Below are 57671 nucleotides of genomic sequence, written 5' to 3'. Positions count from 1 at the left end.
CTGGGGCTGCCGTGCCGCGCAGCACCGGACCGTCCGGCGCGGTGTCGAGCTCCGCGACCGCGGCCAGCACGGCGTCCAGGAGGTGGGTGGCGGAGTCCGGCGCGTACAGGTCGGTGGCGTATTCCAGGTCCACGACGAGGCGGTCCGGGTGGGCGTGGGCCTGGAGGTTGAGGTCGAACCGGGGGCTGCCGGTCGGCAGCAGCTCCAGGCGGGCGCTCAGGTTCCCGGCGGCGAACGCGTAGATGTCCATGTTCTGCAGGGCCAGGAACGCGTCGAACAGCGGATTGCGGGTGCCCGGCCGCCCGCCCCGGGCGGCGGCCAGGTCATCGAACGCGAAGTGCTGGCGGTCCAGGGCCCGGCGGTGCTCGGCGTCGAGGCCGGCCACCAGGTCGGCCAGCCGCATGCCGGGGGTGGTGCGCACCGGTATGGGCACGGTGGTGACGAACATCCCGACCGTGTCGGCCAGATCGGGGTGCGACCGCCCGTGCATCGGCACGCCGATCACCAGGCCGGTCAGGCCGCCGGTCCGGAGCAGAGTGGTCGCGTACGCGGCGAGCAGCACCACGAACGGGGTGGTGCGGTGCGACCGGGCGACCCGGGTCAGCAGGGACGTGGCCACCGGGTCGCGGCGCACGCGCGCACCGGTGTCCCCGGGGCGCGGCGGGCGCGGAAGGTCGGTGACGAAGGTGCCCGCTCCCGGCATGCCGTCCAGCCGGCCGAGCCAGTGGTCGTGGTCGCGGCCGGCCCGTTCGGCGCACCACGCGGCCGCGTCCGGCCAGCGCACCGCGGGCCGGGCGACGGCGCCTCCCTCGTGCAGCTCCAGCAGTTGCTGTACGAGTACGCGCACCGAGACGCCGTCGGCGATCAGGTGGTGCAGGTCGAGATAGAGGCGGGGACCGGCGAGCCGGGCGCGGATCAGCGGCGGCACCGCGGGGTCGAACGGCCTGATGAATCCGGCGAGTTCCGTGGCCGGATCGCCGGGCGGTACGGTCTCGCACTCCAGCTCCGCCTCGTCCAGCACCTGCTGGCGCAGCCCGGTGGCATCGACGAAGAGCCGGGTGCGCAGGGCGTCGTGCCGGCGGACCAGGGTCCGCAGCGCGGCGCGCAGCCGCTCGGGGTCCACCGGGCCGTCGAAGTCGATCCGGACCGGGATGTTGTAGGCGAGCGAGGCGGGTCGGGCCTGCCACAGGGCGTAGAGGCCGCGCTGGCCGGGGTGGGGCACCCCGGTCGGGCCGGTGCCGGCCGGGATCGGCCCGACCCCCGCCGGGGCGTCGGCCAGCCGCCGGGCCATCCCGCGCAGTGTGCTTGCCGCGTAGGCGTCGGCGAACCGGAGGCTGCGCCCCATCCGCCGGTCGATCAGGTCGAGCAGCCGGGCCAGCTTCAGCGAGTCGCCGCCGGCGTCGAAGAAGTCGCTGTCCGGGTCGAGGTCCTCCGTGCGGCAGCCGAGCGCGGCGGCCCACAGCCGGGGCAGGGTCGGCTCGCCCTCGTCGGGCGTCTCCCCGGCCACGTCGGCGGGCACCGGCAGCCGGGCGTTGTCCACCTTGCCGGACGGTCCGAGCGGCAGTTCGTCCAGGACGATCAGGTGCGCCGGCCGCAGATACCCGGGGAGCAGCCGGGCGAGCGCCGACCGCAGGGGGCCCGCGCCGGTTCCGTCGGTGACCGCGTACGCGGTCAGCCGGGCCTCCCCCGCCGCGTCCCGGCGGGCGATCGTGTGCGCCCGCCGCACCTGCGGCAGTGTGCGCAGGGCCGCGGTGACCTCGGCGGGTTCCACGAGGTTTCCCGCGATCTTGACCTGCTGGTCGGCCCGGCCGTGGAAGTGCAGCACGCCCGCCGCGTCCCGGGTGACCCGGTCACCGGTGCGGTACCGGCCGTCGCGGAAACGGGTCGCGGTCAGTTCCGGGTCGTTCAGATACCCCCGCGCGACGCCGTCCCCGCCGACCCACAGCTCCCCCTCGACGCCGTCCGGGACGGGATCGCCCCGGTCGTCGCAGACGAACAGGGCGGTGCCCTCGATCGCGGAGCCGATCGGGATCGGCTCGGGCACCGGCCGGGTGACCCGGTGCACGGTCGTGAACGTGGTGTTCTCGGTCGGCCCGTACCCGTTGTAGAGGTCGAGCCCGGGGCAGTGTCCGAGCACCCGGGAGGCGTGCCGGGGCGAGACCACGTCGCCGCCGGTGATCAGCGTCCGGAGGCCGGCGAACATGGCCGGGTCGTGATCCGTCATGCGGTGGAACAGCGGCGCGGTCAACCAGGCGAACGTGATCCGCTCGCGCCGCAGGAACGCGCCGTACAGCGCCGGACGGGCCATGGTCTCCGTGGTGGCGATGTGCAGGGCCGCGCCGTTGAGCAGGGCGCCCCAGATCTCCAGGGTGGCCGCGTCGAACTCCGGGGCGGCGCCGTGCGCGATCCGGTCCTGCGCGCGGAAGCCGGCGTAGCGCGCGCCGCAGACCAGCCGGATCACTCCGGCCTGGCCGACCACCACGCCCTTGGGCTCGCCGGTGCTGCCGGAGGTGAACATGACGTACGCCGGCACGTTCTCGTCCGGCGCGGCCGGGGCGGCACCGCCGTCCTCCGCGTCGCGCACCTGTGCCGCCGTGACGAGCCGCGCCGGTGCCGGGACGGCCGACGCGTCCGGTGCGGTCCCGTCGCCCGTACCCACCACGAGGCGCAGCCCCGCCTTCGCCACGATCCGTCCCAGCCGGGCCGCCGGGTAGGCCGGGTTGAGCGGCACGTACCCGGCGCCGGCCAGCACCGTGCCGACCACCGCCGTGACGTACCCGGCCGACCGCTCGCCCGCGATGCCGACGAGCTCGCCCCCGAGCACTCCTGTGCGGGCCAGCCCGCTCGCGAACGCCTCGGCGTCCGCGAGCAGTTCGGCATAGGTGCGCACCTCCCCGTCCTCGGCCAGAGCGATGCGGTCCGGGTGCCGGGCGGCCTGCGTCCGGAACCGCTCGGCGATCGTCACCACCCGGTGTCGCCCTCGTCGGCGGAGAGCCGCTCGGCCAGGTCGTCGATGCCCGCCTCCCGGGCCCGGCGCCACACCTCGGCGGTGAAGCCGGCCAGGGTCGGGTGCTCGAACACGGCCCGTACCGGCACCGTCAGGTCCAGCAGGTCGGAGAGGGTCAGGGTGATGTCCATGGCCAGCAACGAGTGTCCGCCGAGCTGGAAGAAGTCGTCGTCGGGACGTATCTCCTCCAGGTCCAGCAGCTGCTCCCACATCCGGGCGACGGCCGGCAGCACCGCCGTGTCCGGCGCGGCGTCGTCGTCGGCGCGCTCGGCCCCGGCGTCCCCGGAGTCCCCGGCCGACCAGGGCAGGCCGAACTCGGCGACCCGGCACTGCGGGTGCTGCGCCGCCTCGGTCAGCACCTGGAGCCAGCCCGCGGCGATCGCCTCGACGGTGGCGGCGTCGAAGACGTCGGTCCGGTAGCCGAAGGAGGCCCGCAGCTCGCTCCCGGCGTGCTCGACCGCCAGGTCCAGATCGAACTTGGCCGTCGAGTACTCGGTCGGCACCGCCGAGACCTCCAGCCCCGGCAGGGTGAGATCGGCGTCCTCCTCGTCGTCCACCCCGAACAGCACCTGGAACAGCGGGTGGTGGCGGGCGTCGCGCCGCGGGCCGATCTCCTGGACCACCCGTTCGAAGGGCACGTCCTGGTGCTCGTACGCGCCCAGGGCGGTCTCCCGCACCCGGTCGAGGACCTCGGCGAAGGCCGGGTCCCCGGCGAGGTCGATGCGCAGCCCCACGGTGTTGACGAAGAAGCCGAGCAGCGGCTCCAGCTCCAGCCGGGTGCGACCGGCGGTGGGCGTGCCGATCACCAGATCGTCCTGCCCGGTGCGGCGGGCGAGCAGCACGCCGAACGAGGCCAGCAGGGTCATGAACAGCGTCACGCCGTGCGCCCGGCTGAGGCCGAGCAGTTCGCGGTGGACGTCCGGGGGGACGGTGACGGTGACGCTCGCCCCGTCCACGCCTCCCGCGCCGGCGGTCCGCGGACGGTCCAGCGGCAGGGCCAGCACCTCGGGCGCGCCGGTCAGCCGGTCCTTCCAGTAGGCGAGCTGTCGCCGGCCGTCCGGCCCGGCGAGCCAGTCGCGCTGCCACACCGCGAAGTCGGCGTACTGGATCCGCTGCTCCGGCAGGGCCGGCGCCCGGTCCTGGACGGCGGCCGCGTAGAACTCGCCGAGCTCCTTGTGCAGCACCGACGACGACCAGCCGTCGGTGACGATGTGGTGCTGGGTCAGCAGGAACACGTGCTCCTGCTCGCCGAGGGTGATCAGCATGGTCCGGATCAGCGGCCCGCGGGCGAGGTCGAACGGCTCCCGCTCGTCGGCCCGGATCAGCATGCCGAGCGCCTCGGCTCGCTGGGCCGGGGGCAGTTGGGAGAGGTCGCGGCGGCCCAGCGGCACCTGGAGGTCCTTCACGACCGTCTGGTGCAGCCGGCGGTCGGACCAGGAGAAGACGGTACGCAGGATCTCGTGCCGGGCGACGAGGGAGCGCACCGCCTCTTCGAGCGCGTCCGCCCGCAGTGGCCCGTTCAGCCGCAGCACCACGGGCACGTGGTAGCTGACGTCGCCGCCGTTGAGCCGGTCGAGGAACCAGAGCTGTTCCTGGGCCGGCGACGCGGGGAGCGCCGCCCCGTCGCGCGGCACGGTGGCGATGGCCTGTTCCTGCCCCTGGTCCGCGCGGGTGGTCAGCTCCGTGGTCAGCGACGCGACCGTCGGGTACTGGTAGATGGTCCGCAGCGGCACCTCCCAGTGCAGCGAGCGCCGGATGCGCGAGGCGACCTGGGTGAGCATGAGCGAACTGCCGCCGAGGGCGAAGAAGTTGTCGTTGCGGCCGACGCGGTCGACCCGCAGCACCTCCGCCCAGATCTCCGAGAGCCGGCGCTCGACCGGCGTCCGGGGCGGCAGGTAGTCGCCGGTGCCGTCGTCGGCGGTGGCCGGCTCGGGCAGCGCCCGCCGGTTGATCTTCCCGTTCGCGTTGAGCGGGAGCTCGTCCAGCACCATGATCACCGACGGGATCATGTAGGCGGGCAGCCACTCGGTCAGGTAGGTCACCAGGTCGACCGCGGCCTCGCCGTCCAGCAGTGTCGCGTAGCCGACGAGCCGTGCGTCGCCGCCGGCCGCGGTCGGGCGTACCACCACCACGGCGTTGTCGACCGCCGGGTGCCCGCGCAGCGCCGACTCGATCTCGCCGAGCTCGATCCGGAAGCCGTTGACCTTCACCTGGTTGTCGATCCGGCCGAGGATCTCCAGCACCCCGTCCGGGCGGAACTTCGCCAGGTCGCCCGAGCGGTACATCCGGGCCCCGGGCACGCCCGAGAACGGGTCGGGCACATACCGGCTCGCGGTCAGCCGGGTGTCCCGGTGGTAGCCGCGGCCCACGCCCACCCCGCCCACGTACAGTTCGCCCGGCACCCCGACCGGCTGCGGCTGCTGCCGCTCGTTGAGCACGTGGAGCTGGGTGTTGGCCGTGGGCCGGCCGATCGGCACGATGCCGTCCTCGCTCGTCGGGCCCTCGTGCCGGGCGAGCGTGGCGTTGTCGATGGCGGTCTCGCTGAGCCCGTACGCGGCCACGATCTGGGTGTCGTCCCGGCAGAGGTCGCGGATCCGCAGGTAGTCCCGGGAGTACCAGATGTCGCTGCCGGCCACCAGCAGGTCGAGGAAGTCCAGCCGCAGGCCTGCGTCCTGGAGGTGGTCCGCCAGCGCCGCGAGGATGGGGGTGATGAACTCGGCGCTGTTCACCTCCTCCCGCACCATCAGGGCGTGGAGATCGGGCGGGGACATCACCGTCTCGTGCGGGACGACGACCAGCTTCGCCCCGCTGAACAGGGCCCGGGTCGCGTCCGCGACGAAGATGTCGAAGGCGAAGCTGGTCATCTGCAGGTGCGAGCGCATCGGCGTGTCCCGCAGATACGTGTGCTCCCAGAAGCGGAAGTAGTTCGCGTAGTTGCGATGCGTGACCATCGCGCACTTCGGTGTGCCGGTGGAGCCGGACGTGTAGAACATGCACGACAGCTGGTCCGGGTCGATGGTGACCTCGGGCGCGGTCGCCGGCATCGCCTCCAGTGCCGCCCGTTCCTCGTCGAGCAGCAGCACGGCGCCCGCCGGCACGGGGACCTCGCGGACCGTGGCGGCGGTGCTCACCACGACCGGCACGGCCGCGTGGCCGAGCATGTACTCCAGCCGGTCGCTCGGATAGTCCGGGTCGAGCGGTACGTAGACGCCACCGGACTTCAGTACGCCGAGGAAGGCGACGACGACGTCCACGCCGCGCTCCATGCACACGCCGACCGGGGTCTCCGCGTCCACGCCCCGGCTGCGCAGCAGGTGCGCCAGCTGGTTGGCCCGGCGCTCCAGCTCGGCGTAGTCGATCCGGTCGGAGCCCTTGACCACGGCGGGTGCGTCCGGTGTACGGGCCGCCTGCGCGTCGAACAGCTCCGGCATGGTCAGCGGGTCGCCGATGTCCAGCGCGGTGTCGTTCCAGACCGTGAGCTGCTGCTCGCGCTCCGCCGGGGTCAGCATCGGCTGCGCGGCGAGCGGGGTGTCCGGGGCGTCGAGCAGTGCGCCGAGCAGCTGCACCCAGTGGCCTGCGGCGCGCTGTGCCGTCCGCGCGGTGAACAGGTCCCCGGCGTACTCGATCTCGCCGCGGAAGACGTCGCCCTGCTGGATCAGGTCCAGGCTGAGGTCGAACTTGGCCGAGACCTGGGTGTCGGTGAGGGTGTCCACGGTGATGCCCGGCAGCCTCAGCTCGCCGGTCAGCTCGGCGGTCTGGAGCCCGAAGCTGGCCTGCACCAGCGGTGAGTAGCTCGGGTCGCGGTCGGCCTGCACCGCCTGCACGACCTCGTCGAACTGCACGTCCATGTGCTCGAAGGCGCCGTAGACCGCCTCGGCGGCCGCGGTGACCAGGTCGTCGAAGCCGAGGTCGGGTGCGACGTCGACCCGGATCACCAGGGTGTTGACGAAGCATCCGATCAGATCGTCCAGATCGGGGTCGGGGCGGCGGACCACCGGGATGCCGACGGCGAGGTCCCGCTCGCCGGTGTAGCGGGCGAGCAGCGCGAAGAACGCGGAGAGCAGCACCACGAACGGGGTCGCGCCCCGGTCCCGGCCGAACTCCTCGACCCGGCGGGCCAGTTCCGCGTCCATCTCGAACTCGGCGACCGATCCGCGGTAGCTCTGCACCGCTGGGCGGGGGTGGTCCGTGGGCAGTTGCAGCGTCGGCGGGAGCGGGGCCAGCCGGTCCTGCCAGTAGCGCAGCTGCTCGTCGAACTCCTGCGACCGGGCGCGTTCGGCGAAGTCGGCGTACTGCACCGGAAGTTCGGGCAGCACGGGCGCCCGGCCCGCGAGGTGTGCCGGGTACAGCTCGCTCAGTTCGGAGAGCAGCACGGCGGCGGAGGAGCCGTCGAAGACGATGTGGTGGAACGTCAGCGCCAGCACATGGTCCTCGGGGCCGCAGCGCACCACGGCCGCCCGCAGCGGGGCCTGGCGGGCCAGGTCGAACGGCGCGTGGGTCTCCTCGTCGAGCACCTCGCGCAGTCGCCGGTCCCGGTCGGGGTCGGCGGCTGTGTCGTGGACCGGCAGCGGCACGTGGGCGCCCTCGGCGACCACCTGCACCGGCACGCCGGCACGGTCCAGGAACCGGGTGCGCAGGATGTCGTGCCGGGCGACGACGTCGCGCAGGCACCGTTGCAGCACACCGATGTCCAGCGGGCCGCGCAGCCGCAGCAGCAGGGGGATGTTGTAGAGCGAGCTGTCCGGGTGCAGGCGGTGCATCAGCCACAGGTGCTGCTGCGCCGCCGAGAGCGGCCGGTCCTGCCCGGACGGCGCGGCGGCCGGTCCGGCGGTGTCCGGCCGCTGCCGCCGCTTGCGCGGAACAATGCTCATCGGGGGTCCTCCACGGTGTGCATCGGCGCGACGGCCGCGTCCAGTTCGGCGCGCAGTGCGCCGGCGTAGGTGTCGAGCAGGTCCGCGCCGACCGGTTCGGGGTCGTACTGGACGGTCACCCGCAGGCGTCCGTCGGCGATCTCCGCGTGGGTGGCGATCGCGAAGCCCACGTCGGTGACGCGGTCGCGTTCCCGGATCACCTGGGCACCGTCCGGTTTGCCGGCCGGCTCGAACTGGACGAAGTTGAAGAACGTGTCGAACAGCGGGGTGCCGGTGCCGCACTGCTGGATGTCCACCAGCGGAAGGGCGTGGTGGCCGATCAGGGCCTGCTCGGCCCGCCACAGGTCGGCCGGCCCGTCGGCGGCCGTCGCCGGGACCGGCACGGTGTTCAGGAACAGGCCCAGCGTCCGGTCGCCGCCCTCCTCCCCGACACGCCCGTTCATCACCAGTCCGGTGACCACGTCGTCGCGTCCGGCCGCGGCGGCCAGTGCCCGTACGTGCGCGGTGAACAGCAGTGACTTCACCGGCACCCGGGCCGCCTCGGCGGCCCGGCCGAACACCTCGGCGGGCACCTCGTCGTACTCGATGACGTGCGCCCGGCTCATCCGCGGGCGGACGCTGCCGGCCAGGAGCAGCGGCCGGACCCCGGCCAGGGACTCGCGCCAGTACCGGCGGGTGTCCTCGTCGGTCTGCGCGGCGAGCTCCGCCTCGACATAGCGGCGGTAGGGCAGCGTCGGCGCCGGTTCCGCCTGCCGGCCGAGCCGGCAGCGGTCGTACTCGGCGAGCAGCTCCTCGGTCATCAGCTGGAGGCTCAACCCGTCGAGTACACCGTGGAAGTGGGTCTGCACCAGTTCGAAGGTGTCCGGGCCGGTCCGCAGCGCGGTCAGCCGCAGCATCGGTGCCCGCCAGTCGAAGTGCGCGGCCTGTTCCTCCGCGACGAGCCCGGCGACCCGCTCCTCGCGCCCGGACTCGGTGAGCCCGGTCAGGTCCTCCGCGCGGCAGGGGATCTCGACGCGTTCGTGCACCAGTTGCAGCGGCGTCCGGTATCCGGCGAGGTCGAAGGAGGTACGCAGCGCCTCGTGGCGGGCGGCCAGCCGGTCGGCGGCGGTCCGCAGTGCGTCCGGGTCCCATTCGCCGCGCACCGTGACCACGGTGACGACGTGGTAGCTGTCGCTGTCCGGCGAGGTCTCGGCGTGGTACACCATGGCGAGCTGCAGCGCGGTCATGGGGTACGCGTCCACGACGTCGCCGGCCAGTTGCCCGCGGTCCGCCGGGTCGATCAGGTCGAAGGCGTTCCGTTCGGGAGCGGCCGGCTCCCCGCCGGTGTCCTCGTGGCCGGTGATCTCGGCGGCCAGGGCCCGGATCGTCACGGCGCGGAAGACCGTGCGCAGCGGGAACCGCAGCCCGGCACGCCCGGCCACCGCCCGCATCCGGATGGCCCGGATCGAGTCCCCGCCCAGCGCGAAGAAGTCGTCGTCCACGCCGATCCCGGTACGGCCCAGCACCTCTTCCCAGACCGCGACGAGCGCGCGTTCGTCGTCGGTGGCGGGCCCGGTGACGACCCGGTCCTGCCGCCCGGGGGCGGGCAGCGCGGCGCGGTCGACCTTGCCGTTGGCGGTCAGCGGCAGTTCGTCCAGGTAGACCACGTCGGCCGGGACGAACGGCTCCGGCAGCCGCTGCGCGACCCACTGCCGCAGCAGTGCCGCGTCGGGTACGGCCAGGGGCGGCTCGGTGATCGGCCGGGGGTCGTCGCGGTACTCCGGGCGGACCGCGTAGACGGCGTGCCGGTCGGTGCCGACGAGCAGTTCGTCCTGTTCGGTCACCACGTCGAAGCCGCGGGCGCGCAGATACTCCGCGATCTGCGCGGTCCGGCCGTCCGGGGCGCCGCCGGTGTCGTCGTGCACCTCCAGCGCGATCTGCTGGACGAGTGCGAGGTGTGCGTCGTCGATGCCGTGCAGGACGTCGAGCTCGGCCCGCTGCACGTCGATCTTGAGCAGGTCGACACGGGTCACGTCGGTCTCGGCGAGCACGTCCGAGAGACGGCGCAGGGTGACCTGCTCGGTGTTCGGGGTGAACCGTTCGGCCAGTACCTCCGAGACCTCGCCGAACAGGGCCTCGTCGCGCCGGTTGGTGAGGAAGCGCTTGACCACCGACAGCTCCGCGGCCGGGTCGGCGTACGCGGCCAGTCCGGACATCATCGAGTAGCCGGGGTACACGGTGAACGACGCGGTGCCGGCCCGGTCGGACAGGCCGATGGGGAACAGTTCGATGCGGCTCCGGCGGCCCTGCGCGTTCTTCCTGAGCAGCTCGTAGGGCTCGGGCAGCGGTTCGAACGCCAGGATCCGCGCGCCGGGGCAGGTCGCGTCGACGAAGCGGGCGAACATGCCGATGTTCGCGCCCACGTCCAGCACCACGGCGTTCTCGCGCAGTGTGATGCCGCCCTGCAGGTAGGTGCGCTGGACGAAGATCTCGTCGAAGAGGTAGCGGGTCTCGTGCGGGTTCACCCCGACGAGGTCGTCCAGCAGTCCGGAGGTCGCCTCCGGCCGCGGCACCACGTAGGCGGTGAGCCGGTCCGGGGCCGTGGAGGCTCCCGGTGCCGGCCGCCGGTCGACGACCGCGCGGGCGAGGGCCGGATGCGCCTGGAGGGCGGCGGCCACCTCGCCCGGTTCCAGACGGTGCCCATTGATCTTGATCTGGTCGTCCAGCCTGCCCAGGTACGCGATCCGGCCGTCTTCGAGGAACCGGACCCGGTCCCCGGTGCGGTACGCGCGGACCTGGTCGATCTCGGTGAAGCGGGCGGCGTCGGCCTCGTCGTCGCCCCAGTAGCCGCGGGCCACCTGGGGTCCGGCGACCACGAGTTCGCCGGCGCAGCCGGGCGGCACCGGCAGGCCCTTCGGGTCCACCACGTGGACCCGGAGTCCGGGCAGCGGCCGGCCGATGGACGGGGTGTCCGCCGCGTCGACGCGGGCCCAGGTGGCGTCCACCGTGCACTCCGTCGGGCCGTACAGGTTCACCGCACGCACCCCGTCGAGGCCGGCGAGCTCCTGCCACAGCGTCTCGTCGACCGCTTCCCCGCCGACCAGGAGCAGCTCCGGCAGGCGCTGGCCGGGCTCCCGGCCGTCGAGGATCAGACGCAGGTGCGACGGGGTGCAGTCGAGCACCCCGGCCCGGTGCCCGGCGAGCCAGTCCAGCAGGGCCGGGACGTCCCGGCGGGTCTCCTCGCCCACCAGGCACAGGGTGCGCCCGGCCGCGAGCTGCAGCAGCTGCTTGACCGAGGCGTCGAAGCCGAGCGACGCGTTGACCGCGACCCGCAGCCCGTCCGGAGCGTCGGCGTAGACGGTCTCCTGGAGGGCCCCGTACAGGCCGACCGCGTTGCGGTGCTCCACCACCACCGGCCGGGCGGCACCCGTCGAGCCGGAGGTGAAGATGATGTACGCCGGGTCCTGCGGCCCGGGCCGGACGCGTTCGCCGCCGGTCGCCGGGGCGGTGCCGTCGAGCGCCAGTGTGGGCAGCTGCGCGGCGAGGGCGCGCAGCGCCGCCCCGCCGGGCGTGCCCAGCACGAGTGCGGCGTCCACCGCCCGCGCCTGGGCGGCGAGCCACGCGGTGGGGTGGACCGGGTCGAGCGGGACGTAGACCGCACCGGCGCGCAGCACGCCGACGAAGGCCGCGATCACCGACGCGGACCGTTCGCCGAGCACGACCACCCGGTCTCCGGGGCGGACGTCGCGCTCGCGGAGCCGGCCGGCTATCGCGTCCGCGGCGCGGTCGAGTTCGGCGAAGGTGAGTGTGCCGTCGGGGGCGATCACCGCGGGGTCCGTCCCCGTCGCCGCGCCGAAGGCGTCGTCGAGCAGGTCCACCAGGGTCTGCCCGGCGTACGGGCCGGCCACGCCCGCCCAGCGGGCCAGTGCCCGGGTCTCGGTGGGCCCGGCGCCGCCGCCGGCCAGCTCTGCCACCACGGATTCGAGCAGCATCCGCCCGGCCGCCGCAGCGGTGCCGGACCCGGCGGTGTGGAGCGTCAGCCGCAGCCGGTCGTCCGCCACGACGCACTCCAGGTGCGGGCCGGTGGCGGGCGGCGCGGAGCGCACCGACACGTCCTCGGCGCCCAGCGCGGTGAGCGCTTCGGCGCCCGGCTGCGGATGCATGGCGAATCCGGCGGCCGCGGTCCGGTCCAGCGGAGCGACCCGGAGGCTGCGGCCGCGGGCCTCGGTGAGCAGCGGGGCGAGGGCGGTGTCGTCGGCGTCCCGGGGCAGGTCGATCACGACGAAGCAGCCGAGCGGCCCGATCACCCCGGTGGTTCCGTCGGGGTGGCGGCCCGAGTCGTACCAGGCGATCGCGAGCGGCTCGGTGCCCGGGTCGAGGTAGCGGCCGAGCGCCCGCAGCCAGGCCCCGAGCACCCGCGGCTCCGGGTCGGCGTCCGGCAGCGGGCACTCGATCGTCAGGTCCGCGGGCGTGTCGTCCCGGTGCGGCAGCGTCACCGAGGTGACGGCGCCGGGCGCCGGGGGCACGTCGCCGGAGGCCTCGTCGGCCTGCCACTCGGCGACGTCCAGGAACTGGATGCGGTCGGGGTCCTCGGCCGGCGGCGTGCCGAGGTAGTGCGCCGCGAACTCGTCGAGGAACAGGGTCAGGCTCTCCCGGTCGGCGACCAGCACCGAGGCGTCGACGGTCAGCCGGTCCGCCGCGAGGGTCACGGTCACCGGCGCCGCGTCGGCGGCCCCTTCGGCGTCGCGGACCGGCAGCACGGTGTCCTCGTCGACGACCTGGATCGGCATGCCGGTGCCGGTCAGGTCACCGATGCGCAGCCGCAGCGTCTCGTGCCGGGCGACCAGTGCGGACAGTGCGCGCCCGGCCCTGTCCCGGTCTAGGGGCGTCGCGGTCCGCAGCTCTGCGGTGACGCGGCCGTCCCGGTCGTGGGCCCAGTGCCAGCGCTGCTGGGTCGAGAGTCGGTAGCTTTCGGTTACGGACACGGCAGCGCTCGATTCACATGGAGATCCGACATGGCAACAAGGGTCCGGCGCTCGCCGGTGAACGGCTCTCGGCCGTGCGTGGCCAGGAAGTTGTCCACCATCAGGACGTCACCGCGCTGCCACGGGAAGGAGACCGCCGTCTCCTGGTACAGGTTCCGGATCAGCTCGACGACGCCCGGCTCGATCGGTGAGCCGTCGCCGTAGTAGGCGTTGCGGGGCAGCCCCTCCAGGCCGAATTCGCCGATGAGCGTCTCCGCCACCTCCGAGGGCATGTTGGAGACGTGGAACAGATGGGTGTGGTTGAACCACACCTGCTCGCCGGTGCGCGGGTGCGTGGCCATCGCCTGACGCACGGCGCGGGTCCGCAGCCCGTTGCCGCCGGTCCAGTGGAATTCGGTGTTCGACGCTCGGCAGTAGGCCTCGACCTCGGCCCGGTCCGAGGTCTGGAACACCTCCTGCCAGGGCAGGTCGAGGTCCTCGCCGTAGTTGCGCACGTACATCACGCCGTGCCGCAGGAACCGCTCGCGGATCTCCGCCGGCAGCCGCGGGGTGAACCGGCGCTCGCCGGCCAGCGGGGTGGCGCCGCCGGTCTCCGCGGGGAGGTCGCAGTAGAAGTACAGCCGGCTGGGCCAGTTGTGCGCGTAACTCATCTCGTGGTGCAGCGGAATGACCTGGTCGGAGGCGAACTCCGTGGACGTGAAGACCTTGTCGGCGACTTCGTCGCGCGGTGCCGCCCGCTCCAGGTACCCGAGCAGGTCGGGGCTGACCCCGCGGGCGGCGGCCCCGAACGATTCCGGGTCGGGCACCGAGAAGCCCCGGAACAGGATGGCGCAGTACCGGTCGAGGTCGGCGAGGATCTCCTCGCGGTGGGCCGCCACGTACGGTGCCAGCGGAGCGCCGTCGTCGCTCCGCAGCACCAGGCAGAAGTCGTCGTCGACGAACGAGCGGCGGATCGGGTCGGCGCCGGTGCGCGGACGCCGCCGTACGGGACCGGGGGTCATCGGGCGGCTCCGGTCTCCGCGGCCGAGGACCATCGGTCCGCCATCGCGGTCAGGATGCGGCGCGGGCCCTCGAAGGGCTCCCGCGCGTGTGCGGCGAGCATGTTCTCGACGAGCAGGACGTCGCCCTGCTGCCAGTCGAATCCCACGGTCTCGGCCCGGTAGGCCTCCCGGATCGCGGCGACGGTCCGTGCCGGGATCGCGCTGCCGTCCCCGAAGTAGGTGTGGTACGGCAGGTTCTCCTCGCCCACCGCGGCGAGCAGCCCGTCGCCCACCTCGTCGGCGAGCGCGGCGTTGTTGAAGAACAGCGCGTGGTTGAACCAGGTCTCCTCCCCGGTACCCGGGTGCCGTCGGATCGCCGGCCGGACCTGCCAGGTCCGCAACTGCTCGTCGCTCACCCACTCGCAGGAGATGTCGTGCTGCGCGCAGTACGTCTCCACCTCGGCACGGCTGCCGGTCTGGAACGCCTCCTGCCAGCTCAGGCTGATGCCGGGCAGGTAGTTGCGGACGTAGCGCACACCGAGCTCCCGGAAGCGGGCGACCGTCGGTGCGTCGAGCCGGGCCAGCACCCGTCTGCTGTCGGCGAGCGGGGTGCGGCCGCCGGTGGTGGCCGGCCGCTGGCAGCAGAAGACGATCCGCACGGGCCAGTCCAGCGTGTACGACTGCTCGTTGTGCAGGGCGATGTGCTGGTCGGCGGGGTGGTCGGTGGAGGTGTAGACCCCCTGGGTGATCTCGTGCCGGGGCGAGGAGCGCTCGCCGTAGTCCAGTACGTCGCGGGAGAGCGCCGCCATGACACTGCGGAAGGCTTCCGGTGAGTCGATGCCGAAGCCCCGGAAGAGCACGGCACCGCTGTCGTGGGCGAGCCGGGTGACGGTCTCCGTGTTGCCCGGGAGCCAGGACACGAGGTCGGCCGCGCCGGTGCCGAGCACCAGGGCCGGCAGGCTGCCTCCCTGCCATCGGGGGGTCACCGTGACGGGGTTCGTACGGGCACTGCGGCGGGATGGCGCGGTCATTTCACTCCACAGCAGAAGGGAAGGTTGGAGGACTACCGGTCGAGGTGGGCGGGAGCGGGGTGCCCCAGCAGGTCTGCGGTCAGCTCACGGGTACGCGGATCGGCGAGCAGGCCCGCCCGGACGCAGTCGACGACGTGCACGTCGAGGGAGCCGGCCCTGATCCAGTCGTCGCCGACCGGATGGTCCGCCGACCGGATGTGCGTGACGGAGCCCGCACGGGGTGACGCGGACCCGGCGCGGAACGAGGCCACGAGGAAGGCGATCCAGTCGAGGTAGAAGCCGGACACCCGCGTCGCGGCCGCCACCGCCTCGTCCTCGTCGAATCCGTCCCCCTGGAAGACCTCGGCCCCCAGCCGGACCACCTGCTCGGCCAGCAGCGTCATGGCCCGCTCCGGGCGCTCGCGCAGCTCCGTGTCCGCCAGCGCCGCGGTCAGTTCGCCGCCTAGCTGCTCGGCGCTCCCGCCGGTGAGCTGCCGTACGACGACCCCCACCGTCTCGCGGATCTCCGCCCCGGCGCCCGGCTCCCCGTCGAAGAACACCACCGGTACCGGCCCGTCGGCGCCGCCCAGCCGCTCCGCCAGGTCACGTGCCAGCGGGGCCGCCATGCAGTAGGCGAGGACCGCGCGGACCGACGTGCCGGAGCAGCGCTCCGCCAGGTGCGCCACGTACCGCGACGGTTCCACCGACCGGCTGAACGGCTCGCTGATCGCGTAGAGCACGTCCCAGCCCCGGTCCTCCAGCCGCAGGTCGGACAGGCGGGCCTCGGCACGCCGGCCCGGGAAGTCCAGCACCACCAGGGTGTCAGCCATGATCGATCGCCTCCTGGAGCAGACGGGCCAGGGTCGGTGCCAGCTCCGGTCCGCGCATGACGCCGTAGTGGTCGCCCTGCAACGCGATGGTGCGCACCGGCCGGGAGGTCACGCCGCCCCAGCCGTGGTCGGCCCGGTCCCGGGGCTCGTCCCCGGCCTGGATCAGACAGACCCGGCCCGGGTACCCGCCGGGGACGGTGAATTGGCGGATGGCGTGCAGATTGGTCTCGAACCGGTCGAGGAGCCGCTCCACCAGGCCGCCGTCGCCGGGGGATTCCAGCAGCCCGTGTTCCCGGGCGCGCCGCCAGAGCTGTTCCCGGGTGGTGACGGACGGGCCGAGGTCGGTGCCGACGGCCGCTCCCCAGTCCTCGGCGAACCAGGAGACCAGGTCGGCCTCCGTGGCCGGTCCGTCCTCCGGCTCGGGCACATGACTGTCGATCATCAGCACCGGGAGCGCCTTGCCGGTGCGCAGTTCGAGGCGCCGGGCCATCTCGAACGCCACCACCCCGCCCATCGACCAGCCGCCGAAGGCCAGCGGAGGCTGCGCGGCCGACTCGACGGCCGTCAGATACGCCTCCGCCATCTCCTCGACCGTGCTCAGGCCCACTGCCTCCAGCGCGTAGACGGGCCGTCCCAGTGATCTGGCCAGACCGGCGTAGCAGCCCACTCCGCCGCCGACCGGGTGGACCAGGAAGAAGGCCGGTCCGCTTCCCTCGGCCATCGGCAGCAGGTCGGCCGTGGCCGGGGCGGTCAGCTCACGGTCGATCGCCCGGCCGAGCCGGTAGAGGGTGCGGGCCTCGAAGAGCGCCGCGGTGGGCAGGTCCACGCCGTACTGGAGTCGGACCCGGTTGAGCAGCCGGATGCCGAGGAACGAGTGCCCGCCCAGGTGGAAGAAGTCGTCGTTGCGGTGCACCCGCGGGACGTCCAGGAGCTGTTGCCACAGTTCGGCGAGGTACTGCTCGGTGGGGGTGGCCGGGTCCTCGGCGGCGGGCACCGTGTCATCGGCCGCGACCGCCGCCGCGACCGCCGCCGCTCCGGCCGCAGCGGTCACCGGGTGGCCGCTCAGCGCCCGGTCCGGGTCGGCGAGCACGGCGCCCAGCATGCCGAGGAACTCATCGGCGAGCCGGCGTACCGTCCCGTCGTCGAACAGCTCGGTGGCGTACTCGACGCTGAGGACCATGCCCTCCGTGTCCTGCCACGTGGTGACGAGCCAGTCGAACTTGGCGCTGTCGGTCCGCTCGTCGACCTCGCTCACCCGGAGCTCCGGCGGTGTGTCGCGCTCGGTGATGTCGCCCTGGTGGACATAGAGCATCTGGAACAGCGGTGACCAGCTGGGCGACCGGGGCGGATTGACGGTCTCCACCACCCGGTCGAAGGGCAGTTCGAGGTGGTCGAAGAGGTCCAGCACATGGTCCCGGGTCCGGCCCAGGTGGGCGCGGAACGAGGGGTCTTCCGAGAGGTCGGCGCGGGTGGCGACGGTGTTGACGAAACAGCCGATGACCTCGCGCAGTTCGGGCCGGACCCGGCCGGACAAAGGGGAGCCGATCACCACGTCGTCCTGCCGGGAGACCCGGGACACGAACGCCTGCAGCGCCGCCAGCACGACCATGTAGAAGCTGGCGCCCTCCGCCTCCGCCATCGCCTCGACACCGCGCCGGACCGGCTCGGGCATCCTGAGCCGCAACTCGCGGCCGGCGTTGCTGGGATGGGCCGGGCGGGGCCGGTCGGCGGGCAGCGTGGTCAGCACCGGACAGCCGCTGAGCGTGTCGGCCCACCACCGGGCCTGCTTGTCGAGCACACCTCCGGCCAGCCGCTGCTGCTGCCAGATCGCGTAGTCCGCGTACTGCACGGCGGGTTCGTCGAGGCGCTCCCCCCGGTACGCCCGCCACAGTTCACGCCAGAAGACCGGTGCCGATCCCCCGTCGTAGACCGCGTGGTGGAAGCACAGGTAGAAGAGGTGGTCGTCGGGCGCCCGCCGCTCGATGCGGGCGCGCACCAGCGGACCGGTGCCCAGGTCGAACGGTGTCTCGGCCCGTCCGTCCCACGTCTCGTCGAACAGATCGATCTCGTCGATGGGCCGGACGCGCTGCCGGACGCCGCTCTCGTCCTCGCCCTCGGTGAGGACGGAACGCAGAATCCGGTGCCGTTCCACCAGTTCGGCCAACGCCCTTTTCATGGCGGGCACATCGAACTCTCCGCGGATCCGGACGGTCGACCCGATGTTGTACGTGCCGGGCCGCCCGGTCCGCTCCAGGAACCACATCGCGCGCTGCTGCTCGGAGACGGTGGCCTCGACGACCGACTCGTGGTGCGCGATCCCGGCCTTCCGGCCTCCCGGCACGCGCGCCGCCCGGGCGCTCATCGCGCCGTCCGCCCGCGAAGGCCCAGCGGGCGCATGTCCGTCCACACCTCTTCGATGTGGGCGAGACATTCCTCTTCGGAACGGGCCGGTCCTTCTGCGCGCCAGCCGTCCGGGGCCGGGGTGCCGGCCGGCCAGATCGAATACTGTTCCGCGTCGTTGACGACCACCCGATAAAGGACAGCACGCGAATCGCCCGGCACACGAATCCCTTCCACGCAAATCAATAAAAATATGCTGGAGACACATCGGAGCACTTCATTTTCAGGGCCGGATCAAAAAGGCGTCCGCCGCGCGGCCGCCACCTTTCGCCTCCGCAGCGAATTGCGGAACCGGAACCCTTCGGCGCACGCGAGCGACCCGCGAACGGGTCCTGGGCAGCCTTGAGTCAAGAAATATGAGCACCCGTCACCGGGCTGATCGTCCATCTCCCCCATTGCCGATATCGAGCAGAGTCCGGGCGATCAGAACATCGCTTCACGGCATCTGACATCTAATTGACGACAACACGAACCTAAGGCGCCGACTCCGACTCCGTCAAGGCACTCATGAAGCTTTCGGCGCGGCGCCGGTTGTCAACCCGAAGCGGAATCCGGGTTTCTGTGGAGCCGTCAGAAATATCCACTACCGAGCGGATGCGTCCGGACACCGTTCGTGATCTTGGTCGGCCCGCCCGTCGGACCCGCGCCCGCACACCGCGGGTGCGGCGTCTCGCGCCGACGGGCCGCAGACAGGAGACTGGCCCTGTCTTCGAACCGCCGTCTGCCGTGCGCGGCAGTCGCGACCGTCGTATCCCAAGGAGGACACCTATGCGGGACAGCCATCGGGCCGAGGCCGAAGGGCTGTTGGTACGCGCCGTCGAGGAGGAGCTGCGGCGCTCCGGCGGCCGGGCCGACGCCGGTACGCTGACGGCACGCGGGCGGGCGGCGCTGGATTCACTGGCGGACGCCGCGGCCGAGGAGTACGCCGCGTACGTCCAGGCGCTGGACGCGGCCGGGGCCGGGGCGCAGCCACTGGCCCAGCGCTTCAACCGGGGATCGCTGGGAACTCCGCTGCTGGTCACCGGAGTTGCGGCGGTAGCCGCCTTCGGCGCGGACATCGCGTTCGGCACGGCGGCCGGGCCGGCCCTCGGCGCGGGCGCCGTCGTCGCGGTCGCGGGGGCCACCGCCACCGTCGCCAAGGTCACCGCCTCGCACTGGCCGGCCGCCCACCGGCGGGCCGGAGCGCTCGGACAGCCGGGCGGAGCCGAGCAGTTGCGGCTGCAGTGGCTGGCAGCTCTGGAGGTACGGGGCATCCGCCCCTTCATCGACCAGCAGCGCATGCTCACCGCCTCGTCCCGCACCCCGGCGAAGAAGGTCCCCGCGCAGTCGCGGACGGCTCCGTCGCCGCGCCGCACGGACCGCAGCGCGGCGGCCCGCACCCGCGCGCTCCTGGAGCAGTCGTTCGGCCATCTGCCCGTCGGCGACGGGCCGTTCGCGGGGCGGCGTACCGAACTGGCGCAGATCGCGCAGTGGGTGCGGGAGGGCCGCGCGTCGACCGAGACCAGACCCACCGTCGTCGTCCTGCACGGCACGCCCGGCTCCGGACGCACCACGCTCGCGGTGCGGGCCGCGCACAGTCTGAAGGACCTGTTCCGCGGCGCCTGCGTGGTCGATCTGCGCGGCGATGTGACCGGTGAGGCGCCGCTGCCGACCCGCGACGCGCTGCTGCACCTGCTGAACCGGCTGGGCGCGCCCCGTGAGCAGTTGCTGTTCCGGGACGGGGCGGCGTCGCCCGGCGGGGCGGACCCGTCGGCGCGGGGCAGGGCGTCTGCCGAGCAGCAGGTGCGGCGGCTGAGCGAGCTGTACCACCAGCACCTGACCGGCACCCCCGTGGCGGTCGTCCTCGACGACGCCGGTGACGCGGCGCAGGTGCGCACCCTGATCCCGGAGCGCTCCGACAGCCTCGTCCTGGTCACCGCCCGGGAACCGCTCCGGCTGCCGGACGACGTCCCCGCCCGGGTCCATCAGCTGCCGGTCGGCGCGCTCGACGCGGCCGGCGCGGAGGAGCTGCTGCGCGAGGCGGCCGGGGCCCCGGAGGAGGGGCCGTACGACTCCCGGGCGACGGACACCGTGGCGGAGCTGTGCGGCGGGCTGCCGCTCGCGCTGCGCGTCGCGGGCTCCTCGCTCGGTACCCGCACCCGCGACGACCTCGCGGCCTCTCTGGCCGGGTACGGTCCGGTCGAGCCGGTGGAGCGGGCGCTGTGGCTGCGCTACGCCGACCAGACCGAGCAGGGCCGGCGGCTGCTGCGCCGGCTCGCGCTGGCCGGGCGGGCGAGCCTGGGCGCCGCCGCGGCGGCGGCACTGCTGTCCGCGGACGAGCAGGAGGCCGAGCGGCTGCTGAGGACGCTGGCCGGGGCCGGGCTGCTGACCCATGTCCGGGGTTCGCGCTACCGGCTGCACGACCTCGTCCGGGGCTTCGCGCTGGCCCGGCTGCGGGACGAGGAGCCGGCGGCGGACCGCACGGCGGCGCAGGAGCGGCTGATCCGCAACTACGCGGACCTGGCCGGTGCGGTGATCCGCATGGTGGACGGCAAGATGTCCACCCGGGCCGGGCAGTTCGGCTCGCACGGCTTCGGTTCGCTGGACTCGGCGCTGCGCTGGCTGGACGACGAGTCGAGCTTCATCACCTCCGCGCTGCGGCACGCCGAGGGCGTCGACCAGGGCGCCGTGCTGGACCTGCTGGGCGCGCTGTGCGACTACTGCCTGCTGCGCGGCGACCTCTACCGGCTGGGCGAGATCAGCGAGTTGACGCAGGCCGTGGACAAGGGGCTGCTGGAGCGGTCCGTGCAGTGGCGCACCGGCATCGCGGCCCGCCAGCTCGGCGAGCTGGACAAGGCCCGCACCACCCTGTCGTCGGTGGTCGGCCTCTACCGCGAGGCGCAGAACGCGGCGGGTACGGCGCTGGCGCTCTGTTCGCTCGGCATCACGCTGCACCACCAGGGCAATCTGACCGAGGCGTCGGCGCGGCTGCGCGAGGCGATCGAGCTCCAGTCCTCCGAGGAGCAGGCGGAGGACCGGGCCTGGTCGATGCACGCCCTGGCGGCCGTGGAGCGCGACCGGGCCCGGCTCGACCAGGCGCTGACCCTGCTGGACGCCGCGCTGGTCCTGCACCGGGAGGGCGAGTCGCTGCACGGCGAGGCGTGGACCCGCTTCCAGCTCGGCCAGACCCTGCTGCGGATGGGCGATGTGGAGCGGGCCGAGGAGGCGCTGTCCAGGGCCCTGGAGCTGTACGGCAGCACCCGCGACGAGCGCGGTGAGGCCTGGGCACTGACCCAGCTGGCCCGGGCCCGGCTGCTGGACGGCGATCCGGCCCCGGCGGTGGAGCGGCTGAATCAGGCGCTGGAGCGGCACCGGGACAACGAGGACGCGCGCGGCGAGGCGTGGACGCTGTTCTACCTGGGCCAGGCCCTGGAGGAGAGCGGCGACACGGACCGGGCGGTCCGGCAGCTGGAGCGGGCCCGCACGATGTTCTCCCGGATGCGGGACGTGTACGGGCTGGCCTGCGCCCGCCACCACTCGGGCCGGGTCACCCGTGACCAGCGGGCGGCCCAGACCGGGAACCTGCGCAACTCCGGCTTCGCCCGCCAGCTGCTGATGGACGCGCGCGCCGACTTCCGGCGCATCGGGGTCGCCCACGGCGAGGCGTGGACGTGCCTGGAGCTGGCGCTGATCGACGCGGGGAACAACCGGTCCCCGCAGGCGCTGGAGCTGTGCGGCGAGGCGGTGGAGCTGTTCGACTCGTACGGCGACGCGCGGGGCGCGGACTGGGCCCGCTTCCTGCGCTGCACGCTGCTGCCCTACGCGTCACCCGGCGGCAGCGAGGTGGGCACGGCGGTGGCCCAGGAGGAGCTGGCCGAGCTACTGCGGGCCGGGCACCCGGCGCGCGACGGCAAGCTGGAGGACTGCGCGTCGGCGTTCGCCGTGGTGCTGAACCGCGGCGTGGACCTGGAGGACGGCTGGCAGGCATGGCGCCTGGGCATGACGCCGACACGCCATGCCCGGGAGGTCATGGGCGTGCCGGTGCCGGCCGCGTACGGCCCGGCCGGCGACTGAGACGTCCCGGGTCCGGGTACGTCCGTGGCTCCGGCCGGTCACCCGACCGGCCGGACCGGTGCCGGGGCGGCTCCGGAACTCCGGGGCCGCCCGCGCTCACCGTCGTCCGCTTCGGGGCTACTTCCGCTTCGCGGAACCGGCCGCCACGGGCTCTTCGGCCACCGCGTCCGGATCCGGGGCCTCCTCGAAGTCGACCTTGCCCATGTGCCGGTTCATGGACTTCATCAGCAGCCACACGCCCACGGCGAGCGCCGCGAAGACGATGAAGCCGAGAACGCCGGGGGTCACCTTGTTCTTGTCGAGCTCTTCGGCAAGCGGAACGAGGTCGGTCAGTGCCTGGGTCGCGTACATATCAGGCATTGTCGCGGATGCCCGCGAAGAGGTCGCTCTCGGGGAGGGAGGTATCGACGAGAGACTTCGCCAGCTCGTACTCCTCGGTCGGCCAGACCTCCTTCTGGATGTCCATCGGGACGCGGAACCAGCCGCCCTCCGGATCGATCTGGGTGGCGTGCGCGATCAGCGCCCGGTCCCGGATCTCGAAGAAGTCCGCACACGGAACGTGCGTGGTCAGCGTGCGCTCGTCGCGCTCGAACTCCTTCCAGCGCTGCAGCCACTCGCCGTACGGCGACTCCAGGCCGCGGGCCAGCAGCGCCTCGTGCAGCGCCACCGTGCGCGGCCGGTTGAAGCCCTGGTTGTAGTAGAGCTTCTGCGGCTGCCAGGCCGGGCCGAACTCCGACTCGGGGAACTTCTCGGTGTCCGCCGCGCCGTCGAAGGCGATCATCGTGATCTTGTGGGTCATGATGTGGTCGGGGTGCGGGTACCCGCCGTTCTCGTCGTACGTCGTGATGGCCTGGGGCCGGAACGCACGGATGCTGCGGACGAGCCGGCCCGCGGCCTTCTCCTCGTCCTCCAGCGCGAAGCAGCCCTCGGGCAGCGGCGGCAGCGGGTCGCCCTCGGGCAGGCCGGAGTCGACGAAGCCGAGCCACTCCTGCTCGACGCCCAGGATCTCCCGGGCCTCGTCCATCTCCTTCTTGCGCACCTCGTGGATGTTCTCCTCGATGTACGCGTCGCCCTGGAGCTTGGGGTTGAGGATGGAGCCGCGCTCGCCTCCCGTGCAGGTCACCACCAGCACGTCCACCCCCTCGGACACATACTTGGCCATGGTGGCCGCGCCCTTGCTCGACTCGTCGTCGGGGTGGGCGTGAACGGCCATCAGGCGCAGCTGCTCGGTCAAGACTCGATCCTCAGTGATTCGGCATGTGGGCAGGCTTCTATAGTGACCGAACCGGGGGGCGGAAAATTCCTCGATCCCCGGTACGGAAGGAATGATCATGACGGCGGTACCCGAGACGCTTCCGGAGAACCGCTACGGCCGCTCCGCGGACCAGCGTGCGGACCGCAAGCTCAAGATCGTCGGTTCGGCGCTGGGCGTCGTACTGCTCGGCGTGGTCGGCTGGATCGGCTACGACTATGTCACCGGCCAGGGCATCAGCGCCGAGGTGATCAAGCGCCGGGTCGTCTCGGACCAGCGGGTCGACATCCACCTGGAAGTGCGCAAGGACAAGGACGCCAAGGGCTACTGCACCCTGCGCGCGCAGCACGAGGACGGCAGCGACGTGGCCCGCAAGGACTTCCGCTTCGACGAGCGCACCGACCGGATCGACCGTGTCCTGTCGCTGCGTACGACGGCCAGGGCCACCAGCGTCGAGCTGCTGGGCTGCACCACCGACGGCGGGTCGTCGCGCTGACCGGCGCACCCCGTCCCTGAACCACCACGCCGGGCCTGACCTGCGCACACGCGGTCCCGACGTTTTACCTTCTCCCCCTTTTCCTGCGGAATTGTTAGGCTCGTGGTTTCGCCCACCCGTGGAAGCACATGCTTACGGGTAGGGCGATGCTTTGTATTCCCAGTACCGACGAGGAGCACCCTGTGACCCAGACCAGCGAAAACGTCACCTGGCTCACGCAGGAGGCGTACAACCAGCTCAAGGCCGAGCTGGAGTACCTGTCTGGTCCCGCGCGCACGGAAATCGCCGTAAAGATCGCGGCGGCCCGTGAGGAGGGCGACCTGCGCGAGAACGGCGGGTACCACGCCGCCAAGGAGGAGCAGGGCAAGATGGAGCTCCGGGTGCGCCAGCTGACCCAGCTCCTGGAGCACGCGAAGGTCGGCGAGGCGCCTGCCGACGACGGCGTGGTCGAGCCCGGCATGGTCGTGACGATCGCCTTCGACGGCGACCCGGACGACACGATGACCTTCCTGCTCGCCTCCCGCGAGTACGCGAGCTCGGACATCGAGACGTACTCCCCGCAGTCGCCGCTCGGCACCGGCGTGAACGGCAAGCGGATGGGCGACGACGCCGAGTACGAGCTGCCGAACGGCAAGACGGCCACCGTGAGGATCCTCGCGGCGAAGCCGTACACCGGCTGATCCCGCACACCGACGCCAGGAGCCCCCGGCCCGACGGCCGGGGGCTCCTGGCGTGTGCGGCCGCGCTCAGGCCGCCGCCTGCCGGTACTTGCGCACCGCCAGGGTGCGGAAGACCACCAGGATCAGCAGCGACCAGAGCAGCGACGCCCAGACCGGGTGCACCATCGGCCAGGCACCGGACGGCGACACGCCCGGGTTGCCGAAGAGCACCCGGCACGCCTGGACGGTGGCGCTGAACGGGTTCCATTCGGCGATCGGCTGGAGCCAGCCCGCCATGTTCTCGGTGGGCACGAAGGCGTTCGAGATGAACGTGACCGGGAAGAGCCAGATCAGCCCGCCGGAGGTGGCCGCCTCGGGGGTGCGGACCGAGAGGCCGATCAGCGCCCCGATCCAGGAGAAGGCGTACCCCAGCAGGAGCAGCAGCGCGAAGCCGCCGAGCACCTTGCCGATGTTCTCGTGGGTGCGCCAGCCGACCAGCAGCGCGACGGCGGCGAGGACCAGCAGGGTCAGCGTCGTCTGGACCAGGTCGGCGAGCGTACGGCCGGTGAGGACCGCGCCGCGCGCCATGGGCAGCGAGCGGAACCGGTCGATGAGGCCCTTGTGCATGTCGTCGGCGATGCCCGCGCCGGCACCGGCGGTGGCGAAGGTGACGGTCTGCGCGAAGATGCCCGCCATGAGGAAGTTCCGGTAGTCGGCGGGGCTGGTGGACCCGCCGATCATCATCGAGCCGCCGAAGACGTAGCTGAACAGCACCACGAACATGATCGGCTGGATGAGCCCGAAGATGATCATCTCGGGGATCCGGGCCATCCGGATGAGGTTGCGGCGGGCGATGACGAGGGAGTCGCGCACCGACTGCCCGATCCCGCCTCCCGCCCTGGGTGCGGCCGGTGTCGGGGGCGTACCGGTGAGGACGCTCACTTGACCGCCTCCTTCTCCGCCGGGTCGCCGTCGGCCGGGGCGGGCCCGGACGCGCCGTCGCCGCTGCCGTCGCCGCTGCCGCTGCCGTTGCCGTTCTGCGGGCCGGCCGTGTGGCCGGTCAGCGAGAGGAAGACGTCGTCGAGGGTGGGGCGGCGCAGTCCGATGTCGTCGATCTCCACGCCGCGGGCGTCGAGGTCGCGGATGACCTCGGCCAGCAGCTTGGCCCCGCCGAGCACCGGGACGGTCAGCTTGCGCGTGTGCTCGGCGACGGCGACCTCGCCCTTGCCGAGGTGGGCGAGGACGGCGCGGGCCGGTTCGATCTGGTCGCGCTGGTGGACCACCACCTCGACGCGTTCGCCGCCGGTGCGGGCCTTGAGCTCGTCGGAGGTGCCGCGGGCGATGACCAGGCCGTGGTCGATCACGCAGATCTCGTGGGCCAGGTGGTCGGCCTCCTCCAGGTACTGCGTGGTGAGCAGCAGCGTCGTGCCGCCCGCGACGAGCTCCTCGATGACCTCCCAGAGCTGCTGCCGGTTGCGCGGGTCGAGGCCGGTGGTCGGCTCGTCCATGAACATGACCGGCGGGGAGACGACGAGCGCCGCGGCCAGGTCGAGGCGGCGGCGCATGCCTCCGGAGTACGTCTTGGCCGTGCGGTCGGCGGCTTCGGCGAGGTTGAACCGCTCCAGCAGCTCCCCCGCCCTGGCCTTCGCGTCCCGGGAGCTCATCTGGTAGAGCTGGCCGACCATCCGGAGGTTCTCACGGCCGGTCAGGTACTCGTCGACCGCGGCGAACTGGCCGGAGAGGCCGATCGACCTGCGTACCTCGTTGGGCTTCTTCAGCACGTCGATGCCCGCGACGACGGCCCGTCCGCTGTCGGGCCTGAGCAGGGTGGTCAGGACGCGCACGGCGGTCGTCTTGCCTGCGCCGTTCGGGCCGAGAAGTCCGAGGACGGTGCCCTCCGGCACGTCGAGATCGACACCGCCCAGTGCTCGTACATCGCCGAAGGTCTTCACCAGACCTTCGGCATGGATGGCGCCTGGCATACGGATTCCCCCAGTGCGTTCGGGTGACTTCCTCAACAGATCCTAGGTTTGACGGTCTTTCCGCGCCTGGTGAACGTCTGCGGCGGACATGCCCGCGGCAACCCGGCGAGGCGAGCAAAGTAACGCGATACATCGCGACAGGCAAGGGGTCGGGGCGACGCCGGTACGGCTCAGCCCATCACGAGATAACCGGCGTCCCGCAGCGCCGCCGAGACCTCCGCGCAGTGCTCCGGCCCCTTCGTCTCCAGCTGGAGCTCCACCTCGACCTCGGTGAGCCCGAGCCGGGGATCGGTCCGCACATGACCGATGTCCAGCACATTGGCGTCCACCACCGAGAGCACGCCGAGCAGCGTGGCCAGCGCGCCGGGGCGGTCGGTCAGCCGCAGCCGCAGGCTCAGATAGCGGCCGGCCGCCACCATGCCGTGGGTCAGGACGCGCTGCATCAGCAGCGGGTCCACGTTGCCGCCGGACAGGAGCGCGACCACCGGCCCGTGGAACGACTCCGGATCGCTCAGCAGCGCCGCGACCGGGCTCGCGCCGGCCGGCTCCACCACCAGCTTCGCCCGCTCCAGGCAGAGCAGCAGCGCGCTGGACAGCTCGTCCTCGGAGACCGTACGGACCTCGTCGACCAGTTCCCTGACCAGCTCGAACGGCACATCGCCGGGGCGCCCCACCTTGATGCCGTCCGCCATCGTGACGGGCGATTCGATCGACACCGGGTGGCCCGCGGCCAGCGAGGGCGGATAGCAGGCCGCGCCCGCCGCCTGCACCCCGACGATCCGCACATCGGGCCGGACCGCCTTGACCGCCACCGCGATGCCCGCCGCGAGACCGCCGCCGCCGATGCCCACGACGATGGTCCGCACCTCGGGGCACTGTTCGAGGATCTCCAGCCCGACCGTGCCCTGCCCGGCGATGATGTCCGGGTGGTCGAAGGGGTGGATGAAGACCGCGCCGGTCTCCCGGGCGTACTCCTGCGCGGCGGCCAGCGTCTCGTCCACGACATGCCCGTGCAGCCGGACCTCGGCCCCGTACTGACGGGTCGCGGCCACCTTCGGCAGCGGCGCCCCGACCGGCATGAAGACCGTCGACCGTACGCCGAGCAGCGCAGACGCGAGTGCGACACCCTGCGCATGGTTTCCGGCGCTCGCGGCGACGACCCCGGCCGCCCGCTCCACCGGCGACAGGCCCGCGATACGTACGTACGCGCCACGCAGTTTGAACGAGCCGGTCCGCTGGAGGTTCTCGCACTTGAGGTGGACCGGCGCACCCACCAGGTCGCTCAGGTGGCGGCTGCCTTCCATGGCGGTCGTCCTGGCCACGCCGGAGAGCATCTTCTGCGCTCCGCGGACGTCGTCGAGGATCAGCGGGGGAAAGTGGCCGGTCGTGCGGAAGTTCATACGGTAAGTCTTGCAGCTCGGCAGGGCACCGGCCGCCGCGTCCCGTCCCCTCCTGGGCCGTTGTCCACGGGTTTGCGCAGCGCTGGTACACGTTGCCCCGTGGCCGCGTACTCTGTCCCCCACCCATCCGACACCGCACGAAGAGAGCCCCCGGCCATGCCCCCTCAGGACATGACGACAGCTGCGTCTCCTTCCGGGGGCGCCGCCCCCGAACCCCCGGGTTCCGACGGCGTCCTCGACGCTCTGCAGCACCAGGTCGCGGTATTCGCCCGCCGTGCCGAGCAGACCCGCCTCGGCGGCGTCGGCCAGGTGCGCAATTCCATGGACCGGGCCGCCTATCTGCTGCTCAACCGGCTGGACCGGGAAGGGCCGATGGGCGTCAAGGCACTCGCCGCGGGCATGGGGATCGACTCCTCGACCGTGACCCGGCAGGTGGCACCGCTGGTCGACACCGGGCTGGTCAAGCGCACCTCGCACCCCGAGGACGGCCGGGCCGTGGTGCTCCAGCTGTCGCCGCGCGGCCAGGCCCGGCTGGACGAGGTCCGCAGCTCCCGCCGCGAGCTGATGACGCAGGTGACGGACGGCTGGACGGCCGAGGAGCGCGACACCTTCTGCGCGCTGCTCACCCGGTTCAACACCTCGCTGGCCGCCCGCCAGACCTCGCACCAGGCGCCTCCGGCCGGCTAGCCGCTGCGGCCCGGTCCCGGGCCGACCTGTTGCACGCCTCTTGACCAGGAGCCCCGCGAGCGGCTCGGATGTGGACTGTGCGAGAGCGCCAGTCGGGCCGGGAGCGGCGCCGTGCCCAGGAGTTCGAGACCTTCGTCGCGGGCGCGGCCGGCCGTCTGCTGCACACCGCCACACTGCTCACCGCCGAGCCCACACGGCCGCCGGGAGCGAACCCGCGGGCCCAGCGGATACTGGGCGCCGCGCTGGCGACCACGTACGCGCAGTGGGAACGGCTGCGCGGCGAGGATCCGTACGACCGCACCCGGCGCGAGCTCGCCGTCCGGTTCGCCCACGAGGTCTGGCGCCATCAGCGGCCGCGCGGCGGTCTGCTGGCCCGGCTGACACCGCAGGAACGCCTCGTCCTCGTACTGCGGCTGTACGAGGGGGTCGGGGAGGAGCAGACGGCGGCGCTGCTCGGCCTCACGGTGGAGCGGGTGCGGGCGGTCTGCAACCGCTCGGTGGCCACGATGCGCGGCACCCGCCGGCCCACGGCGCGGCGGGGCGTGCCGGGTCTTCCGGGGGTCGCGCGGTGAGCGGCGCCGGGGACCGGGAGGACGAGGTCCGGCGCATGATGGACGGTCCGCATCCGCAGGTGCCCGCCGATCTGGCGCAGCGGGCCGCCGAGCGCGGCGGCAGGCTGCTGCGCCGGCGGCTGTTCGTCCGCCGGCTGATGCTGCTGCTGGCGTGCGCCGCGGTGGTGGCGTTCACGGCCTGGGCGATGGCGGCACACCCCTGGCAGATACCTCCGGCGCAGACCACGCCGTTGGAGGGCTGGTGAGCGGCGGCGGGGGCCGAACTATCCTGGAACGTACGGAATTGCGTGCCGGTCCCAGGAGGCTGCCATGACCAGGAAGATCGCCGACTGCCGCAAGCATCCGAGTGTGTCGCACTGCTCGCTCACCATCTCGGGCGAGGAGGAGGAAGTGGTACGGGCCGCGGCGGAACACGCGGTCTCCGTCCACGAACACGCCGACGGTCCCGAACTGCGCGAACAGATCCGGACGATGCTGGAGGACGAGCGGGCCGGCGCCTGACAGGGCCCCGGACGGCCGGGCGGACCCGAGGACTCGGGCCCCGCCCGGCGTTCTTCGCTCTCCGGACTAGCCGAGCGCCTGCGTGAGGTCGGCCAGCAGGTCGTCGGCGTTCTCGATGCCGACGGAGACGCGGACCAGGTCGGCCGGCACCTCCAGCGGGGAGCCCGCCGCCGAGGCGTGCGTCATCCGGCCCGGGTGCTCCACCAGCGACTCGACGCCGCCCAGCGACTCACCGAGGGTGAACAGCTTCGCCCGGTTGCAGACCTGGACCGCGGCCTCCTCGCCGCCCTCGACGCGGAAGGACACCATGCCGCCGAACGCCTTCATCTGCTTGGCGGCGATCTCGTGGCCGGGGTGCTCGGGCAGCCCCGGGTAGAGGACCTGGGTCACCTTGGGGTGCCGGGTCAGCAGATCGGCGACCTTGGTGGCGTTCTCGCTGTGCCGGTCCATGCGGACCGCCAGGGTCTTGATTCCGCGCAGCACCAGCCAGGCGTCGAACGGTCCGGCTACCGCACCCATCGCGTTCTGGTGGTACGCCAACTCCTCGGCCAGTTCCGGGTCGTTGACGATCAGCGCGCCACCGACGACGTCCGAGTGGCCGCCCATGTACTTGGTGGTGGAGTGCACCACCACATCGGCGCCCAGGGCCAGGGGCTGCTGGAGGTAGGGGCTGGCGAAGGTGTTGTCGACGACCAGGCGGGCACCCGCGGCGCGGGCCACCCCGGCGATCGCGGCGATGTCGGTGATGCCGAGCAGCGGGTTGGACGGGGTCTCCACCCAGACCGCCTTCGTGCGCGGGGTGATCGCCGCCCGTACCGCCGCCACGTCCGAGGTGTCGGCGACGGAGAACTCGACGCCCCACCGCGAGACGACCTTCGCGAACAGCCGGAAGGTGCCGCCGTAGGCGTCGTTCGGGATGACCACGTGGTCGCCGGGGGTCAGCAGCGTACGGAGCAGGCAGTCCTCGGCGGCGAGGCCGGAGGCGAAGGCCAGTCCGCGCCGGCCGCCCTCCAGGGCCGCGAGGTTCTCCTCCAGGGCGGTACGGGTCGGGTTGGCGCTGCGGCTGTACTCGTAGCCGCCGCGCAGTCCGCCCACCCCGTCCTGCTTGTACGTGGACACCTGGTAGATGGGCGGGACGACGGCGCCGGTGAGGGGGTCGGCGGTGTTTCCCGCGTGGACCGCGAGGGTTTCGAAGCTGTGCTGGTCGCTCATGGGGCCAGAGCGTAGTTCGTCGCGAGGGCGCCCACCGGACTACCGGGCCGTCCGGTGACAATGGGAGGTATGGAGATTCTCTGGTTCCTGATCGCCCTGTGCATGCTCGCGGCCGTCGTCGGCCCCTTCGTGCTGCGCCGCCGGGGCGGAATCCGGCAGGTCGCGCCGGGTTCCCCGGACGCCGCGGACCCGGACGCCTACGGCTTCGTGCGCCAGGAGGAGCTGGACATCCGGCTGCCGGGCCCGGACCAGGACCTCCTGGACGTGCTCGATGTGGTGCAGCGTTCCCAGGACTGGCGGGCGGCCTCGCAGCTGCTGGCCGGTACGCCCAAGGAGGGCGAGGTGCGGTGGCAGCGGGTGCAGGCGTTCGCCGGGGCCGCCTCGCTGGAGCTGGCGCAGCAGCCCGGGGTCGGTGGTGCGTGGCTGCGCAGGTGGCGGGCCGAGGCGCCGAAGGACGCGGGCGGCGCGGCGGTGCACGCCGAGTTCCTGGTGCAGCAGGCGTGGCGTTCGTCGACCGCGGGGACGGACGACTTCCGGATCATCCTGGAGGAGGCCCGTACGGTCTGCGGCGAGGCGGCGCTGCTGGCGCCGGGCGACCCCGTTCCGTACCTCACCGAACTGGCCGTCTCCCGCGGACTCGGGTACTCCCACGAGGAGTTCGACCTGCTCTGGGCGAAGGTGATGGACCGCGCCCCGGCCCACATGGGCGCGCACATCGCGGCCCTGCACTTCTGGTGCGAGAAGTGGCACGGTTCGCGCGAGGAGGCCGACCGCTTCGCCACCGCGGCCGCCGCCCGCGCCCCGCAGGGCTCGCTGCTGGCCGCGCTGCCGCTGTTCGCGGTGTACGAGCACCTGCCCGAGGTCAATCTCGTCCAGGGCTTCTACCGGAGCGCGGTGGTGACCAAGGCGGTCGAGGGCGCCCTGTTCGCGGTGCACGCGGCCCGTCCGGACGACCCGATGCTCGCGCACGTCCGCCATCTCCTGGTCCTCTTCCTGGTCCGGATGGAGCGCTGGTCGGAGGCGATGGCCCAGTTCGTCCACATCGACGGCCACGTGGGCGCCCTGCCGTGGACGCAGGACCCCGACCCGGCCGCCGAGTACACGGTCTACCGGGCGCTGGCGGTGGCCGGCTACGAGGCGAACGGCGGCAGCCCGGCGACGCTGCCGCAGTAGGGCCGCCCCTTCGGGAACGGGCGGAATCCATGACGCCCCCGCCGCGTTGTAAGCACTGCACACCCACCCCAGGAGGAGCCCCCGCATGTTCCTGCAACGCCGCACCCCGCAGCTCCCCACCCCGGAGGAGGCCCTGAAGGGCCGCCCCACTCCCGAATTCACCGTCCCGTCCACCCACACGGTCCTCGGCAACCCCCTGCTGGGCCCGTACCCGGAGGGCCTGGAGGTCGCGGACTTCGCGCTGGGCTGTTTCTGGGGCGCCGAGCGCAAGTTCTGGCAGACGGACGGCGTCTGGACGACCCTGGCCGGCTACCAGGGCGGCTACACCGAGAACCCCGCGTACGAAGAGGTCTGCTCGGGCCTGACCGGCCACACGGAGGCGGTCCGCGTCGTCTTCGACCCGAGGACCGTCTCGTACGACGAGCTGCTGAAGCTCTTCTGGGAGTCCCACGACCCGACCCAGGGCTTCCGCCAGGGCAACGACGTGGGCACCCAGTACCGCTCGGCGATCTACACCCACTCCCCCGCCCAGGAGGCGGCCGTGGCAGCCTCCCGCGACGCCTACCAGAAGGTCCTCACCGCCGCCGGCCACTCCACGATCACCACGGAGATCCTCCCGGCGCGGGGCCGCACGTTCTGGCCCGCGGAGGCGTACCACCAGCAGTACCTCGACAAGAACCCGGCGGGCTACTGCGGCATCGGCGGCACGGGCGTCTCGTGCCCGATCGGGGTGGCTCCGGCCGAGGGCTGACCTGCCCGCCTGCTCGTGGCCGCGGTCGGACATCGGCTGCGGCCCGCCTTCCGGCAGGAGTCCGACACCGGCATCGGCCTCCGTGACCGGGCACGGGCCGGCGGTACTTGCCGGTCCGCGCGGCTTTCCGCTGTTCTGCTCCGGTCGGGCCCCGGCGGGGCGGGGCGGTCCGCTCGACCACGGTGTGGTGGCGGTGTTCCGGCTCCGCCCGGAGTGCCGGAGCGGGGTTGCCGGTGGGGTCTACTCTCGCAGGAGTCGACGTTACTCAGCTTCGGGAGGGTGACCCATGGCCGTGCACGTGACCGTGTGGGACGACCGCGATCAGGTCGCAGGGGGCCGGGCCCCGGCGGCTTCGGCGGCCCCGGTGACCCCAATGGCCCCGGCGGACGCTGCCGCCCCCGCCCTCTTCGTCCACAACATCTTCGCCTGGGGCAGCGACTCCGATTACGGGTTCGCCGCGCAGCGGCCCCTGGCGGACGGCAGACGGCTTCTCCTGATGGACCGCCGGGGTTACGGCGACAGCCCGGACACCGCGCGCAGCGACTTCGACGTCGACGCCGAGGACATCGTGGAGATTCTCGGCGACGGGGTCTCCACCGTGAGGCCCGGCGGCGCCCACCTCGTGGGGCACGGGAACGGCGCCGTCGCCGCGCTCATCGCCGCCGCGCGCCGACCCGACCTCGTCCGCTCCCTCGCCCTCATCCAGCCCTCCGCCTTCACCGCCGCCGCGCACCATCCAGTCGTCGCCGGCCTCCTCGACCGGGTGCGCGACGGCGCCCCGGGCATCCCGGACGACGTCACGCCGGAGCAGTATCTGCGGGCGTCCACCGAGGGGTTGGGGATGGCCGTGCCCGAGCCCACGTCGCGCCGGCTCCGTGCCGTCGCCACCTCCATGAGGGAGCGGCCCGTCTGGGAGGCGGAAATCCCGCTGGAGGCGATCCGGGGCGCCGCCCTGCCGACTCTGGTGATCTGTGGAACCTGGGAGCACGCGCCGGCCGCGTACCGCGAGCACGTGGGGCTCCCGCTCATGGCCGTGGCCGAGTCCCTCACGGACTCCCTCGGGGGCCGCCTCCTGCGGGTGCCGGGGTACTACCCGCACACCCAGGAACCCGCCGTCGTCAACGCCGCCCTGCGGGAGTTCTGGGGCTGACCGGTACCGCTTCGGCTGCCGGCACCGCACTCCATCGGCCCCGCCCGGCACCCGCCCGGTGACGTTTCCGGTCGGGCCGACCACCGACCGCCCTACGAGAAGGAGCTCCCATCGATGGCGAGCGAAGACCGCGGCACTGCCGTCCCCCATGCCGGGCGCCCCTGGTTCATGGCCAACGAACTTCTCGCGTTCGTCGTCGAGTTGGCGGCGCTGGCCGCGCTGGCCCGGTGGGGTTTCGCCACCGGTGACGGGGTGGCCGGTCGGCTGCTCCTGGGGGTCGGGACTCCCGTTGCCGCCGCCGTGGTCTGGGGGATGTTCGCCGCGCCCCGGGCCCGCTTCCGGCCCCCGCTCGTGGGGGTCCTGCTGGTCAAGGCGGTGGTGCTCGGGGGTGGTGTGTACGCGGTGCATGCCGTGGGGGACTCGGTGGCGGCGGTGTGCTTCGGGGTGGTGGTGGTCGTGAACACGGGGCTTGCGGAGACCTTCCGGCGTCGCCTGACGGTGGCGGCCGGCTGATGTGACCGTGTCGCTCGCGGAGTTCGCCGGGGCGTCCGGGCCCGTCCCGCAGGACCCGGATCACCACGGCGTTCCAGGTGGTGGAGAGCAGGCCGAAGGTGTGGCGGGCGCGGCAGCCGACTGGTGGCCACGCCGCCCGCGTCGGCCGCCTTGCCGGGGGCGAAGGCGGCGCCCGTCTCCTGGAGGACGAGCAAGTCCGGAGCTCTCCCTGGTCCTGACGCGCGACCGCGTGCGGCCGGCAGACAGGTGGGAGCGATGGGCGTACGACACCCTCTGCTCTCAGCTGTCGGCCAGGAAAGTGAATCCTGCCCAGCGAACATCCGGAGGAGATATCACGCGGAGCCGCTTCCGGCTCTTGGCTCCCGGCTCCAGGCCGGTGGCCGGTGGCCCTACGAAGAGACTGTCGAGTTCATGCGGGTCTACGCGGATACCGCCCCGAAGAGACTCCGGTCTGCACCGGCTGCTCACCGTCACAGCAGCACACATGGCCCTAATCGCGCGGCTCCCGGTCGGACCGGCTTGCCTGTCGGCCGCTCCGCGAGGGTGACGAGGGGGTCGGATGCGCGTGGAAGTCAAGTGAGCCACGCCTGCGATTCCTCGTAAGTGTGGCTCTCTTTGGGCCATATGCCGCACCGCCACCGCCGCACCGCCCCCGCGGAGCGAGGGGGTGCCGCAAGACGAAACGGCAATTTTCAGACCATTGCATCAGTCAGCTCGGGTATCCGCCCGTTTGCCTGGACTCGTTCCTGTCGACCACTCAGATGCACATCCGCGTTGGAAGGTTGGAAGGAACGAGGCAAACATGGCTCACTGGCAGAAGATTCCTGGAGGGCTCACGGCGATCTCGGCCGGGTCCAGGACCAATGTGTGGGGCGTCAACGCCAACGCCAACATCTACCGGTTCACCGGAGACGACGCCAACCCCTGGGTCCAGATCCCCGGCGGCCTCACCGACATCGGCGCGGCAGCCGACGGCACCGTATGGGGCGTCAACTCCGCAGGAAGCATCTACCGCTACACCGGCGACCAGGGCGACACCAACCACTGGAAGAAGATCCCCGGCGGCCTCACCCGCATCTCGGCCGGCTCCAGAACCAACGTGTGGGGCGTCAACGCCAACGCCAACATCTACCGGTTCACCGGAGACGACGCCAACCCCTGGGTCCAGATCCCCGGTGCCCTGACCGACATCGGCGCGGCAGCCGACGGCACCGTATGGGGCGTCAACTCCGCAGGAAGCATCTACCGCTACACCGGCGACCAGGCAGGCTGAGCCACCCCGCCATCGGCGCTCGCAGGCTCCCCGTCCCTGGCGGACGGGGAGCCGTTTGCTTCCCCGCCCCTTCTGGCCGCGAGAAGAACCACATCGTCCAGGGCCACGTCGTGGTCCCGCCGCACCCTCCGCTCGTGGCGTCGTGAGGCGGGTGACGGAGAACACCCGGATAGGGGAAGATACTCACCAGGGGTACGGAACTGGCAGGCCACCCTCGGTGAGGAGCGATCGCATGGCACGGGTCCGGGTGTACGAGCTCGCCAAGGAGTTCGGGATCGAGAACAAGGTCGTCATGGCCGAGCTCCAGCAGTTGGGGGTGCCCGTCCGCTCCGCTTCCTCGACGATCGAGGCCCAGCACGTGCGCAGGCTGATCGACGCCCTCTCCGCCCCCGGACAGGCAAGAGGTTCCGCCCGGATGGGACCACGATCGCCTCAGCCTGCTTCCCCCGGGCCTGTGGCCCGCCCGGCGCGGAGGGCCGACACCCCTTCCGCGGAGATTCCCAGAGGTTCGAAGACGCGCGTCTACGAGCTGGCCAAGGAGTTCGAAATGGAGAACAAGGTCGTCCTGGCCAAGCTCCAGGAGATGGGCGCTTTTGTCCGCTCCGCCTCTTCGACCCTTGAACCCTCCGTCGAGTCCAGGCTTCGGGATGTCCTCGCCCAGCCCGTCTCTCCCCACCGGGTGACCGGCCCCGACGTATCGCCCGGCCCACGCGGTGCGTCGACTTCCCTCAACGCCCCCACAGGACCTTCCACGACGCTGCGGCCCCGGAGCGGCGCGCCGGTCCCCAAACCGTCAGACGTTTTCGCGACGAGGGCAGGCGCGCGCGCCACGAGCCCACGAGAAATGCGGCACCAGGAGAGTGCGCGCACCCGCCCCGAAAGCACGGAGAGCTACCCCCCGAGCTGGGTCACGGAGTCACAGATCAAACCGCTGCGGCGTTTCGATCCGACGTCCATCGGCCCGTACGAAGTGCTGGGACGGCTCGGTCGCGGCGGAATGGGCCAGGTCTACCTCGGCCGGTCCCGTGCCGGGCGGCTCGCCGCGATCAAGGTGATCAAGGAAGAATTCGCCGGCGACCGGGAGTTCCGCAAGCGCTTCGTACGCGAGGTCTCCGCGGCGAAGAGCGTGAGCGGGGTCTACACCGCGGCCGTCATCGCCGATGACGCGGAAGCGGAGATGCCATGGCTGGCAACCGCCTACGTCTCGGCGCCGTCACTCGACCATCTCGTCACCACGTGCGGGCCGCTGCCCGTGAAGGCGGCGAGGTGGCTGGCAGCCGGGGTCATCGAGGCGCTTGAGTCCATCCACGACGCCGGGATCATCCATCGCGATCTGAAGCCCTCGAACATTCTCGTGGCCCTGGACGGTCCGAGAGTCATCGACTTCGGTCTCGCGCAGGCAGCGGCGTCGAGCCGGATGACCGCCTCGCACGCCACTCTCGGGACCCCTGCCTACATGTCTCCGGAGCAGGTACAGGACAGCCGCCGGGTCACCACGGCCAGCGACGTGTACTCGCTCGGGTCGATCCTCGTCTACGCCACCACCGGTCACACCCCGTACCCCGGTGAGAGCCCGTGGATGATCTTTCGGCAGCTGCTGGACGCGGCTCCAGACCTCTCGGGGCTGCCCGATGAAATCGAGGGCGTCGTGAGGTCGTGCATGCGACCGGACCCCGCGCGGCGTCCTTCGCTCGGTGCACTCCTCGCCGAACTGACCCAGCACCTCCGGCCGGAACGCCTGGACACCTACAGCACTTCGACGCTGCTGCCCGAGACGGCCTATCGCTTTCTCAAGTTCTACGACGCCAGGCAGTACGAGGGAAGTTTCCTGCGCTGAACAACGCGGCCTCTGAACGACGCGGCCGGGAACCGGAGACGCCGCGGCGGCCCGGCCGCCCCCTCATCCCGAGAGGACGGCCGGCCGCAGTCGCACCGGGTGCCGGATCAGATCAGGCCCTGGGCCAGCATCGCGTCCGCGACCAGTTCGAAGCCGGCGATGTTGGCGCCGACCACGTAGTTGCCGGGGCTGCCGTAGCGCTCGGCGGTGGTGTAGCAGGAGTCGTGGATGTGGCGCATGATCTCCGCGAGGCGCTCCTCGGTGTGGGAGAAGGTCCAGGAGTCGCGCGAGGCGTTCTGCTGCATCTCCAGGGCGCTGGTGGCCACGCCGCCCGCGTTGGCCGCCTTGCCGGGGGCGAAGGCGACGCCCGCCTCCTGGAGGACGCGTACGGCCTCCGGCGTGGTGGGCATGTTGGCGCCCTCGGCGACCGCCTTCACGCCGTTGCGCACCAGGGCCAGCGCGTCGGCCTCGTGGAGCTCGTTCTGGGTGGCGCAGGGCAGGGCCACGTCGCAGGGGACGTTCCAGACGCCGGTGCCGGGGACGTACTTGACGTGCTCGCCGCGGCGTTCCGCGTACTCGGAGACGCGGCCGCGGCCGGCCTCCTTGATCTCCTTGAGGAGGGCGAGGTCGATGCCCTTCTCGTCCACGATGTAGCCGTCGGAGTCGGAGCAGGTCAGCACGGTCGCGCCGAGCTGCTGGGCCTTCTCGATCGCGTAGATCGCGACATTGCCGGAGCCGGAGACGACGATGCGCTGGCCGTCGAGGGACTCGCCCCGGCTGCGCAGCATCTCGGCGGTGAACATGACACAGCCGTAGCCGGTCGCCTCGGTCCGTGCCTGGGCGCCGCCCCAGCCGAGGCCCTTTCCGGTGAGGACGCCGGACTCGTAGCGGTTGGTGATCCGCTTGTACTGGCCGAACAGGTAGCCGATCTCCCGGCCGCCGACGCCGATGTCACCGGCGGGGACGTCGGTGTACTCACCGAGGTGGCGGTGGAGCTCGGTCATGAACGACTGGCAGAACCGCATGATCTCGGCGTCCGAGCGGCCCTTGGGGTCGAAGTCCGCGCCGCCCTTGCCGCCACCGATGGGCATGCCGGTGAGCGCGTTCTTGAAGATCTGCTCGAAACCGAGGAACTTCACGATGCCGAGGTTGACCGAGGGGTGGAAGCGCAGCCCGCCCTTGTACGGGCCAAGCGAGCTGGAGAACTCGACCCGGAAACCGCGGTTGACGTGGATGTCGCCGGAGTCGTCCGACCACGGCACCCGGAAGATGAGCTGGCGCTCCGGCTCGCAGACGCGCTCGATGATCCTGGCGTCCACGAACTCCGGTCGCTTCGCGAGGACCGGGCCGAGGGTCTCCAGGACCTCCCGTACCGCCTGGTGGAATTCCTTCTCGCCCTGGTTGCGCCGGAGGATCTCGGCGTACAGCGGCTCGATGACGCGGCTCTCGGTGGCGTGCGGGGTTACGGAATCAGGGGTGGCCTGCATCAGGTCAAGACCTTCCGTCGGTGGGCATGCGCGCGAAGACGCCCCCCGTCCCGGGGGGCGCCGGCGGTCCCCCTCCCCATTGAGGGCGTCGCCCAGACATCGCACGCTCTGCGGCTCACGGAAGCGACGTACAGAACCGTTGTGGCCCACCCATTGTCCCAGTAGCTCCGGAGATCCTTTCAAGGGGACCGGCGCAAGAGATCCGGCCGCTACGCGCGCGCCTCGCGGCGCAGCATCCACAGCCCCGTCCCGGACGCGAGGACGACCAGCCCCGAGACCACGCTCAGCACGATGTGCAGGGCGTTGTTCTCCATCAGGTTGAGCGAGACGTTCGCGGCGACCGCGGCGCAGAGCACGAACCAGAGCAGTGCCTTCATGGGGTTCCTCCGTGTGGGTGGCCGGTGATGCCCTCCGGCCGGGTGATGTCTCCATTCTGTCGTCGGGCGGCGGTCGCCACGATGGGCCGGTCCCCCGGTTCCGTGGTGTAGCCAGCTGTACCGCCGGCCCGTGCGCCGGGCTCCCGGCCCGGTCCGGACGGCCCCACTAGGGTTCGCCGGGTGGGGATCACCGAGAGCACCGCACCGCGCGAGAAGGAACGCGACCGGGAGGACGGGCCGGAGAGCAGGCGCGAGGACGGGCCGGAGGACGGCCGCGCGTTCGCCGGTGCGGCCGGGGCCCCGGGGCGGTGGCGGGTGCCGGGGATCGCGGTGCTCGTCGTGGTGCCGCTGTACGTGCTGTGGGCGCTGGTGCTGGCGACCGGCGGCGGTGATCTGGCGGCGCAGCTCGCCTGGGCCGGATTCGCCTCACGGCATCCGGCGTCCGCGTACAACCTCTCCTGGTACGGAGGGACGCACACCGCCAACTACAGCCTGCTGACCCCGCCGCTCATGGCGGTGTTCGGGGTGCGGGCGGTGACCGTGGCCGCCGGGCTCGGCGGGTCGTGGGCGCTGGGACGGCTCTGTGTACGGAGCGGGGTTCGGTGGCCGGTCGCGGTCGCGGTGCTCGGTTCGCTGACGCTCTGGTGCAATATCGCGTCCGGGCGCACCACGTTCGCGCTGGGCGTCGCGATCGGGCTGGTCGCGCTGCTGTACGTACGGCACCGGGCGGGCTGCGCGGCGGGCTGCGCGGCGCTGGCCACGGCGGCGAGCCCGGTGGCCGGGCTGTTCCTGGTGGTGGCGGGCGCGGCGTACGGGCTGGACCGGCGGTGGCGGCGGGCGGCCGGGCTCGTCGTACCGCCGGTCGTGGTGGTGGCCGCGACGACGCTCGTGTTCCCGTTCACGGGCGAACAGCCCATGGTGGCGGGCAGGTTGTGGATGCCGCTGGCGGCGTGCGCGGCGCTGTGGTTCGCGGCGCCGCGCGGGGGCGGCCTGCGGGTGGTCCGGTTCGCGGGCGCGGTGTACGCGGTCGGCGTCGTCCTGACCTTCCTGGTCGCCTCACCGATCGGGACGAACGTGGAGCGGCTGGTGGGGGTGGCCGGCCCGCCCGTACTGCTGGCGGCGCTGGCGTCCGTCCTGCCCCGGTGGGCGCGGGGCGGGGCGCCGGTGCGGGCGCGGGCCCTGCTGCTCGCCGGGACGCTGGTGTACAACACGGGCTGGCTGATCGACAAGACCGACGACGACCTGCGGGTCTCGACCTCCGTGCCCGCCTGGGCGGAGCACACCGACGGGCTGGTGGCCGAGCTGCGCCGACTCGGCGCCGGGCGGACCCGGGTGGAGGTCGTGCCGGCCCGCAACCACCGCGAGGCGGCTGTACTCGCCCCGTACGTGAACATGGCGCGCGGCTGGAACCGGCAGCTCGACGTGGAGCGCGGGCGGCTGTTCTACGAGGGGCGGCCGGCCCCGGCGGCGTACCGGGCCTGGCTGGACCGGTGGGGTGTGGGCCTGGTCGTGCTGCACGACGGCAGGCCGGACGGACCGGCCGAGACGGAGGCGCGGATCGTCCGGCGCGGCACCGACTGGCTGGAGCCGGTGTGGCGGGACGCCGGGTGGCGGATCTACCGGGTGCGCGGGGCCGTGCCCCTGGTGTCCGCGCCGGGCTCGGTGGTACGCGGGGACGATGCCTCGCTGGTGGTACGGATGCCCGCCGCCGGTTCGGTGACGGTACGGATCGCCCACTCGCCGTGGCTGCGGGTGGACGGCGGCGGGTGCCTGCGGCGGGACGGCGAGTGGACCCGGCTGACGGTGCGGCGGGCCGGGGAGTACCGGCTGGATTCGCGCTACCGGCTGCGGCCGTTCACGTCCTGCTGAGAGGCCGGGTCGGGGCGAGGGAGGAGCGGACCGGTCCTGGTGGGCCGGCTCGGATCGGGCGAGGCGGCCGGGACGGGCCGGCCCGCAGCAGGCTCTGCGCCGGGCCCCGCGGGCCGTCACCCGGCATCAGTCCGCGACGCCGAGGTCCTGGCGCATCAGCTGCCGCATCGTGTCGAGGCAGGGGTCGGCCGCCTTCAGGTTCTCCAGGGCCCGTTCGGCATTCTCGCCGTCGCGGGGCACACCCCGGTCCAGGCGCTTGACGACGGCGTCACCGGCGGCCAGCACCCGGTTGAGATCGCGGGACGCCTGGAGTATCCGCTCGGGCACGATCATCTGCGCCTCGGCGTAGCGGTCGCGGTGGTCCAGACGGGCCTCTTCGAGCTGGGTGCGTTCCTGCTCGGTGTAGACGTCGTCGCGGATGCGGTGCAGGGCGTCCTTGAGGAGGGTGTGGAACTGCCGGGAGGCCCGGTTCATGGCCGTGTACTGGGTGCGCCGCTCCTCGAACTTCCGTCGTTCGTCCGCCAGTCGGGCCTCCTCGGCGCGCTGGCGCACGCCCAGCCGCTGTACGAACACCGGGGCGAGGAGGGTGCCGAGCACCCCGACCACTGCGGTGATCATGGCGGTGATGGCGGCGGTCATGACTGCGAGACTAACGCGGGGCGGCGGACGGCGTACACACGCTTCCCGGGCGCACGGTGACGGCTCATCAGACATGATGCCGTCATGACAATTTCACGGGGGACGGGACGTACCCGGAACCTCCCCGGAGCGCCTCTGCCGACGCCCCGCCCGGCCCTCCCCCCTGCACCGGGGTACCGGGCGGCCCCGCACGCGGCGCGGGTGCCTCCGCGTGCGGGCGACATGCGCCGCTATCTCGCCGTCGGCCTCGACTGCTACCTCTGTCTGGTCACCGTCGGCTTACTCGCCCGGCCGTACGTGGACACGGCCGGGGTCACCGAGGCGGCCGGCCTGCTGCTCGGCCCGGCGCTCGCGTTCTCGTTCCTCAACCATGTGGTCCTCACCGCGCTCACCGGGGCCGGCGCGGGCAAGCTGATCATGGGGATACGGGTGGTCAGACTGCCCGACGCCGGGCGCCCGGGGCCCTGGTCACTGCTGCTGCGCTGGCTGTACGGGCTCTGCTGGCTGCCGCTGCAACCCTGGTACGGGCTGCGCTCGCTCCTCTCGGGCCCCGGCGTCCTGCCCCGTACCTCGCTCTGGAACGGGGGGAACGGTGAGCCGCACACCGATCCACTGGGCCTGCGCCAGGTCCGTCACAGCGACCTCACCGCCCACCGGGCCGCCGTCGCGGCCACCGCGCCCGCCCACCGCTGAGACCGGCCCACGCCCGCCGGCCCGGACCGGCCCCGGCAAGCGCCCTCCCGGACCCCGGGCCTCGCGAGCCCCTGCCCTGTGCCCCGGCCCCGTATGCCCCAACTCCCCTGCCGGGCCGCCGCGTTCTCCGTGATGGCGGGTTGAGGCCACGCTGAGAGCCGGATGGGAAGGCTCACGAACGCCGGAGGCGGCGGCGCCGCGGATCCGAGGGGGATCCGGGTGCCGCCGCCTCCGTACGGGGTTCGGGCCGCGCCGAGGACGGGCGCGTGGGGTCGGGTCAGGCCTGGGAGCCCGCCGTCCACTCGGCCCAGCTCATGTTCCAGCCGTTGAGGCCGTTGTCGGGGGTGATGGTCTTGTCCGGGGAGTTCTTGACGATGACCACGTCGCCGACGAGGGAGTTGTTGTAGAACCAGGCGGCGGGCTGGTTGGCGTCGCCCGCGCCCTTCACGTCGGCGAGGCCGACACAGCCGTGGCTGGTGTTGGCGCTGCCGAAGATCGACCGCGCGCCCCAGTAGTTGCCGTGGATGAAGGTGCCCGAGGTGGACAGCCGCATGGCGTGCGGCACGTCCTTGATGTCGTACTCGCCCTTGCCGTCGTCGTCGGTGAAGCCGACCGTCGCACCGTTCATCCGGGTCTCCTTGAACTTCTCGGAGATCACCATCTGCCCGTTGTACGTGGGGTTGGAGGAGGAGCCGGACGAGATCGGGATGGTCTTGACCGTCTTGCCGTCCTGGGTGACGGTCATCATCTTCGTGTTGGCGTCGACCGTCGAGACCTGGTTGCGGCCGACCTTGAAGGTGACCGTCTTCTGCTGCACACCGAAGACGCCGTCGGCGCCCTCGACGCCGTCCAGCGCCAGCTTCAGCGTGACGGTGGAGCCGCCCTGCCAGTAGTTCTCGGGGCGCAGGTCGAGACGCTGCGAGTTGAACCAGTGGCCGACGACCTGCTGGCCGCTGCTGGACGTCACGGTGATACCGGCCTGGACGGCCTTCTTGTCCGTGATCGCCTTGTTGAAGTTGACCGAGACCGGCATGCCGACGCCGACCGTGGAGCCGTCCTCGGGGGTGAAGTTCCCGATGAAGCTGTTGGCGGGCGAGACGGTGGTGAAGGAGGAGTTCTCGTGCGCCTCGCGGCCCTTGGAGTCCTTCGCCGTCGCGCTGATCTTGTACGTGGTCGAGCGCTCCAGCTGGACGTCCGGCTTCCAGCTCTTGCTGTCGGCGGAGAGCGTGCCCTTGACGGCGTCTCCGGCCGCGGTGGTCATGGTGACCACGGAGAGCGTGCCCTTGGTGACGGTGACCTTGGCGTCGTTGTTGATGCTCGCGTTGGTCGCGCCGTTCTTCGGCGAGATCGCTATCTGGGCTTCCGAGGCGTCCTGGGCCGCTGCCTTGTCGACCTCGGCAGCCTGCGACTTCTTCGAGCCCTCGGCACTGCTGTCCCCGCTGTCGTTGCAGGCGGTGAGCACCAGTACGCCGCCGAGCAGTGCGGACGCGGCCATCAGGCCCCTGCGTCGCTTACTGTCCGTCATCACAAGCTTCTCCATCGTTGCCGAATCCCCAAAAAACCCCGAGCACAACCGCCGTCGACCGGCGAAACCCGTCAATGGTCCTAGAACCCATGGAAAGGGTCCTCCGTTCCACATCCGCGAAAGATGTGGGGAACAACACTCAACGACGCGTCCGCGGCTGCGGTGGTTCCCTGCGCCGATCACGTAGGGGCGGCCGGCGAACGGCACGGCCCCGGACCGCGTACGAAACGGTCCGGGGCCGGTGTTCACCAGCTGCCGGTCCCGCCGCCCGCGGCGACGTGACCGTCGTCGTCCTCACCCATTGTGCGGGACGTCGCCACCGCTCCCGGCGTCGTCGTCCTCGTCCTCCTCGCCGTCCTCGTCGTCGAGGTCCCAGGAGTCCGGGTCGTCGGGGTCGTAGTCGACGCTCTCGCTGCTCCAGGAGGCCTGCGCGAGCTCGACCCCGGGCACCTCGCCGACCAGGTCGAACGGGTCGATGAGGGAGGCCAGCGCCTCCGCGCCGTCCTCCCGTACGGCGCTCTCGGCGCGCGTGCGTTCCTCGGCGGACTCGCCACCCGGTTCCCCGTACTCGGCGGCGATCGATTCGAGAGCGGTGCCGCTGAGGGCGGCGGGGTCCGTGATCTCCAACACCATTTCCACCCGAAGCCGAACAAAGCGTGATGTCTCAGAAGTGCTCATGTGCCGGAGCGTAAGCCGCGCGCACCCCCGGCTCTCCCGCGACCCGCTGCTTTCACCGGAGGGGCGCTAGCATCGGCGCTCATGACTAACTCACGGCCGTGACAAGGGGATCCATTCCGTGGTCATCGCTCGCCGCCCGCTCCTGACCGCCACCGCCGCGGCCACGTTGCTGGCCGCCCTGTGGTTCGTCCCGTCGGCCAACGCCACGGACGAACCGGGCAGCCGGAGCGGGCCGACCACCACCACCGTCGCCGGGGACACCTCGGCCGGTCCGAGGCTGGCCGACACCGGGACGGGCGTCGACACCACCCCGTATCTGATCGGCGGCGTGGCGTTCCTGGGCATCGGGGCAGCACTGCTCTCCCACTCGGCACGCCGCACCGACAACCTCGCCTGAGGACTGCCCCGCCGGGCCCGGGGGCCGAAGGTTCCCACCGCCGAAGCTCAGCCCGGCGCACACCGGCCGACGCCGGTTTTGGCACCCGATTCCCCGAAAAGGGCTCGCACTTCCTCGCCTTTCTCGGCCTGGCCGCCCCCCCCTGGCCTGCTACGAGAAGCTCGCGAAACTTGCCACGTGAGGCACCCTCCGAGCCACTGGCATCGAGGTCAGTGACGGTACTTGGCTGTTCCGCCGTCGACGTAGACCATGAAGGGCTTGAACGGCATCCCTGCTTCGGGTGATGACGGGTGCAGTTCCACTCCCCGGTCGAGAATTTCCGCTGTGGCTGCAATCTTGTCGATGGGGAATCCCTGTTTCGCGGCCTCCTCGTGCTGTTCGAACAGGGACCGTACGGATTCCCAGGCATCCAGAGGCTCGAACCTGCACTTGCTCCAGAACATGTCGGCGATGACGAAGTACAGGCGACCAACCGGTACTCCACCCACGTGCATGATCAGATGCAGCTTGTCTTCCTCGGACGATCTCACCTTGCCACCCTTTCCCCAGGTCACCCAGTATTTTCGCCAGAGGCGCCCCGGGGGGCAATGCCAGGAAGCAGGGCGCCCTTGCGTCAGAAAAGATCGAGTTCGGCGGCTTCCACAGCCCCCACTAAACGACACTCACCGGTATCCGCGTTCACGGCCACATGACCGATACCAATCGCCATGTCACGAAAATCGCCACTACGGATGTATGCAACCGACTGGCAATCGAACATGATTTCGCCGCCGACTTGTGCGTGTTCGTTTGCTACGAGGGCCATCGGCATGGACTCATTACTCACGCGCTCCCCCAAGAATGCCGCCGCCAATCCCGCAGCCTCCTCGATACTCAGCATGAGTCAACCCCCAGTTGGGCATAGTGAGCTTCCCCTGCGAACAGACGTCACCCACTATGATCGCGGTGTCGGCGCCGTGGCTCATGTGGCCCCAACTCCAGCCAGCGGTAAGGCCCCTGACAGGAACGATCTTGCGAAGGATTGTTCCGACCGAGGGGCCTCACGTGTCGATCAGTGTCACATACACCGCGGTGCTCAATGTGACCGCTCAGCCGCCGTCCAGCGGCGGCGGAGAGCAGAGAGGCGCGGGAGGCCGCTGAGCAGGAGCACCTGGGGGCAGTCGAGGTGTTGCTCCGCCGGAAGGGACTTGCGTTCCGGTCCACCGAGGGGTGCGAGCCGCTGTGGTCGGTCACCGGTTCGTCGGCGGCAGCCGACAGCTTCGTTTCGTCCGAAAAGCGCCGCAGTCAGAACCGCCGCGGCGCACCCCGAGCAGCCGGGGGCCGCTTGCAAGCTGCCACCGGGTCGGGCCCGCCCGCCGAGACTCCCGCTCCCGACTGCCCGGTTCCGGTGCCTCGTCAGGACGGGGCACCGCGACCGGGCTTCATCGGTCTCTGGCTCTGACCATTCATGATGGTCCGCCGGATTCCAGAACGCGGGCCCGGCGACGGACGGCACCCCCGAGGAGCCCACCGTGCGAAGGGCTCGCCCCATCACGTGGGCGGCGCAGGGAGACCCGAGCAGCGCGGGGTGCCTGTGTGTCGAGGGTGGCGGTGGTGGACAGCCCTCAGGCCAGCGGCCCCGTCACCGGCTCGACCGCCTCGACCAGCTTGCCCGCGCGTACGAACGCGTCCGCCGCGGCCAGGTCCGGCGCCAGGAAGCGGTCCGGTCCCGGGCCCTGGACCCCTGCGGCGCGCAGCGCCTCGATGGCGGCCTGCGAGGCGGGGGCGGGGACGAGGCCCCCGGCGGCGCGCAGTTCGATGGCGCGGGTCGCCGCGTACAGCTCGACGGCGACGATCCGGGCGAGGTTGTCGACGGCGGTACGGAGCTTGCGCGCCGCCGACCAGCCCATGGAGACGTGGTCCTCCTGCATCGCGGAGGACGGGATCGAGTCGGCCGAGGCGGGCACGGCGAGCCGCTTCATCTCACTGACCAGGGCGGCCTGGGTGTACTGGGCGATCATCAGGCCCGAGTCCACCCCGGCGTCGTCGGCGAGGAACGGCGGCAGCCCGTGCGAGCGGTTCTTGTCCAGCAGCCGGTCGGTGCGGCGCTCGGTGATGGAGCCGAGGTCGGCCGCGACGATCGCCAGGAAGTCGAGTACGTACGCGACGGGGGCGCCGTGGAAATTGCCGTTGGACTCGACCCGGCCGTCGGGCAGTACGACGGGGTTGTCGACGGCGGAGGCCAGCTCGCGGTCCGCGACGATCCCGGCGTAGTCGAGGGTGTCCCGGCCCGCGCCGTTGACCTGGGGGGCGCAGCGCACCGAGTAGGCGTCCTGCACGCGGGGCGCGTCGTCCTGGTGGTGGCCGGTGAGGCCGGACCTGGCGAGCACCCGCAGCATGTTGTCGGCGCTGACGCCCTGGCCCGGGTGCGGGCGGATGGCGTGCAGTTCCGGGGCGAGCACCTTGTCCGTGCCGAGCAGCGCTTCCAGGGAGAGGGCGGCGGTGATGTCGGCGGAGGTGTAGAGGCTCTTCAGGTCGGCCAGGGCCATGACGAGCATGCCGAGCATGCCGTCGGTGCCGTTGAGGAGGGCGAGACCCTCCTTCTCGCGCAGCTCGACGGGGGTGATGCCGTGGGCGGCGAGCAGTTCACCGGCGGGGCGCACGGTGCCGTCGGGACCCTCCGCGTCGCCCTCGCCCATCAGCGTCAGGGCGCAGTGCGAGAGCGGGGCCAGGTCGCCGGAGCAGCCGAGCGAGCCGTACTCGTGGACCACGGGCGTGATGCCCGCGTTGAGGACGTCGGCCATGGTCTGCGCGACCTCGGGGCGTACGCCGGTGTGCCCGGAGGCGACCGTCTTCAGCCGCAGGAACATCAGCGCGCGGACGACCTCGCGCTCCACGCGCGGGCCCATGCCGGCGGCGTGCGAGCGGACGATGTTGCGCTGGAGCTGGGCGCGGAGGTCCTGGCCGATGTGCCGGCTGGCCAGGGCCCCGAATCCGGTGGACACGCCGTACACCGGCTCCGGCTTGGCGGCGAGCGCGTCCACGATCCCGCGGGCGGCGGCGAGCGCGTCGACGGCGGCTGCGGAGAGCTCGACACGGGCGTTGCCGCGGGCCACGGCGATGACGTCCTGAGCGGTGGTGCCGGACGTCCCCACCACGACTGTATGCATATCCATATTCAGAAGCGTACGGACTGAATCCCTTCATGTCACTAGTGGTCGTACGGTTGACCCCTTACCGGTTCACACACCCCTCAGGGCCGGCTGCCGCGCAGGTGGCGGCGGTCGTGCGGGGACCTGGGCGGCGAGTCGGCCAGCCGGATGACCTCGCCGTCGCGCCCCGCCACCACCGGTTTGACCGAGCGGGCCGCCTTCGCCCGGTACTGGGCCGCGTCCGCCAGCCGGAACAGCCGCCGCGCCGAGACCACCGGGCCGATCGGATCGCCGGTCGACGCGATCCCGCAGGCCACTCCGTCACCCAGCTCCAACTCGGCCGCCCGTTCGCAGAGTTCGGTGGCCACCCGGACCACATCGTCCACCTCCGGGCCCACCGTGAGCAGACAGAACTCGTCGCCGCCGAGCCGGGCCGCGAGCGCGCCGGGCAGCATGGCGCCACAGCGGGACAGCACAGAGCCGAAACGTTCCAGCAGGCGGTCGCCGACCGCGTGGCCGTGGGTGTCGTTGACCTGCTTCAGCCCGTTGAGGTCGCAGACGACGAGGCTGACCACCGCCCCGTCCGCCCGGTGCCGCTCCACCGCCTCGTCGAGCCGCACATCGACGGCGCGGCGGTTGGCCAGGCCGGTGAGCGGGTCGGTGAAGGCGAGCTTGCGGACCTCTTCGAGCCGTTCGGCCTGGGAGATCCCCGCGGCGACGACCGCGGCCAGCACGGTCGCGAAGTCCGCGTCCTCCCGGCCGAACACCGGCGCCCCCACCGGGCGCGCCACGTACAGCTCGCCCCAGGCCCGCCCGTGCAGCACGATCGGCGCGACCACGCAGCAGCCGCGCCCGCGCCGGCGCAGGGCGGCCACCCGCTCCCGGCCGTAGCCGCTCCCGTACTCCCGCACCCCGGCACCCGTGTCCGCGTCCGCCGTGCCGTCCGCGGTCTCGACCCAGGCGTCCGGTTCACCGCCCCCGGCCCACCGTTCGTGCAGGAACTCGGTGATCTCCGGGAACTGGTGCACCGGATACGTCTCCGCCTCGGGGAACTCCTCCTCCCCCTCGGCCCGTTGACCCGCGTTCACCAGCACGCGCAGCCGCCCCCGCCCGCGCTCCCACACGGAGAGCGCGGCGAAGCTGCCGCCCAGCGCCTCGCACGCCCCCAGCGCAGCCGCTCGCCACGACCCCCGCGGGGTGTGTGCCGCCGCCATCGTCTGCGCAAGCGAAACCACGGCCCGCAGCCGTGCATCATCACCACCCATCGCTACAGCTTATGTAGATTTGTGGTGATTTGATCAGTTTGGGGCACCAGTTGCTTTCATTGCGTGTCTATTCGATTACCTGTCGTCACGTTGTGTCACTCGCCGGGCCAGTTCGGCTTCCGCTTCTCGTTGAACGCGGCCACGCCCTCGGCCCGGTCGCCGGAGAAGGCCACCGACCGCCAGGCGGCGTCCTCGACTTCGAGACCGGCCCGGAGATCGAGGCCGTGGCCCAGCCGCAGCGCCCGCTTGGCGGCCCGCAGCCCCACCGGGGAGTTGGCGGCGATCCGGCCGGCGAGCGCCAGTGCGGCCGTCCGGCCCTGACCGGCCTCCACCAGCTCGTCGACCAGTCCGAGTCCGAGCGCCTCGGCCGCCTCCACCCGCCGGGCCGAGAAGACCAGCTCGGCGGCGCGCGCGGCGCCGATCCGCCGCGGCAGCAACTGCGTGCCGCCGCCGCCCGGAATCACCCCGACCGACACCTCGGGCAGGCCGACCACGGCGGTGCGGTCGGCGACGATCAGATCGCAGGACAGCGCCAGCTCGAACCCGCCGCCGAGCGCGAAGCCGTGCACGGCGGCGATCGTCGGCATCGGCAGTTCCAGCACACCGGTGTAGGCGGCGCGGGCGGTCGGGCGCTGGCGCAGCAGTTCGGCGTCGGTGAAGGAGTTCCGCTCCTTCAGGTCGGCGCCCACGCAGAAGGCCCGCTCGTGGCTGGAGGTGAGAACGGTGACCCGTACGCCGGGGTCGGCGGCGAGCGCGGCGCAGGCGGCGGCGATCGAGCGGGCCATGTCGGTGGAGACGGCGTTCATCGCCCTGGGCCGGTCGAGCACCAGCTCGGCGACGTGCTCCTGGCCCTCGTGGACCCGTACGGCGACGAATTCCCCGAACCGCTGCTCGGACGTGACGGTCATGACTGCACCCCTCCGGTTAACGATCGTTACCGGAGGGATCCTATGGCGCGGCCCGGACAGTGGTCAGGGGCCGGCCCGGACGGGCCGGAAAGGCACGACCCGGGAGCCGGGTCAGGGGGCCGGCTCAGGGGGCCGGGTCAGGGGGCCGGCTCAGGGGGCCGGACCAGAGAGCCGGGTCGGAGAGCCGGGCCGAGGAGCCGGGTCAGGAGCTGCCGCGGCGGGCCAGCAGCCAGGGCTCCACCACGCCGAGCCCGCGCACCGGGCGCTGCCACATCGGCTGGAGCCCATAGCGGTACTTGGGTGCCGCGACCGGCTCCACGCCCTCCTGGCGCTCCTTCTCGGCCACCGCGGCCTCCTCGGCCGCCTGTGCCTCGGAGGCGGGGGCGTCGCCGGTACGGGTCAGCTCCTCCGCGAAGGCCCCGTCCACCAGCACGGCGTCCTTCGGCGCTATCGACGTGAGCCGGCTGGCGAGGTTCACCGTGGTGCCGAAGACATCGCCCATCCGGGTGGTGACCGTGCCGAACGCGATGCCCACGCGCAGCGCCGGCATGATCTCGTCCTGGGTCATCGCCTCGATCAGGCGCAGCGCGATCTCGGCCGCGGTGCCCGCGTCGTCGGCGGCGAAGAGGACCTCGTCGCCGAGGGTCTTGATGAGGCGGCCGCCGTGGGCGGCCACCAGGTCGGCCGAGGTGGTCTCGAAGGCCTCGACCAGCTCGCCGAGCTCCTCCTCCTCCAGCCGGCGGGTCAGCCGGGTGAACCCGACGAGGTCGGCGAAGCCGACGGCCAGCCGGCGGTCGACCATCTCCTCGTCGTCGGCGGCCTGCACGACCCGTCCGGTGGCGGCGGCCAGCTGGCGCCGCCACACGTAGACCAGGAACTCCTGGAGCTCCGGAAGCAGCAGCTCGACCAGCGGGTAGGTGACCTCGGTACGGGTCATTCCGGGCTCGGGCGGCTCGGTCAGCCCCTCCAGGAACGAATCGATCTGCCACTCCGCCAGCCGGGCGGTGGTCTGCCCGGTGGACCGGGCCACCTGGATCGCCATCGGCTCACTGAGCAGCCCCGCCTCGACGAGACCGGCGAGGCGGCGCAGCGCCAGCACATCGGCCTCGGTGAGCGCCTTGGCCTGCCCGATGTCGGCGAAGCCCATGGCCCGCCAGAACCTGGACGCCAGATCCATCGAGACACCGGCGGTACGGGCGGCCTGGAACGGCGTGTAGCGACGGTCGGCGCCCAGGATCAGCTGTTCCAGCCGGATCGCGAGGGGGTCGTCGGTCGGTTCCGCCGTATGGTCGACTTCGTGATGCGGTGTCGCGTGGACCGAGGGTTCCGACGGGGGCTGTGTGCCCGCACCGGAGGTCGTGTCGTCGACGGTCACCAGCCGCCTCCTGCCCGTTCCCTGCGCACTGCCCTGCCGATCTGTCGGTGGATCGCCTCAACGATACGGCAGATGTGCCGCAGCTCACGCCCCTAGGGCAGCCCGGAATGTTCCTGGGTGAGCCAGGGGGCGTGGGTGGTGACGGTGAGTGGGTGGTTTCCACGAGGGCACGGACTCACCCCTCGGCGCGGCCCGGAACGCGAGCACGGTGAGCCGGGCCCCGGCAGGGCGGGGCGGGTGCCGGGGCAGTGCGGTGTGGTGTGCCCATACGCGTCCGGGGCGGCCACGGCCCCGGCCTCAGACCAGGCCACCACCCGCGCCCCGCAGGTGGACGATGTCGCCGGCCGAGACGGGTTCCTGGAGGCCGTTGTCGGTGGAGAGGACCAGGCGGCCGTCGCCGTCGATCGCCACGGCCTCGCCGGTGAGCGTGCGGTCGCCGGGAAGCTGGGCCCGTACCGTCCGGCCCAGCGTCGCGCAGCCCGCCGCGTACGCCTCCTGCAGACCGCTCGCCGCCGCGTCGCCGTCCGCCGCGCGCCACTGGCCGTACCAGTGCTCCAGCGAGCGCAGCACGCCCCGCAGCAGCGTCTCGCGGTCGGTGGAGACCGCGCCGGCCAGCGCCAGCGAGGCGGCCGTGGGGGCGGGCAGTTCATCGGCGCGCAGGGAGACGTTGAGGCCCATGCCGACGACCACGCCGTCCCCGGCGCGCTCGGCCAGGATGCCGCCCGCCTTGCGCTCCACCCCCTCCACCGTGACCAGGAGGTCGTTGGGCCACTTCAGGGCCGTGTCGACGCCCGCGGATTTCGCCAGGCCGGTCGCCGCGGCGACCCCGGTGAGCAGCGGCAGCCAGCCCCACCGTTCGGCGGGGATGTCGCCCGGCCTCAGGTAGACGGAGAGGAACAGGCCCGAACGGGCCGGAGCCGTCCAGGTGCGATCGAGGCGGCCGCGGCCCGCGGTCTGCTCCTCGGCGACCAGCACGGTGCCCTCGTCGAGCCCCGTGGCCGCGCGCCGGGCGAGATCGGAGTTGGTGGACCCGGTGGTCTCCACCACGTCCAGCGAGGTCCACAGTCCGCCGGGCCGCAGCAGTCCGCGGCGCAGCGCGGGGACGTTCAGGGGCGGTCGGTCCAGGTCCGACCAACGGCTCTGTGGCGTATCCGAAGGTGTCATGCAAGCCAGACTAGGTGTGGCAAACGACGCACTGCCGAACCGTATCCGCGCCGATACCCTACGGATCAGTAGGTGTTTCAGTACCTGTTCAGCAGCACAGTCGTCCCCGTGACCAGGCAGGGAGCCGCCACCCGATGTCCGAGCCGGAAGAGACCGACATCCACACCACCGCGGGCAAGCTCGCGGACCTGCAGCGCCGTATCGACGAGGCGACGCACGCGGGCTCCGCGCGCGCGGTCGAGAAGCAGCACGCCAAGGGCAAGTTGACCGCGCGCGAACGGGTCGATCTGCTGCTCGACGAGGGTTCCTTCGTGGAGCTCGACGAATTCGCCCGGCACCGCTCGACCAACTTCGGCATCGAGAAGAACCGCCCGTACGGGGACGGCGTCGTCACCGGCTACGGCACGGTCGACGGCCGCCCCGTCTGCGTCTATTCGCAGGACTTCACCATCTTCGGCGGCTCGCTCGGCGAGGTCTACGGTGAGAAAATCGTCAAGGTGATGGACTTCGCGCTGAAGACCGGCTGCCCGGTCATCGGCATCAACGACGGTGGCGGCGCCCGGATCCAGGAGGGTGTGGCCGCGCTCGGGCTGTTCGCCGAGATCTTCCGCCGCAATGTGCACGCCTCGGGCGTCGTGCCGCAGATCTCGCTGATCGTCGGACCGTGCGCGGGCGGCGCGGTCTACTCCCCCGCGATCACCGACTTCACGGTCATGGTCGACCAGACCTCGCACATGTTCATCACCGGCCCCGACGTCATCAAGACGGTCACCGGTGAGGACGTGGGTTTCGAGGAGCTCGGCGGCGCCCGCACCCACAACACCACCTCCGGGGTGGCGCACCACATGGCGGGCGACGAGAAGGACGCCATCGAGTACGTCAAGTCGCTGCTGTCGTACCTCCCTTCGAACAACCTGTCCGAGGCGCCCGCCTTCCCCGAGGTGGCGGAGCTCGCCACCACGGACGAGGACCGCGAGCTGGACGCCCTGATCCCGGATTCGGCGAACCAGCCGTACGACATGCACTCCGCCATCGAACACGTGCTGGACGACGGCGAGTTCCTGGAGACGCAGGCCCTGTTCGCGCCGAACATCATCACCGGTTTCGGGCGCGTCGAGGGCTACCCGGTCGGCATCGTCGCCAACCAGCCGATGCAGTTCGCCGGCTGCCTGGACATCAACGCGAGCGAGAAGGCCGCGCGCTTCGTCCGTACCTGCGACGCCTTCAACGTGCCCGTGCTGACCTTCGTCGACGTCCCCGGCTTCCTGCCCGGTGTCGACCAGGAGTACGGCGGCATCATCCGCCGCGGCGCCAAGCTGATCTACGCGTACGCCGAGGCGACCGTCCCGCTGATCACCGTGATCACCCGCAAGGCGTTCGGCGGCGCGTACGACGTCATGGGCTCCAAGCACCTCGGCGCCGACATCAACCTCGCCTGGCCGACCGCGCAGATCGCGGTGATGGGCGCGCAGGGTGCGGTGAACATCCTGCACCGCCGCACGATCGCCGCCGCCGAGGATCAGGACGCCACCCGCGCCGAGCTGATCGCCGACTACGAGGACACCCTGCTCAACCCCTACGTGGCGGCGGAGCGCGGTTACGTCGACGCGGTGATCATGCCGTCCGACACCCGCGCGCACATCGTGAAGGGGCTGCGCCAGCTGCGGACCAAGCGGGAGTCGCTGCCCCCGAAGAAGCACGGCAACATCCCCCTCTAGAAAGGGTCCTGGCCATGATCAAGGTCGTACGGGGCAACCCGACCCCGGAGGAGCTGGCAGCCGCACTGGCGGTGGTGCGGGCGCGCGCCGCTGCGACGACGTCCGAGGAGTCGGCCGGCGGACCGGCCGGCGGACCGCCGCTGCCCGGTCAGTGGTCCGACCCGGGACGCATCGCCCGGCGCACACGTCATCTGCCGGGGCCGCGGGCCTGGGCCCGGACGTACTGGCCCGGGTAGCCGCGATCCCGGTGGTCGCCGGGCATCCCCACAGCGTTTCCGGAGGTCCGGGCCCTTCTGGGTCCGGGCCTCCAGTGCGTCCGGGCCCTTCCGGTCCCGGCCTCCAGCGCATCCGGGCCCTTCCGGTCCGGACCTCCGGTGCGTCCGGGGGCGATCCGGCCGGTACGTACCACGGCGGCTGAGTACCCGTACTCAGGCGCGCCGCCCGCCGCGGCAGCAGGATCGTTTCCATGCTGTGGTCCGACCCCGAGAACAAGCCCCCGAAGGAACTGCGCGACGCCCAGGACATGATGCGCCGTGCGGGGCTGGTCCTCGCCCTCGCGATGGTGGTCGCGATGTTCGTGCTCGGGCTGCGCTGAGGCCGAGGGGGCGCCGTACGGGGCCGGGGGCCGGGCCGGCGCGGCTCTTCTACGATGGCCCGTATGACTGATCAGCGCCGTCTCGTGCTCGCCTCCGCCTCCCCCGCCCGTCTCGGTCTGCTGCGGCAGGCCGGCTTCGCGCCCGAGGTGATCGTGAGCGGGGTGGACGAGGACGCGCTGAGCGCCCCGACCCCGGCCGAACTGGCGCTGGTGCTCGCCGAGGCCAAGGCCGCGGCGGTGGCCGGCCGGCCGGAGGCGGCGGGCGCCCTGGTCATCGGCTGCGACTCGGTGCTCGAACTCGACGGCGAGGCGCTCGGCAAGCCGGCCGACGCCGAGGAGGCCATCGCCCGCTGGAAGTCCATGCGCGGCCGGGCCGGGGTGCTGCAGACCGGCCACAGCGTGATCGACACCGCGACCGGGCGCACCGCTTCGGCGACCGCCTCGACCACCGTCCGCTTCGGCGAACCGACGGACGCCGAGATCGCCGCCTACGTGGCCACCGGCGAGCCGCTCCACGTGGCGGGCGCCTTCACCCTGGACGGCCGTTCGGCACCCTTCGTCGACTCCATCGAGGGCGATCACGGCAACGTCATCGGGCTCTCGCTGCCGCTGCTGCGCCGACTGCTGGGCGAACTGGGGATCTCCGTCACCGAGCTCTGGGCCTGATCCGGGTTCCGGGCCGAATCCGAGCGGTCTCCCGGGGCGGTACCGGGTTTCCGAGCCGGGTCCGAGCGGTCTCCCGGGCCGGTACCGGGTTCCGAGCCGGGTCCGAGCGGTCTCCCGGGCCGGGTCCGGGTCGGGCGGATGCCCCGCCCGGGTCGTCGGGCCGGGCGGACGCCCAGGCCCCGGGACCGGCGGCCGCATGGGTCCGGGCCGCTGCCCGGCCCGGGGGCCGGCGGGCACACCGGCGCCCGGGATCAGACCGGCGCGGGGGCACCCGCTCCGGCGCCCTCTGCGGGCTCGTCGGCGGGCCCGTCCGACGGGGTGCCGTACGCCACCAGCGTGAGCACTATCAGCCCGAACACCACCATCATGCTCGCGAACGCGGCCCAGCCGACCAGCCCGACCGTCAGCGCACCCAGCACCGCGTGCACCACGGCGCAGACGATCAGGACGATGCGGGCGAACCGGCCGGGGGCCCGGTCGCGGATGCCGGCCAGCAGCAGGAGCAGCCCGCACAGCAGCAGGTACAGGCCGAAGAAGCCGCCCATCGCCCAGGTGCCGTTCGACATGACGGCGGGGTCCATCCCGGCCAGCGACATGTCCTGGTTCTTGACCACCGTCGCCAGGATGCCGTTGATGAGCACGATGCCCACGGCCTCCACGAACAGCACGATCGCGGCCACGAACGCCACCGGTCTGCGCACCACGGTGTCCACCCCCTGTTACCTGCAGTACGAGCGATAGCGCGGACCCTACTAACCGGTAATGCTCCGGACAAGGGTCCGGCGATCTCCGCTTCCGTCCCGCGCTCGCGGCGTACGCCGGCGCGCTCTTCCCGCACGCGCCTTGTCGCGACCCAAGTGCGTCGGGCAAAGAATTGTTCGCCCATTAGTGGGGACTCGACAAAGAAACGCGCGGAGTCGCAGTCCGTACGAACAGAGACCTGGACCACACCTCGTGGCTACTGTGCGGTTATGAAACCCGGCGTACCGTGGTGCCACAAGGGATTTCGCGACTTGAGCAAGCCTCGAATCACACTCCGTGTGGGCAAGCTCACCATTGGGGACGGGTCGTAGGGCCGTGTCGGTAGTCCCTAAACTCAGCTTGTTTCAAGGAGGGAGCCATCGTGCGCAAGGTGCTCATCGCCAACCGTGGCGAAATTGCTGTCCGTGTTGCTCGGGCATGCCGGGATGCCGGGATCGGGAGCGTGGCCGTCTACGCGGACCCGGACCGCGATGCTCTGCACGTGCGTGCGGCCGACGAGGCATTCGCTCTGGGCGGTGACACCCCGGCCGCCAGCTATCTGGACATGGCCAAGGTGCTCCAGGCTGCCGAGGACTCCGGGGCCGACGCGGTCCATCCGGGTTACGGCTTCCTGTCGGAGAACGCCGAGTTCGCGCAGGCCGTCCTGGACGCCGGGCTGACCTGGATCGGGCCGCCGCCGCAGGCGATCCGGGACCTCGGTGACAAGGTCGCCGCCCGGCACATCGCGCAGCGTGCCGGGGCTCCGCTGGTCGCCGGTACCCCGGACCCGGTCGGGGGTTCCGCCGAGGTCGTGGCGTTCGCCGAGGCGAACGGGCTGCCGATCGCGATCAAGGCCGCCTTCGGCGGTGG

The 57671-nt window shown here is 72.1% G+C and carries 48 protein-coding genes (1 of these 48 running past the window's edge); 21 read left to right on the top strand and 27 right to left on the bottom strand.

Translation table 11 applies throughout. The annotated features are described in order from the left end of the window. The 8 genes in view from ACGF8B_RS04005 to ACGF8B_RS03970 are tightly spaced (at most 32 nt apart) and all read right to left on the bottom strand, a layout consistent with a single transcriptional unit that may run on beyond the window. Positions 1-2968 carry the 5' portion of an amino acid adenylation domain-containing protein gene (locus ACGF8B_RS04005; RefSeq protein ID WP_392734571.1) on the bottom strand. 44 nt of this gene lie to the left of the window's left edge, so the window shows 2968 of its 3012 coding nt (coding positions 1-2968); its start codon is at positions 2966-2968; the stop codon falls past the left edge of the window. Then, positions 2962-7878 carry an amino acid adenylation domain-containing protein gene (locus tag ACGF8B_RS04000; protein ID WP_392734569.1) on the bottom strand — a complete coding sequence of 1639 codons (4917 nt, stop codon included), beginning with the start codon at positions 7876-7878 and terminating at the stop codon, positions 2962-2964. Before ACGF8B_RS04000 ends, ACGF8B_RS04005 begins: the two co-directional genes overlap by 7 nt. Then, positions 7875-12842, bottom strand: a complete 4968-nt coding sequence (locus ACGF8B_RS03995; RefSeq protein WP_392734567.1) for an amino acid adenylation domain-containing protein — start codon at positions 12840-12842, stop codon at positions 7875-7877. Before ACGF8B_RS03995 ends, ACGF8B_RS04000 begins: the two co-directional genes overlap by 4 nt. Continuing rightward, positions 12833-13843, bottom strand: a complete 1011-nt coding sequence (locus ACGF8B_RS03990) for a TauD/TfdA family dioxygenase (protein WP_392734565.1) — start codon at positions 13841-13843, stop codon at positions 12833-12835. Before ACGF8B_RS03990 ends, ACGF8B_RS03995 begins: the two co-directional genes overlap by 10 nt. Then, a complete protein-coding gene (locus ACGF8B_RS03985) occupies positions 13840-14853 on the bottom strand; it encodes a TauD/TfdA family dioxygenase (protein WP_392734563.1) in 1014 nt (337 codons plus the stop codon). The genes ACGF8B_RS03990 and ACGF8B_RS03985 overlap by 4 nt, the downstream gene beginning before the upstream one ends. A 32-nt stretch (positions 14854-14885) precedes the next feature. After that, positions 14886-15662, bottom strand: coding sequence for a hypothetical protein (locus ACGF8B_RS03980; RefSeq protein ID WP_392734561.1), 777 nt, complete (start codon positions 15660-15662; stop codon positions 14886-14888). Then, positions 15655-18024 carry a condensation domain-containing protein gene (locus ACGF8B_RS03975; protein ID WP_392734559.1) on the bottom strand — a complete coding sequence of 790 codons (2370 nt, stop codon included), beginning with the start codon at positions 18022-18024 and terminating at the stop codon, positions 15655-15657. The genes ACGF8B_RS03980 and ACGF8B_RS03975 overlap by 8 nt, the downstream gene beginning before the upstream one ends. After that, on the bottom strand, positions 18021-18224 hold the full coding sequence (locus ACGF8B_RS03970; RefSeq protein WP_392734558.1) for an MbtH family protein: 204 nt from the start codon (positions 18222-18224) through the stop codon (positions 18021-18023). The genes ACGF8B_RS03975 and ACGF8B_RS03970 overlap by 4 nt, the downstream gene beginning before the upstream one ends. A 606-nt stretch (positions 18225-18830) precedes the next feature. Between ACGF8B_RS03970 and ACGF8B_RS03965 the strand changes: the two genes are divergently transcribed. After that, entirely contained in the window at positions 18831-22115 is a 3285-nt protein-coding gene (locus ACGF8B_RS03965) for a tetratricopeptide repeat protein (protein ID WP_392734556.1), read from the top strand. A gap of 117 nt (positions 22116-22232) precedes the next feature. Here ACGF8B_RS03965 and ACGF8B_RS03960 read toward each other — a convergent pair whose 3' ends face one another. Continuing rightward, a complete protein-coding gene (locus ACGF8B_RS03960) occupies positions 22233-22466 on the bottom strand; it encodes a hypothetical protein (RefSeq protein WP_342283739.1) in 234 nt (77 codons plus the stop codon). Between the two features lies 1 nt (position 22467). Next, positions 22468-23349 (bottom strand): mycothiol conjugate amidase Mca, encoded by an 882-nt coding sequence (gene mca / locus ACGF8B_RS03955; RefSeq protein WP_392734554.1) that lies wholly within the window; start codon positions 23347-23349, stop codon positions 22468-22470. 97 nt (positions 23350-23446) lie between these two features. On the opposite strand from mca, the gene ACGF8B_RS03950 reads away from it, so the two are divergent. Both ACGF8B_RS03950 and greA read left to right on the top strand, forming a co-directional pair. Further along, a complete protein-coding gene (locus tag ACGF8B_RS03950; RefSeq protein WP_392734552.1) occupies positions 23447-23863 on the top strand; it encodes a DUF4307 domain-containing protein in 417 nt (138 codons plus the stop codon). A 182-nt stretch (positions 23864-24045) separates the two neighbouring features. Then, the gene (gene greA / locus ACGF8B_RS03945) at positions 24046-24543 is read left to right on the top strand and encodes a transcription elongation factor GreA (RefSeq protein WP_392734551.1); all 498 of its coding nucleotides are present in this window, start codon (positions 24046-24048) and stop codon (positions 24541-24543) included. Between the two features lie 66 nt (positions 24544-24609). On the opposite strand, the gene ACGF8B_RS03940 is transcribed toward greA, so the two are convergent. The 3 genes from ACGF8B_RS03940 to ilvA form a co-directional block, all read right to left on the bottom strand. Continuing rightward, on the bottom strand, positions 24610-25464 hold the full coding sequence (locus ACGF8B_RS03940; RefSeq protein WP_392734549.1) for an ABC transporter permease: 855 nt from the start codon (positions 25462-25464) through the stop codon (positions 24610-24612). Then, a complete protein-coding gene (locus ACGF8B_RS03935; RefSeq protein WP_392734547.1) occupies positions 25461-26504 on the bottom strand; it encodes an ATP-binding cassette domain-containing protein in 1044 nt (347 codons plus the stop codon). The genes ACGF8B_RS03940 and ACGF8B_RS03935 overlap by 4 nt, the downstream gene beginning before the upstream one ends. A 170-nt stretch (positions 26505-26674) precedes the next feature. Further along, a complete protein-coding gene (gene ilvA, locus ACGF8B_RS03930) occupies positions 26675-27904 on the bottom strand; it encodes a threonine ammonia-lyase (protein WP_342286773.1) in 1230 nt (409 codons plus the stop codon). Positions 27905-28060: 156 nt separating this feature from the next. Between ilvA and ACGF8B_RS03925 the strand changes: the two genes are divergently transcribed. From ACGF8B_RS03925 to ACGF8B_RS03910, 4 genes are all read left to right on the top strand, one after another. Then, positions 28061-28591: a MarR family winged helix-turn-helix transcriptional regulator gene (locus tag ACGF8B_RS03925; protein WP_392734545.1), complete on the top strand. Its 531-nt coding sequence runs from the start codon at positions 28061-28063 to the stop codon at positions 28589-28591. A gap of 77 nt (positions 28592-28668) precedes the next feature. Then, positions 28669-29163, top strand: coding sequence for a sigma factor-like helix-turn-helix DNA-binding protein (locus ACGF8B_RS03920; protein WP_392734543.1), 495 nt, complete (start codon positions 28669-28671; stop codon positions 29161-29163). Beyond that, complete coding sequence (locus ACGF8B_RS03915) at positions 29160-29408, top strand: hypothetical protein (RefSeq protein ID WP_392734541.1); 249 nt, start codon at positions 29160-29162, stop codon at positions 29406-29408. The genes ACGF8B_RS03920 and ACGF8B_RS03915 overlap by 4 nt, the downstream gene beginning before the upstream one ends. A 64-nt stretch (positions 29409-29472) precedes the next feature. Next, complete coding sequence (locus ACGF8B_RS03910; protein WP_392734539.1) at positions 29473-29664, top strand: DUF1059 domain-containing protein; 192 nt, start codon at positions 29473-29475, stop codon at positions 29662-29664. A 66-nt stretch (positions 29665-29730) separates the two neighbouring features. Here ACGF8B_RS03910 and ACGF8B_RS03905 read toward each other — a convergent pair whose 3' ends face one another. After that, positions 29731-30876 carry a cystathionine gamma-synthase gene (locus tag ACGF8B_RS03905; RefSeq protein ID WP_392734537.1) on the bottom strand — a complete coding sequence of 382 codons (1146 nt, stop codon included), beginning with the start codon at positions 30874-30876 and terminating at the stop codon, positions 29731-29733. A 69-nt stretch (positions 30877-30945) separates the two neighbouring features. On the opposite strand from ACGF8B_RS03905, the gene ACGF8B_RS03900 reads away from it, so the two are divergent. From ACGF8B_RS03900 to ACGF8B_RS03875, 6 genes are all read left to right on the top strand, one after another. After that, complete coding sequence (locus tag ACGF8B_RS03900) at positions 30946-32049, top strand: hypothetical protein (RefSeq protein WP_392734534.1); 1104 nt, start codon at positions 30946-30948, stop codon at positions 32047-32049. A gap of 85 nt (positions 32050-32134) precedes the next feature. After that, the gene (gene msrA, locus ACGF8B_RS03895; RefSeq protein ID WP_392734532.1) at positions 32135-32800 is read left to right on the top strand and encodes a peptide-methionine (S)-S-oxide reductase MsrA; all 666 of its coding nucleotides are present in this window, start codon (positions 32135-32137) and stop codon (positions 32798-32800) included. A gap of 286 nt (positions 32801-33086) precedes the next feature. Continuing rightward, positions 33087-33950, top strand: a complete 864-nt coding sequence (locus ACGF8B_RS03890) for an alpha/beta fold hydrolase (RefSeq protein WP_392734529.1) — start codon at positions 33087-33089, stop codon at positions 33948-33950. Between the two features lie 114 nt (positions 33951-34064). Then, on the top strand, positions 34065-34463 hold the full coding sequence (locus ACGF8B_RS03885; RefSeq protein ID WP_392734527.1) for a YrdB family protein: 399 nt from the start codon (positions 34065-34067) through the stop codon (positions 34461-34463). 667 nt (positions 34464-35130) lie between these two features. Beyond that, a complete protein-coding gene (locus ACGF8B_RS03880; protein ID WP_392734525.1) occupies positions 35131-35736 on the top strand; it encodes a tectonin domain-containing protein in 606 nt (201 codons plus the stop codon). Positions 35737-35968: 232 nt separating this feature from the next. Continuing rightward, complete coding sequence (locus ACGF8B_RS03875; protein ID WP_392734523.1) at positions 35969-37573, top strand: translation initiation factor IF-2 N-terminal domain-containing protein; 1605 nt, start codon at positions 35969-35971, stop codon at positions 37571-37573. A 107-nt stretch (positions 37574-37680) separates the two neighbouring features. On the opposite strand, the gene gdhA is transcribed toward ACGF8B_RS03875, so the two are convergent. Continuing rightward, entirely contained in the window at positions 37681-39060 is a 1380-nt protein-coding gene (gdhA, locus tag ACGF8B_RS03870) for an NADP-specific glutamate dehydrogenase (protein ID WP_259929851.1), read from the bottom strand. Between the two features lie 209 nt (positions 39061-39269). Continuing rightward, on the bottom strand, positions 39270-39437 hold the full coding sequence (locus ACGF8B_RS03865; RefSeq protein ID WP_392734521.1) for a hypothetical protein: 168 nt from the start codon (positions 39435-39437) through the stop codon (positions 39270-39272). A gap of 315 nt (positions 39438-39752) precedes the next feature. Between ACGF8B_RS03865 and ACGF8B_RS03860 the strand changes: the two genes are divergently transcribed. Beyond that, complete coding sequence (locus tag ACGF8B_RS03860; protein ID WP_392735465.1) at positions 39753-41306, top strand: hypothetical protein; 1554 nt, start codon at positions 39753-39755, stop codon at positions 41304-41306. 126 nt (positions 41307-41432) lie between these two features. On the opposite strand, the gene ACGF8B_RS03855 is transcribed toward ACGF8B_RS03860, so the two are convergent. Beyond that, positions 41433-41945 (bottom strand): hypothetical protein, encoded by a 513-nt coding sequence (locus tag ACGF8B_RS03855; RefSeq protein WP_392734519.1) that lies wholly within the window; start codon positions 41943-41945, stop codon positions 41433-41435. Positions 41946-42167: 222 nt separating this feature from the next. On the opposite strand from ACGF8B_RS03855, the gene ACGF8B_RS03850 reads away from it, so the two are divergent. Then, on the top strand, positions 42168-42638 hold the full coding sequence (locus ACGF8B_RS03850) for an RDD family protein (RefSeq protein WP_392735463.1): 471 nt from the start codon (positions 42168-42170) through the stop codon (positions 42636-42638). 277 nt (positions 42639-42915) lie between these two features. Here ACGF8B_RS03850 and ACGF8B_RS03845 read toward each other — a convergent pair whose 3' ends face one another. Further along, positions 42916-44163 (bottom strand): Ig-like domain-containing protein, encoded by a 1248-nt coding sequence (locus tag ACGF8B_RS03845; protein WP_392734517.1) that lies wholly within the window; start codon positions 44161-44163, stop codon positions 42916-42918. 294 nt (positions 44164-44457) lie between these two features. Further along, positions 44458-44841, bottom strand: coding sequence for a hypothetical protein (locus ACGF8B_RS03840; RefSeq protein ID WP_392734515.1), 384 nt, complete (start codon positions 44839-44841; stop codon positions 44458-44460). Positions 44842-44959: 118 nt separating this feature from the next. Here ACGF8B_RS03840 and ACGF8B_RS03835 point away from each other — a divergent pair, with 118 nt between their 5' ends. After that, complete coding sequence (locus ACGF8B_RS03835; protein WP_392734512.1) at positions 44960-45238, top strand: hypothetical protein; 279 nt, start codon at positions 44960-44962, stop codon at positions 45236-45238. Between the two features lie 209 nt (positions 45239-45447). Here the strand turns inward: ACGF8B_RS03835 and ACGF8B_RS03830 are convergent, their stop codons facing one another. The 7 genes from ACGF8B_RS03830 to ACGF8B_RS03800 all read right to left on the bottom strand — a co-directional run bounded on the left by ACGF8B_RS03830 (position 45448) and on the right by ACGF8B_RS03800 (position 53081). Next, positions 45448-45768, bottom strand: a complete 321-nt coding sequence (locus ACGF8B_RS03830) for a hypothetical protein (RefSeq protein ID WP_392734510.1) — start codon at positions 45766-45768, stop codon at positions 45448-45450. An 83-nt stretch (positions 45769-45851) separates the two neighbouring features. Continuing rightward, on the bottom strand, positions 45852-46118 hold the full coding sequence (locus tag ACGF8B_RS03825; protein ID WP_392734508.1) for a hypothetical protein: 267 nt from the start codon (positions 46116-46118) through the stop codon (positions 45852-45854). 724 nt (positions 46119-46842) lie between these two features. Beyond that, the gene (gene hutH / locus ACGF8B_RS03820) at positions 46843-48393 is read right to left on the bottom strand and encodes a histidine ammonia-lyase (RefSeq protein WP_392734507.1); all 1551 of its coding nucleotides are present in this window, start codon (positions 48391-48393) and stop codon (positions 46843-46845) included. Between the two features lie 77 nt (positions 48394-48470). Further along, the gene (locus tag ACGF8B_RS03815; protein ID WP_392734504.1) at positions 48471-49634 is read right to left on the bottom strand and encodes a diguanylate cyclase domain-containing protein; all 1164 of its coding nucleotides are present in this window, start codon (positions 49632-49634) and stop codon (positions 48471-48473) included. A 95-nt stretch (positions 49635-49729) separates the two neighbouring features. Then, positions 49730-50542: an enoyl-CoA hydratase/isomerase family protein gene (locus tag ACGF8B_RS03810; protein WP_392734502.1), complete on the bottom strand. Its 813-nt coding sequence runs from the start codon at positions 50540-50542 to the stop codon at positions 49730-49732. 202 nt (positions 50543-50744) lie between these two features. Beyond that, a complete protein-coding gene (locus ACGF8B_RS03805; protein WP_392734500.1) occupies positions 50745-51917 on the bottom strand; it encodes an adenylate/guanylate cyclase domain-containing protein in 1173 nt (390 codons plus the stop codon). Positions 51918-52214: 297 nt separating this feature from the next. After that, the gene (locus ACGF8B_RS03800; protein ID WP_392734499.1) at positions 52215-53081 is read right to left on the bottom strand and encodes a biotin--[acetyl-CoA-carboxylase] ligase; all 867 of its coding nucleotides are present in this window, start codon (positions 53079-53081) and stop codon (positions 52215-52217) included. Between the two features lie 134 nt (positions 53082-53215). On the opposite strand from ACGF8B_RS03800, the gene ACGF8B_RS03795 reads away from it, so the two are divergent. The 4 genes from ACGF8B_RS03795 to ACGF8B_RS03780 all read left to right on the top strand — a co-directional run bounded on the left by ACGF8B_RS03795 (position 53216) and on the right by ACGF8B_RS03780 (position 56060). Further along, positions 53216-54799 carry an acyl-CoA carboxylase subunit beta gene (locus ACGF8B_RS03795; RefSeq protein WP_392734497.1) on the top strand — a complete coding sequence of 528 codons (1584 nt, stop codon included), beginning with the start codon at positions 53216-53218 and terminating at the stop codon, positions 54797-54799. Positions 54800-54813: 14 nt separating this feature from the next. Next, a complete protein-coding gene (locus ACGF8B_RS03790; RefSeq protein ID WP_392734495.1) occupies positions 54814-55035 on the top strand; it encodes an acyl-CoA carboxylase epsilon subunit in 222 nt (73 codons plus the stop codon). A gap of 230 nt (positions 55036-55265) precedes the next feature. Next, a complete protein-coding gene (gene mmpB / locus ACGF8B_RS03785) occupies positions 55266-55394 on the top strand; it encodes a morphogenic membrane protein MmpB (RefSeq protein ID WP_259929864.1) in 129 nt (42 codons plus the stop codon). Between the two features lie 54 nt (positions 55395-55448). Then, complete coding sequence (locus tag ACGF8B_RS03780) at positions 55449-56060, top strand: nucleoside triphosphate pyrophosphatase (RefSeq protein WP_266791521.1); 612 nt, start codon at positions 55449-55451, stop codon at positions 56058-56060. A gap of 251 nt (positions 56061-56311) precedes the next feature. Here ACGF8B_RS03780 and ACGF8B_RS03775 read toward each other — a convergent pair whose 3' ends face one another. Continuing rightward, entirely contained in the window at positions 56312-56773 is a 462-nt protein-coding gene (locus ACGF8B_RS03775) for a hypothetical protein (RefSeq protein WP_392734492.1), read from the bottom strand. A gap of 410 nt (positions 56774-57183) precedes the next feature. Between ACGF8B_RS03775 and ACGF8B_RS03770 the strand changes: the two genes are divergently transcribed. Then, the coding region (locus ACGF8B_RS03770) for a biotin carboxylase N-terminal domain-containing protein (RefSeq protein ID WP_392734489.1) at positions 57184-57671 on the top strand (488 nt) is incomplete at its 3' end.

This window comes from Streptomyces sp. NPDC047917, from assembly GCF_043204345.1.
Classification (GTDB): Bacteria; Actinomycetota; Actinomycetes; order Streptomycetales; family Streptomycetaceae; genus Streptomyces; species Streptomyces sanglieri.
This window is presented reverse-complemented; position numbering and strand designations above follow the sequence as displayed.

Coding starts and splice junctions, on each gene's coding strand:
- ACGF8B_RS04000 (WP_392734569.1), bottom strand. CDS start 7,878: ATGAGCATTGTTCCGCGCAAGCGGCGGCAGCGGCCGGACACCGCCGGA.
- ACGF8B_RS03990 (WP_392734565.1), bottom strand. CDS start 13,843: ATGACCCCCGGTCCCGTACGGCGGCGTCCGCGCACCGGCGCCGACCCG.
- ACGF8B_RS03985 (WP_392734563.1), bottom strand. CDS start 14,853: ATGACCGCGCCATCCCGCCGCAGTGCCCGTACGAACCCCGTCACGGTG.
- ACGF8B_RS03980 (WP_392734561.1), bottom strand. CDS start 15,662: ATGGCTGACACCCTGGTGGTGCTGGACTTCCCGGGCCGGCGTGCCGAG.
- ACGF8B_RS03975 (WP_392734559.1), bottom strand. CDS start 18,024: ATGAGCGCCCGGGCGGCGCGCGTGCCGGGAGGCCGGAAGGCCGGGATC.
- ACGF8B_RS03965 (WP_392734556.1), top strand. CDS start 18,831: ATGCGGGACAGCCATCGGGCCGAGGCCGAAGGGCTGTTGGTACGCGCC.
- ACGF8B_RS03960 (WP_342283739.1), bottom strand. CDS start 22,466: ATGTACGCGACCCAGGCACTGACCGACCTCGTTCCGCTTGCCGAAGAG.
- ACGF8B_RS03950 (WP_392734552.1), top strand. CDS start 23,447: ATGACGGCGGTACCCGAGACGCTTCCGGAGAACCGCTACGGCCGCTCC.
- ACGF8B_RS03935 (WP_392734547.1), bottom strand. CDS start 26,504: ATGCCAGGCGCCATCCATGCCGAAGGTCTGGTGAAGACCTTCGGCGAT.
- ilvA (WP_342286773.1), bottom strand. CDS start 27,904: ATGAACTTCCGCACGACCGGCCACTTTCCCCCGCTGATCCTCGACGAC.
- ACGF8B_RS03925 (WP_392734545.1), top strand. CDS start 28,061: ATGCCCCCTCAGGACATGACGACAGCTGCGTCTCCTTCCGGGGGCGCC.
- ACGF8B_RS03910 (WP_392734539.1), top strand. CDS start 29,473: ATGACCAGGAAGATCGCCGACTGCCGCAAGCATCCGAGTGTGTCGCAC.
- ACGF8B_RS03905 (WP_392734537.1), bottom strand. CDS start 30,876: ATGAGCGACCAGCACAGCTTCGAAACCCTCGCGGTCCACGCGGGAAAC.
- ACGF8B_RS03900 (WP_392734534.1), top strand. CDS start 30,946: ATGGAGATTCTCTGGTTCCTGATCGCCCTGTGCATGCTCGCGGCCGTC.
- msrA (WP_392734532.1), top strand. CDS start 32,135: ATGTTCCTGCAACGCCGCACCCCGCAGCTCCCCACCCCGGAGGAGGCC.
- ACGF8B_RS03890 (WP_392734529.1), top strand. CDS start 33,087: ATGGCCGTGCACGTGACCGTGTGGGACGACCGCGATCAGGTCGCAGGG.
- ACGF8B_RS03885 (WP_392734527.1), top strand. CDS start 34,065: ATGGCGAGCGAAGACCGCGGCACTGCCGTCCCCCATGCCGGGCGCCCC.
- ACGF8B_RS03875 (WP_392734523.1), top strand. CDS start 35,969: ATGGCACGGGTCCGGGTGTACGAGCTCGCCAAGGAGTTCGGGATCGAG.
- gdhA (WP_259929851.1), bottom strand. CDS start 39,060: ATGCAGGCCACCCCTGATTCCGTAACCCCGCACGCCACCGAGAGCCGC.
- ACGF8B_RS03865 (WP_392734521.1), bottom strand. CDS start 39,437: ATGAAGGCACTGCTCTGGTTCGTGCTCTGCGCCGCGGTCGCCGCGAAC.
- ACGF8B_RS03855 (WP_392734519.1), bottom strand. CDS start 41,945: ATGACCGCCGCCATCACCGCCATGATCACCGCAGTGGTCGGGGTGCTC.
- ACGF8B_RS03850 (WP_392735463.1), top strand. CDS start 42,168: ATGCGCCGCTATCTCGCCGTCGGCCTCGACTGCTACCTCTGTCTGGTC.
- ACGF8B_RS03845 (WP_392734517.1), bottom strand. CDS start 44,163: ATGACGGACAGTAAGCGACGCAGGGGCCTGATGGCCGCGTCCGCACTG.
- ACGF8B_RS03840 (WP_392734515.1), bottom strand. CDS start 44,841: ATGAGCACTTCTGAGACATCACGCTTTGTTCGGCTTCGGGTGGAAATG.
- ACGF8B_RS03825 (WP_392734508.1), bottom strand. CDS start 46,118: ATGCTGAGTATCGAGGAGGCTGCGGGATTGGCGGCGGCATTCTTGGGG.
- hutH (WP_392734507.1), bottom strand. CDS start 48,393: ATGGATATGCATACAGTCGTGGTGGGGACGTCCGGCACCACCGCTCAG.
- ACGF8B_RS03815 (WP_392734504.1), bottom strand. CDS start 49,634: ATGGGTGGTGATGATGCACGGCTGCGGGCCGTGGTTTCGCTTGCGCAG.
- ACGF8B_RS03810 (WP_392734502.1), bottom strand. CDS start 50,542: ATGACCGTCACGTCCGAGCAGCGGTTCGGGGAATTCGTCGCCGTACGG.
- ACGF8B_RS03800 (WP_392734499.1), bottom strand. CDS start 53,081: ATGACACCTTCGGATACGCCACAGAGCCGTTGGTCGGACCTGGACCGA.
- ACGF8B_RS03795 (WP_392734497.1), top strand. CDS start 53,216: ATGTCCGAGCCGGAAGAGACCGACATCCACACCACCGCGGGCAAGCTC.
- ACGF8B_RS03790 (WP_392734495.1), top strand. CDS start 54,814: ATGATCAAGGTCGTACGGGGCAACCCGACCCCGGAGGAGCTGGCAGCC.
- mmpB (WP_259929864.1), top strand. CDS start 55,266: ATGCTGTGGTCCGACCCCGAGAACAAGCCCCCGAAGGAACTGCGCGAC.
- ACGF8B_RS03780 (WP_266791521.1), top strand. CDS start 55,449: ATGGCCCGTATGACTGATCAGCGCCGTCTCGTGCTCGCCTCCGCCTCC.